47 protein-coding genes and 13 pseudogenes are annotated in these 56,625 nt (G+C 67.5%); 39 read left to right on the top strand and 21 right to left on the bottom strand.

Going from position 1 to position 56,625, the window contains the following annotated elements:
• Positions 1-427 precede the first annotated feature (427 nt).
• The 4 genes from ACHFIV_RS15395 (at position 428) to ACHFIV_RS15380 (ending at position 3,403) form a co-directional block, all read left to right on the top strand.
• Positions 428-946 carry a DUF4396 domain-containing protein gene (locus ACHFIV_RS15395; protein WP_398968386.1) on the top strand — a complete coding sequence of 173 codons (519 nt, stop codon included), beginning with the start codon at positions 428-430 and terminating at the stop codon, positions 944-946.
• Between the two features lie 144 nt (positions 947-1,090).
• The gene (locus tag ACHFIV_RS15390) at positions 1,091-1,501 is read left to right on the top strand and encodes a four-helix bundle copper-binding protein (protein WP_398968384.1); all 411 of its coding nucleotides are present in this window, start codon (positions 1,091-1,093) and stop codon (positions 1,499-1,501) included.
• Between the two features lie 303 nt (positions 1,502-1,804).
• The gene (locus ACHFIV_RS15385) at positions 1,805-3,076 is read left to right on the top strand and encodes an APC family permease (protein WP_398968381.1); all 1,272 of its coding nucleotides are present in this window, start codon (positions 1,805-1,807) and stop codon (positions 3,074-3,076) included.
• Between the two features lie 114 nt (positions 3,077-3,190).
• Entirely contained in the window at positions 3,191-3,403 is a 213-nt protein-coding gene (locus ACHFIV_RS15380) for a hypothetical protein (RefSeq protein ID WP_398968378.1), read from the top strand.
• A gap of 5 nt (positions 3,404-3,408) precedes the next feature.
• Here ACHFIV_RS15380 and ACHFIV_RS15375 read toward each other — a convergent pair whose 3' ends face one another.
• The 3 genes from ACHFIV_RS15375 to ACHFIV_RS15365 all read right to left on the bottom strand — a co-directional run bounded on the left by ACHFIV_RS15375 (position 3,409) and on the right by ACHFIV_RS15365 (position 5,207).
• Positions 3,409-3,714: a PadR family transcriptional regulator gene (locus ACHFIV_RS15375; protein ID WP_398968375.1), complete on the bottom strand. Its 306-nt coding sequence runs from the start codon at positions 3,712-3,714 to the stop codon at positions 3,409-3,411.
• Positions 3,715-3,835: 121 nt separating this feature from the next.
• Positions 3,836-4,024 carry a hypothetical protein gene (locus tag ACHFIV_RS15370; protein WP_398968373.1) on the bottom strand — a complete coding sequence of 63 codons (189 nt, stop codon included), beginning with the start codon at positions 4,022-4,024 and terminating at the stop codon, positions 3,836-3,838.
• A 406-nt stretch (positions 4,025-4,430) separates the two neighbouring features.
• A complete protein-coding gene (locus ACHFIV_RS15365; RefSeq protein ID WP_398968371.1) occupies positions 4,431-5,207 on the bottom strand; it encodes a MerR family transcriptional regulator in 777 nt (258 codons plus the stop codon).
• A 209-nt stretch (positions 5,208-5,416) separates the two neighbouring features.
• Between ACHFIV_RS15365 and ACHFIV_RS15360 the strand changes: the two genes are divergently transcribed.
• A complete protein-coding gene (locus ACHFIV_RS15360) occupies positions 5,417-6,580 on the top strand; it encodes a serine hydrolase domain-containing protein (protein WP_398968369.1) in 1,164 nt (387 codons plus the stop codon).
• 1,045 nt (positions 6,581-7,625) lie between these two features.
• Here ACHFIV_RS15360 and ACHFIV_RS15355 read toward each other — a convergent pair.
• Positions 7,626-7,796 carry a hypothetical protein gene (locus ACHFIV_RS15355; RefSeq protein WP_398968367.1) on the bottom strand — a complete coding sequence of 57 codons (171 nt, stop codon included), beginning with the start codon at positions 7,794-7,796 and terminating at the stop codon, positions 7,626-7,628.
• Between the two features lie 380 nt (positions 7,797-8,176).
• Here ACHFIV_RS15355 and ACHFIV_RS15350 point away from each other — a divergent pair, with 380 nt between their 5' ends.
• The 3 genes from ACHFIV_RS15350 to ACHFIV_RS15340 all read left to right on the top strand — a co-directional run bounded on the left by ACHFIV_RS15350 (position 8,177) and on the right by ACHFIV_RS15340 (position 10,224).
• Entirely contained in the window at positions 8,177-8,512 is a 336-nt protein-coding gene (locus ACHFIV_RS15350; protein ID WP_189476898.1) for an ArsR/SmtB family transcription factor, read from the top strand.
• 1 nt (position 8,513) lies between these two features.
• Positions 8,514-9,248: a cation transporter gene (locus tag ACHFIV_RS15345; protein ID WP_398968364.1), complete on the top strand. Its 735-nt coding sequence runs from the start codon at positions 8,514-8,516 to the stop codon at positions 9,246-9,248.
• A 448-nt stretch (positions 9,249-9,696) separates the two neighbouring features.
• A complete protein-coding gene (locus ACHFIV_RS15340; protein WP_398968361.1) occupies positions 9,697-10,224 on the top strand; it encodes a hypothetical protein in 528 nt (175 codons plus the stop codon).
• A 1,185-nt stretch (positions 10,225-11,409) separates the two neighbouring features.
• Here ACHFIV_RS15340 and ACHFIV_RS15335 read toward each other — a convergent pair.
• The 3 genes and pseudogenes from ACHFIV_RS15335 to ACHFIV_RS15325 form a co-directional block, all read right to left on the bottom strand.
• Entirely contained in the window at positions 11,410-11,994 is a 585-nt protein-coding gene (locus ACHFIV_RS15335; protein WP_398968358.1) for a hypothetical protein, read from the bottom strand.
• A gap of 69 nt (positions 11,995-12,063) precedes the next feature.
• Positions 12,064-12,441, bottom strand: a pseudogene (locus ACHFIV_RS15330) (helix-turn-helix domain-containing protein); the annotation flags it as partial.
• A 119-nt stretch (positions 12,442-12,560) separates the two neighbouring features.
• On the bottom strand, positions 12,561-13,307 hold the full coding sequence (locus ACHFIV_RS15325) for an SDR family NAD(P)-dependent oxidoreductase (RefSeq protein ID WP_398968356.1): 747 nt from the start codon (positions 13,305-13,307) through the stop codon (positions 12,561-12,563).
• Positions 13,308-13,349: 42 nt separating this feature from the next.
• Between ACHFIV_RS15325 and ACHFIV_RS15320 the strand changes: the two genes are divergently transcribed.
• The 6 genes from ACHFIV_RS15320 to ACHFIV_RS15295 all read left to right on the top strand — a co-directional run bounded on the left by ACHFIV_RS15320 (position 13,350) and on the right by ACHFIV_RS15295 (position 18,000).
• The gene (locus tag ACHFIV_RS15320; RefSeq protein WP_398968331.1) at positions 13,350-14,441 is read left to right on the top strand and encodes an IS630 family transposase; all 1,092 of its coding nucleotides are present in this window, start codon (positions 13,350-13,352) and stop codon (positions 14,439-14,441) included.
• 156 nt (positions 14,442-14,597) lie between these two features.
• Complete coding sequence (locus tag ACHFIV_RS15315) at positions 14,598-15,245, top strand: TetR/AcrR family transcriptional regulator (protein ID WP_398968353.1); 648 nt, start codon at positions 14,598-14,600, stop codon at positions 15,243-15,245.
• Positions 15,246-15,382: 137 nt separating this feature from the next.
• Positions 15,383-15,652 carry an SbtR family transcriptional regulator gene (locus ACHFIV_RS15310; RefSeq protein ID WP_398968350.1) on the top strand — a complete coding sequence of 90 codons (270 nt, stop codon included), beginning with the start codon at positions 15,383-15,385 and terminating at the stop codon, positions 15,650-15,652.
• 105 nt (positions 15,653-15,757) lie between these two features.
• On the top strand, positions 15,758-16,405 hold the full coding sequence (locus ACHFIV_RS15305) for a hypothetical protein (protein WP_398968347.1): 648 nt from the start codon (positions 15,758-15,760) through the stop codon (positions 16,403-16,405).
• A 183-nt stretch (positions 16,406-16,588) separates the two neighbouring features.
• Entirely contained in the window at positions 16,589-17,452 is an 864-nt protein-coding gene (locus tag ACHFIV_RS15300) for a DUF1963 domain-containing protein (protein WP_398968345.1), read from the top strand.
• 152 nt (positions 17,453-17,604) lie between these two features.
• On the top strand, positions 17,605-18,000 hold the full coding sequence (locus ACHFIV_RS15295; protein ID WP_398968342.1) for a MerR family transcriptional regulator: 396 nt from the start codon (positions 17,605-17,607) through the stop codon (positions 17,998-18,000).
• 174 nt (positions 18,001-18,174) lie between these two features.
• Here the strand turns inward: ACHFIV_RS15295 and ACHFIV_RS15290 are convergent.
• Positions 18,175-18,270, bottom strand: a pseudogene (locus ACHFIV_RS15290) (IS5/IS1182 family transposase); the annotation flags it as partial.
• Between the two features lie 47 nt (positions 18,271-18,317).
• Here ACHFIV_RS15290 and ACHFIV_RS15285 point away from each other — a divergent pair.
• Positions 18,318-19,551: pseudogene (locus ACHFIV_RS15285) on the top strand (IS30 family transposase).
• A gap of 28 nt (positions 19,552-19,579) precedes the next feature.
• On the opposite strand, the pseudogene ACHFIV_RS15280 reads toward ACHFIV_RS15285, so the two are convergent.
• The 3 genes and pseudogenes from ACHFIV_RS15280 to ACHFIV_RS15270 all read right to left on the bottom strand — a co-directional run.
• A pseudogene (locus ACHFIV_RS15280) lies at positions 19,580-19,820 on the bottom strand (helix-turn-helix domain-containing protein); the annotation flags it as partial.
• Between the two features lie 53 nt (positions 19,821-19,873).
• Positions 19,874-20,257 carry a hypothetical protein gene (locus ACHFIV_RS15275; RefSeq protein WP_398968340.1) on the bottom strand — a complete coding sequence of 128 codons (384 nt, stop codon included), beginning with the start codon at positions 20,255-20,257 and terminating at the stop codon, positions 19,874-19,876.
• A gap of 108 nt (positions 20,258-20,365) precedes the next feature.
• Positions 20,366-20,800, bottom strand: a complete 435-nt coding sequence (locus ACHFIV_RS15270) for an Rrf2 family transcriptional regulator (protein WP_398968337.1) — start codon at positions 20,798-20,800, stop codon at positions 20,366-20,368.
• Positions 20,801-20,928: 128 nt separating this feature from the next.
• Here ACHFIV_RS15270 and ACHFIV_RS15265 point away from each other — a divergent pair, with 128 nt between their 5' ends.
• On the top strand, positions 20,929-21,678 hold the full coding sequence (locus tag ACHFIV_RS15265; RefSeq protein WP_398968334.1) for an SDR family NAD(P)-dependent oxidoreductase: 750 nt from the start codon (positions 20,929-20,931) through the stop codon (positions 21,676-21,678).
• 180 nt (positions 21,679-21,858) lie between these two features.
• Here ACHFIV_RS15265 and ACHFIV_RS15260 read toward each other — a convergent pair whose 3' ends face one another.
• Entirely contained in the window at positions 21,859-22,014 is a 156-nt protein-coding gene (locus ACHFIV_RS15260; protein WP_010059700.1) for a hypothetical protein, read from the bottom strand.
• A gap of 224 nt (positions 22,015-22,238) precedes the next feature.
• On the opposite strand from ACHFIV_RS15260, the pseudogene ACHFIV_RS15255 reads away from it, so the two are divergent.
• From ACHFIV_RS15255 to ACHFIV_RS15240, 4 genes and pseudogenes are all read left to right on the top strand, one after another.
• A pseudogene (locus ACHFIV_RS15255) lies at positions 22,239-22,366 on the top strand (GTP-binding protein); the annotation flags it as partial.
• 97 nt (positions 22,367-22,463) lie between these two features.
• Positions 22,464-23,555 (top strand): IS630 family transposase, encoded by a 1,092-nt coding sequence (locus ACHFIV_RS15250; protein WP_398968331.1) that lies wholly within the window; start codon positions 22,464-22,466, stop codon positions 23,553-23,555.
• A gap of 54 nt (positions 23,556-23,609) precedes the next feature.
• Complete coding sequence (locus tag ACHFIV_RS15245) at positions 23,610-23,804, top strand: hypothetical protein (RefSeq protein ID WP_398968328.1); 195 nt, start codon at positions 23,610-23,612, stop codon at positions 23,802-23,804.
• Positions 23,805-23,847: 43 nt separating this feature from the next.
• Positions 23,848-24,692, top strand: a protein-coding gene (locus ACHFIV_RS15240) for an IS5 family transposase (protein ID WP_398968325.1) whose coding sequence is annotated in 2 segments (ribosomal slippage) — positions 23,848-24,190 and positions 24,190-24,692 — 846 coding nt in all. Because the reading frame shifts where the segments join, the coding sequence is not laid out codon by codon here.
• Positions 24,693-24,707: 15 nt separating this feature from the next.
• Here the strand turns inward: ACHFIV_RS15240 and ACHFIV_RS15235 are convergent.
• Both ACHFIV_RS15235 and ACHFIV_RS15230 read right to left on the bottom strand, forming a co-directional pair.
• Positions 24,708-25,799, bottom strand: coding sequence for an IS630 family transposase (locus ACHFIV_RS15235; RefSeq protein WP_398968322.1), 1,092 nt, complete (start codon positions 25,797-25,799; stop codon positions 24,708-24,710).
• Positions 25,800-27,239: 1,440 nt separating this feature from the next.
• Positions 27,240-28,436, bottom strand: a pseudogene (locus tag ACHFIV_RS15230) (MFS transporter); the annotation flags it as partial.
• Positions 28,437-28,559: 123 nt separating this feature from the next.
• Between ACHFIV_RS15230 and ACHFIV_RS15225 the strand changes: the two are divergent.
• Positions 28,560-29,459, top strand: coding sequence for a LysR family transcriptional regulator (locus ACHFIV_RS15225; RefSeq protein WP_398968319.1), 900 nt, complete (start codon positions 28,560-28,562; stop codon positions 29,457-29,459).
• Positions 29,460-29,835: 376 nt separating this feature from the next.
• On the opposite strand, the gene ACHFIV_RS15220 is transcribed toward ACHFIV_RS15225, so the two are convergent.
• A complete protein-coding gene (locus tag ACHFIV_RS15220) occupies positions 29,836-30,609 on the bottom strand; it encodes a hypothetical protein (RefSeq protein ID WP_398968316.1) in 774 nt (257 codons plus the stop codon).
• A 736-nt stretch (positions 30,610-31,345) separates the two neighbouring features.
• On the opposite strand from ACHFIV_RS15220, the gene ACHFIV_RS15215 reads away from it, so the two are divergent.
• Together ACHFIV_RS15215 and ACHFIV_RS15210 are read left to right on the top strand one after the other, a co-directional pair.
• Positions 31,346-31,729: a beta/gamma crystallin domain-containing protein gene (locus tag ACHFIV_RS15215; RefSeq protein WP_398968313.1), complete on the top strand. Its 384-nt coding sequence runs from the start codon at positions 31,346-31,348 to the stop codon at positions 31,727-31,729.
• Between the two features lie 122 nt (positions 31,730-31,851).
• Positions 31,852-31,992: pseudogene (locus ACHFIV_RS15210) on the top strand (ATP-binding protein); the annotation flags it as partial.
• A 25-nt stretch (positions 31,993-32,017) separates the two neighbouring features.
• On the opposite strand, the pseudogene ACHFIV_RS15205 reads toward ACHFIV_RS15210, so the two are convergent.
• The 3 genes and pseudogenes from ACHFIV_RS15205 to ACHFIV_RS15195 form a co-directional block, all read right to left on the bottom strand.
• A pseudogene (locus ACHFIV_RS15205) lies at positions 32,018-32,391 on the bottom strand (ATP-binding protein); the annotation flags it as partial.
• Positions 32,388-33,806: an IS21 family transposase gene (gene istA, locus ACHFIV_RS15200; RefSeq protein ID WP_398968310.1), complete on the bottom strand. Its 1,419-nt coding sequence runs from the start codon at positions 33,804-33,806 to the stop codon at positions 32,388-32,390. The gene istA and the pseudogene ACHFIV_RS15205, both read right to left, overlap by 4 nt.
• Positions 33,807-34,073: 267 nt before the next feature.
• Positions 34,074-34,436, bottom strand: a complete 363-nt coding sequence (locus ACHFIV_RS15195; protein ID WP_398969745.1) for a hypothetical protein — start codon at positions 34,434-34,436, stop codon at positions 34,074-34,076.
• Between ACHFIV_RS15195 and ACHFIV_RS15190 the strand changes: the two are divergent.
• Positions 34,387-34,692: pseudogene (locus tag ACHFIV_RS15190) on the top strand (IS110 family transposase); the annotation flags it as partial. The gene ACHFIV_RS15195 and the pseudogene ACHFIV_RS15190 sit on opposite strands and share 50 nt — an antisense overlap.
• 20 nt (positions 34,693-34,712) lie before the next feature.
• On the opposite strand, the pseudogene ACHFIV_RS15185 reads toward ACHFIV_RS15190, so the two are convergent.
• Together ACHFIV_RS15185 and ACHFIV_RS15180 are read right to left on the bottom strand one after the other, a co-directional pair.
• Positions 34,713-35,277 (bottom strand): annotated as a pseudogene (locus ACHFIV_RS15185) (IS5 family transposase); the annotation flags it as partial.
• Positions 35,278-35,313: 36 nt separating this feature from the next.
• Positions 35,314-35,604, bottom strand: coding sequence for a hypothetical protein (locus ACHFIV_RS15180; protein ID WP_398968307.1), 291 nt, complete (start codon positions 35,602-35,604; stop codon positions 35,314-35,316).
• A gap of 118 nt (positions 35,605-35,722) precedes the next feature.
• On the opposite strand from ACHFIV_RS15180, the gene ACHFIV_RS15175 reads away from it, so the two are divergent.
• The 14 genes and pseudogenes from ACHFIV_RS15175 to ACHFIV_RS15110 form a co-directional block, all read left to right on the top strand.
• Positions 35,723-36,190: a GNAT family N-acetyltransferase gene (locus ACHFIV_RS15175; RefSeq protein ID WP_398968304.1), complete on the top strand. Its 468-nt coding sequence runs from the start codon at positions 35,723-35,725 to the stop codon at positions 36,188-36,190.
• Positions 36,191-36,322: 132 nt separating this feature from the next.
• Complete coding sequence (locus ACHFIV_RS15170) at positions 36,323-37,333, top strand: LacI family DNA-binding transcriptional regulator (RefSeq protein ID WP_398968301.1); 1,011 nt, start codon at positions 36,323-36,325, stop codon at positions 37,331-37,333.
• A 749-nt stretch (positions 37,334-38,082) separates the two neighbouring features.
• A complete protein-coding gene (locus ACHFIV_RS15165) occupies positions 38,083-41,457 on the top strand; it encodes a CARDB domain-containing protein (RefSeq protein ID WP_398968298.1) in 3,375 nt (1,124 codons plus the stop codon).
• Positions 41,458-41,729: 272 nt separating this feature from the next.
• Positions 41,730-46,013 (top strand): discoidin domain-containing protein, encoded by a 4,284-nt coding sequence (locus ACHFIV_RS15160; protein ID WP_398968295.1) that lies wholly within the window; start codon positions 41,730-41,732, stop codon positions 46,011-46,013.
• Positions 46,014-46,478: 465 nt separating this feature from the next.
• Positions 46,479-47,897 (top strand): extracellular solute-binding protein, encoded by a 1,419-nt coding sequence (locus ACHFIV_RS15155; RefSeq protein WP_398968292.1) that lies wholly within the window; start codon positions 46,479-46,481, stop codon positions 47,895-47,897.
• Between the two features lie 118 nt (positions 47,898-48,015).
• Positions 48,016-48,975 (top strand): carbohydrate ABC transporter permease, encoded by a 960-nt coding sequence (locus ACHFIV_RS15150; RefSeq protein ID WP_398968289.1) that lies wholly within the window; start codon positions 48,016-48,018, stop codon positions 48,973-48,975.
• Positions 48,976-48,990: 15 nt separating this feature from the next.
• Entirely contained in the window at positions 48,991-49,866 is an 876-nt protein-coding gene (locus tag ACHFIV_RS15145) for a carbohydrate ABC transporter permease (protein WP_398968286.1), read from the top strand.
• A gap of 110 nt (positions 49,867-49,976) precedes the next feature.
• A complete protein-coding gene (locus ACHFIV_RS15140; protein WP_398968283.1) occupies positions 49,977-51,581 on the top strand; it encodes a glycoside hydrolase family 13 protein in 1,605 nt (534 codons plus the stop codon).
• A 290-nt stretch (positions 51,582-51,871) separates the two neighbouring features.
• Positions 51,872-51,994: a transposase gene (locus tag ACHFIV_RS15135; RefSeq protein ID WP_398969681.1), complete on the top strand. Its 123-nt coding sequence runs from the start codon at positions 51,872-51,874 to the stop codon at positions 51,992-51,994.
• A 154-nt stretch (positions 51,995-52,148) separates the two neighbouring features.
• The gene (locus ACHFIV_RS15130; RefSeq protein ID WP_398968280.1) at positions 52,149-52,913 is read left to right on the top strand and encodes an IS3 family transposase; all 765 of its coding nucleotides are present in this window, start codon (positions 52,149-52,151) and stop codon (positions 52,911-52,913) included.
• Positions 52,898-52,990: pseudogene (locus ACHFIV_RS15125) on the top strand (divalent-cation tolerance protein CutA); the annotation flags it as partial. The gene ACHFIV_RS15130 and the pseudogene ACHFIV_RS15125, both read left to right, overlap by 16 nt.
• A 163-nt stretch (positions 52,991-53,153) precedes the next feature.
• Entirely contained in the window at positions 53,154-53,789 is a 636-nt protein-coding gene (locus ACHFIV_RS15120; protein WP_398968277.1) for a carbonic anhydrase, read from the top strand.
• A gap of 23 nt (positions 53,790-53,812) precedes the next feature.
• Positions 53,813-53,990: pseudogene (locus tag ACHFIV_RS15115) on the top strand (transposase); the annotation flags it as partial.
• Positions 53,991-54,000: 10 nt separating this feature from the next.
• Positions 54,001-54,282 (top strand): annotated as a pseudogene (locus ACHFIV_RS15110) (phytanoyl-CoA dioxygenase family protein); the annotation flags it as partial.
• A 97-nt stretch (positions 54,283-54,379) separates the two neighbouring features.
• Here the strand turns inward: ACHFIV_RS15110 and ACHFIV_RS15105 are convergent.
• Positions 54,380-55,015, bottom strand: a complete 636-nt coding sequence (locus ACHFIV_RS15105; RefSeq protein WP_398968274.1) for a TetR/AcrR family transcriptional regulator — start codon at positions 55,013-55,015, stop codon at positions 54,380-54,382.
• 369 nt (positions 55,016-55,384) lie between these two features.
• On the opposite strand from ACHFIV_RS15105, the gene ACHFIV_RS15100 reads away from it, so the two are divergent.
• Entirely contained in the window at positions 55,385-56,497 is a 1,113-nt protein-coding gene (locus ACHFIV_RS15100) for an ABC transporter substrate-binding protein (protein ID WP_398968271.1), read from the top strand.
• Positions 56,498-56,625 lie beyond the last annotated feature (128 nt).

Below are 56,625 nucleotides of genomic sequence, written 5' to 3'. Positions count from 1 at the left end.
GCGGCAGGGAGAGGCCGCCCCAGCGTTCCTGGAAAGCCGCGCGGCCCGGTCGATCTCCGCAGCAGGGACCTCGTGCCCGATCCACGCGTTGCGGTGGCGCCGGATGCCTCTCCCAGGGACGCGGATGCCGTGCACCTCGACGAGCCTGTCGGCCCTGGAACGCAGGTCAGCCGCAAGTCGCCGCTGGTCCAGCGTCGCGAACCTCACGGCCCGCAGCCCTAGACCAGCGGCGCACATCACCCGGTTCGGACGGCACCTGTCCGAGGCGCTGGGCCAGGTGGCTTGGAAAGCATCCGGCCTTGGTGTCCCGGCCGACATCGAGACGCTCACACGCCGGACCACCGAGAAGTAATACCCCAAGGGGGTATACGGTTGGACGTGGGGCGTGCAGGAACGGCCACACTGGATGGGATTGGGGATGACGGTCATGGATCACAGGGCACACCACAGCAGCACCGCCCAGGACCACGCCGCACACCAGGCTGGCGGCCACGGTAGGCACACGCACGGGGTCGCTTCCTGGGGGACGGCGGCTAGGGCTACGCTGCACTGCCTGACCGGATGCGCGATCGGCGAGATCCTCGGCATGGTCATCGGCACGGCCCTGCTGTGGGGCAACGTGCCGACCATGGTCCTGGCGATCACCCTGGCGTTCATCTTCGGCTACTCGTTCACACTGCTCGCGGTCATCAGGGCCGGCCTGGACTTCAAGTCCGCGATCAAGGTCGCTCTCGCCGCCGACACCGTCTCCATCGCCGTGATGGAGCTCGTCGACAACGGGATCATCGCCCTGACGCCGGGGGCGATGGACGCGCACCTGTCGGACGCACTGTTCTGGACGGCGCTTCTGGGCGGCTTCGCCGTCGCCTTCTTCATCACGACTCCGGTGAACAAGTGGATGATCGGCCGCGGCAAGGGCCACGCCGTCGTCCACGCCTACCACTGACCACAGCCCGCTCGGCACCGCGCCCGGCCACACCTTCACGGTGCCGCCGGGCGCGTTCGTGGTCAGCGGCGTTAGCTGGAGGTGTACCCGGGGCTTCGACGGCGGCCGTCCCGGTTCCGCCGGCCCCGCGGAGAAGGAGGCACGATGTCCAGCACCGTCAAGGACATGCTCGCCACCTACCCGTCCGACCTCGGCGACATCGACCAAGCCAAGCTCACCGCCTGCATCGAGCAGTGCATCGCCTGCGCGCAGGCGTGTACGGCGTGTGCGGACGCCTGCCTGTCCGAGGGCATGGTGGGTGACCTGGCCAAGTGCATCCGTACCGACATGGACTGCGCCGACATCTGCACCGCCACCGCGTCCGTGCTCTCGCGCCACACCGGCTACGACGCCAACATCACCCGCGCGATCCTCCAGGCATGCGCAATGGTCTGCAAGGCGTGCGGCGACGAATGTGAACGGCACGCCGACACGCACGAGCACTGCCGCGTCTGCGCCGAAGCCTGCCGCTCCTGCGAGCAGGCGTGCAACGAACTCCTCGGCGCGCTCGGCTGACACCCGCCCCGTCATCGGTCTCTTCCGGAAACCGAACCCCGACCGGCGAGCCGGAGGCCGCGGAGCCACTCGTCACGGGGAGGACGCGCCCTACAGGAGGCCCACGGACGGCATGCCGCCATGCTCCCCGGCATGGTTGCGGCCCGGGCGACCCATAACGCGCCCGCGGCCCCGCTCCGGTGCGGCGGGCCTGAGTAGCGCAGCGTCGGACTCTGGCCGTGGGTCTCATCTCGCGCTCATATATCGTCTGCCGATATCGGAATCCGTAGGGCGTGCGTCGTTGTGTCGCTGAGGAGTGTGCTCATGAACAAGGCATCGACCGCCGGAAGGGTCCCGGGTGAGTTGCGGCGGACGCTCGGGATGACCGACGCCGTCATGATCGGTCTAGGGTCGATGATCGGCGCCGGAATCTTCGCCGCGCTCGCCCCTGCCTCACGAGCCGCCGGTTCCGGGCTGTTGATCGGGCTGGCGCTGGCGGCCGTCGTCGCCTATTGCAACGCCACCTCCTCCGCGCGGCTCGCCGCCCGGTATCCGGCGTCGGGCGGCACCTACGTCTACGGCCGCGAGCGGCTCGGGCAGTTCTGGGGGTACCTGGCGGGCTGGGGCTTCGTAGTCGGCAAGACGGCCTCCTGCGCGGCGATGGCGCTCACCGTCGGCTCCTACGTCTGGCCCGGTCAGGCGCACGCGGTGGCGGTCGCCACCGTGGTGGCGCTGACTGCGGTGAACTATGCCGGGGTGCAGAAGTCCGCGCTGTTGACTCGCGCGATCGTGGCCGTGGTCCTGGCGGTCCTCGCCGCCGTGTTCGTCGCCGCCCTCACCTCCGGCGCGACGGACGCGGCCCGGCTGGACGTCGGCTCTGACGCGACCGTCGGCGGGGTGCTCCAGGCAGCGGGGCTGCTGTTCTTCGCGTTCGCCGGGTACGCCCGTATCGCCACCTTGGGCGAGGAGGTCCGCGATCCTGCCCGCACGATCCCGCGGGCGATTCCGATCGCGCTGGGCATCACGCTCGTCGTCTACGCCCTCGTCGCGGTCTCGGTCCTGATGGTGCTGGGCCCGGACGGGCTGGACGAGGCGACCGCGCCGCTGTCGGATGCCGCGCGGGCCTCGGGCGCCGCCTGGCTCGTCCCCGTCGTCCGCGTCGGTGCGGCCGTCGCCGGGCTCGGTTCCTTGCTCGCCCTGATCCTCGGCGTCTCGCGCACCACCCTGGCCATGGCCCGCGACCGGTACCTGCCGCACGCCCTGGCCGCCGTCCACCCAAAGTTCCAGGTCCCGCACCGGGCCGAGCTCCTCGTCGGCGCCGTCGTGGCCGTGGCCGCCGCGACCGGGGACCTGCGCGGGGCGATCGGGTTCTCCTCCTTCGGCGTCCTGGTCTACTACGCCGTCGCCAACGCCTCCGCCTGGACCCTCAGCACCGACGAGGGCCGCCCGAACCGCCTCATCCCCGCCCTCGGGCTGGCCGGCTGCCTCGTCCTGGCCTTCGCCCTGCCCCTCTCCTCGGTCATCTCCGGCACCGCGGTCGTCGCGCTGGGCGCCGCCGGCTACGCAGTACGCCGCACCCTCACCGCGCGGAACTGACTCCTCCTGGACCGGCCGTTCCCACGGCCGGGGGAACGGCCGGGCTGCCTGTCGTGCCCGATTGCGGAACCGCCGGAGGAGGTCCGCACGCGATACCCGGCCGAGGCGAGGTGCGTGTTCCGTGACCCAGCTCCAGCAGTGGAAACCCGGCTGACCGGCACGAGCGCGCCGGGCGCCGTCGTCCTCATCCGCCTCTACGTCGGCGACGTCTTCCTGCCCGAGGGCGTCCCGAAGTTCCTGCGCCCCGACCAGCTCGGCACCGGCCGCTTCGACAAGGCCTCGACGCTCCCCTCGCCCGCGTCGGCCGGAGCGGCGGTACGCGGCTGAGCTGATCAGGGCGCGTCGTTGCCCAGGACCTCGCGGGCCAGTTCCGCCAGGGCCTTGCGGTCCTCGGCCAGAGCCTTCCTGCCGGCCTCGGTCGCCTTGTAGACGCGGCGGGTGCGGCCGTCGACCACACGCTGCTCCGAGGCCAGCAGTCCGTCGGCCTCCAGCCGGTGCAGTGTCGGATACAGGGTGCCGGGGCTGATCTGGTAGCCGTGTGAGGCCAGTTCCTCGGTCATCCACGCGCCGTGGATCTCCTCCTCGGCCGCGTGATGGAGGATGTGCAGCCGCACCGCGCCCCGCTGGAACTCCCGCACCCTTACCGCACCTCCGGTAGTGACGAAACCGATATCGGCTCCCGATCCTAATCGTTCCTGCGCAGGCGGCGGCCCCGGCCGGGGGCCGCCGGGTGACGGGGCCGGTCAGGCGGTGAGACGTCTACTTCTGGGGAGGAAGCGGGCGGTGCGGGCGGTACAGGCCGCGTACGCGGAGCCGTGCACGGCTCCGCGGTAGGGGCTCCTCGACGACGCGGGTCTGGAGCTGGATGGCGGCGACCAGGGAGGCCATGGCGAGGAGGGAGACCCAGTTCGGGACCGTCAGGGCCAGGCCGACAGCGGTGATCGTCATAACCGTGAAGACGGGGGGCGCACGTGGGTGAACAGGCTGTTGGTGACCAGCATGGTGCGTTCCCCCGCATCCACACCCACGCGACAGGAGGTCCCCATGTGCCTCTGCGCGGACAGGGAGGCCGTCATCCCGCCGGCGTGACCGCCAGTCTGGTCCACAGCACGGCGGGCGGACGCCGAAGGCGAAGCGTCGGCCGTTGAGCTGGGTGGCCACCGCTGCGAGGTGTTCCGGGCCGTGGACGGACAGGTCGGTGCCCTTGGGGAAGCTGCACGAGGGTGTGTTCGACCGCAACCCAACAGCTTGCTGCGGCGCCAGTCCGGTCGTCGGGAGCCTCGCCGCTGACGCCCCCGCACGGCGGCATCGGAGGCACACGTCCGGTCCGCGGCCCCGGGGTCTTGAGCGGGCGTTACTGATGCGGGATGTGGATGCCGACCGCGCGTAGTTTCGCTTCTACCAGGGTGTTCAACCGGGCGATGGAGGGTCCCTGGTCTTCCCGGTGGTGGTTGACCAACCCGTAACGGGCAGCGGCGTCGGACCGGTTATGAAATCCGGTCGGCATTGGCTGCAGCGCACGCTGGGTCAGCAGATTGGCGGCCACCGCGGACGCGAGCGCGTCGATCCGTGGGTCGTCGCGGTCCCAGGATCTGGCGTCCCAACTGCGCTTGGTCAGCTCGACGAACTCGGGGTCGGTGAGCGATTGTTCGAGGTGGGTGAGGAAGTTGTCGAAGATCTCCGGAATCAGTGCCCGGGCCAGGACCAGGCCCTCGCGTTGGACGGCCAGGTAGTCAGGGCTGAAGCCGAGACAGGTGAGTCGGTTCAAGATCGCGCAGGCCCGGTCGGGTAGAAGGGCCCGGTCGCTGTGGTCGAGCCGGTGCAGCGTGTCGCGGCGTGCGGTCAGGTCGTCGATCCGTTCGGTGAGGCGGCGACGGACGTCGTCCAGAGTGGCGGCGAACTGCTCGGGATCGGCGTCGAGCAGGTCGCAGATCTCGGCCAGCGGTACGCCGGCCCCGGCCAGGGTCCTGACCTGGATGAGCCGGAGCAGGTCGGCAGACCCGTAGCGCCGGTATCCGGAACCGTCGCGTTCCGGCTCGGCGACCAGGCCGAGCCGGTGATAGTGCCGCACCGTCTTGATCGTGACGCCGACGAACGCCGCCGCCTGACCGATCGTGAGCCCGTTGGCCATACGCTCAGCGCACCATCGGATCGTGGACGGCCGGGCTCTCGGGATACGGATTGCGGGCGATCACAGGGGCGAGGATAGCGGCAATGATCAGTGCTGGTCTGCCCGGACGGTTGACCTTGACCTTGGGTCAGGGTGCACGCTCAACGCGAGGCCTCCTCAAAGGGGCCGACAGCGACCAGGCCCAACTGTCACGGGATTGAGGAATATCAGTGAGCGAGTCCTTCCACACCACAGAGAACTCCGCTGCAGGACAGGATCGCCCGGAGCTGCGGAAGGCCATCCAGGAGATCGTGGACTCCGGTATTGCCGGGGTGTCGCTGCGCGTGAACGACGAGCGGGGCGAGTGGTCCGGCAGTGCCGGGGTGGCCGAGCTGGGCAAGGGCGCCAAGCCGCCTGTCAACGGGTACGTCCGGATAGGTAGCAACACCAAGACCTTCACCGCGACCCTGGTGCTGCAACTGGTGGCCGAAGGCAAGGTCGAACTGGACGCCCCGGCGGCCGACTACCTGCCCGAGTTCGCCCTTGACCGGCGGATAACGGTGCGGATGCTGTTGCAGCACACCAGCGGGGTGTTCAACTTCACCGGCGAGCTCTTCGAGGACGGGACGGTTGTGGAGGGGATCCCCTCCACCATCTCGGGCCAGGAGTGGGTGGACAACCGGTTCAAGACCTACCCGCCGGAGGAGCTGGTGCGGCTGGCGTTGACCAAGCCGGCGCGGTTCGAGCCGGGGATGGGATGGAGCTACTCCAACACCAACTACGTGCTGGCCAGGCTGCTGGTCGAGAACGTCACCGGCCGCTCGTGTGCCGAGGAGACGCAGGATCGGATCCTGGGGCCACTGGGCCTGTCGGGCACCGTGGTGCCGTGTACCTCCCCGGAGATCCCCGAGCCACATGCACACGCCTACTACCGGTACGAGGAAGCCGGCCGGCAGAAGACTGTCGACATCACCCGCCAGAACCCCTCCTGGGTCTCCGCCGGTGGAGACATGATCTCCACCACCCAGGACCTCCACACGTTCATCTCTGCGCTGGCGGGCGGCAAGCTCCTGCCGGCCGGGCTGCTGGCCGAGATGCGTACGCCGCATCCCGAGAGCGGCTTCGGTCTGGGGCTGCGTGTGCAGGACGCGGGCCCCAACGGCGGCACCCTCCTGTTCCACAACGGCGGCGCCGCGGGCCACGCGGCGCTCATGTACAGCACGCCGGACGGTAACAAGACCCTCACCGCCGCGCTCAACTATGTGGACGACGCCGCGATGTCTCTGGCCGGAGCGTTCCTGAAGGCGATGGAAAGGCTTGTCGACGAGGTCTTCGGCGGCGAACAGGCCGGATCGACTGACGAGGTGGCCGAGCAAACGAAGCCAACGGCCTGAGTTCCGCGCACTCGTAGCCTTCGAAAGTGGGATCGGGTCAAGAGCAGGGCAGTCCGTGAACAGATCGTTTGTTCGGCGGGCGGCTGAGAGATTCGTCAGGACGAAAAGGGCCCACAGGAGATGCGACTCTCGGATGGAGTCGGTACAGAACGCGTTGACGGATCACCAGTTCTGCAGGTGGACGAAGCCGTGCTCAACCGCAGTGCCTAGAGCGTGAGCACCCGGTTCCCTCACCCACCCGAGCGACACCTTCAGCGTCTGACGAGCAACTCGGACACCCAGACACACCCCCACCCCACTCGATCCGCTTCAACACGCAGATCAAGCAGGGACGAAGAAGCTGGCGGCCAGGACGCGACCGGCGACGCCGTCGACGCCCTGCACCTGCTTCTGAAGCGACGGATGGCCAGGTGCCGCTTCACGGTCATCTACGCCACGAACTTCCCCAGGGGGCGAGGGATCCGCTGACCGCCGCCGCCAAGCGGCACAGCATGCCCGCCATCGCGGTCATGGTCACCCCCCGCCTCCGTCTGTGTCGAGCGACAGGGCCCGCGGCCGGCCAAAGCCGGCGGGCCGACCATCGGCCTGGCCTCTGGGTTGCCGGTTGGCCCGCTGGTCCGTCGGCTTCGGGATCGTGTGCCAGATGTGGCGCCGCTGAGCGCTCCCGCGAGGACGTTGCCCGCCCCGGGGCCCTCCGGAGGGGCGACGCCGTTGCAGGTAGAGCGCGCACCATGTACGGCGAATGCCCCGCACTTGAGGTGCGGGGCATTCGGGGTTCTGCTGCTGACCGTGTCCAGGTATGCGTTTCGGCTGGTCAGCGGCTTTTCTGGCCGAGCGTTGGCGAGTATCCTCTACTGACCGTCAGTCGGCGCCGTGAGCCGGGTTTGCCGGGGCAGGGGTGCCGATCGCGTGTGACTACGGCTTCGTGGGGGAACTGCGGGCGTCCGCTTCTGTGAGGATGTTGCGCTTGACGAGGAACTTGAGCTTGGCGTGGATGCCTTCGATGTGCCTCGGCAGTTGTTCGTGGCCGAGGGCTTCGCGGACTTCACGGGCTCGGAGGGCAGGTGGCCTCGTTGAAGACGGCGAGGATGCGGGGGTAGTCCGGGTGCTTGGGCCGGTTCTTTGCCGCCTTGCCGTCGCCGGGCAGATCGAGCGCAACTACATCCGGGAGAAGAGCCTCGAAAGCCAGGTCGTCGCCGCGTCCAAGGGCAACCACGCGGGCGGCCGAAGGTCAGCGACGACGACATGCTCCATTTCGCCCTCGCGCTCAAGAGCGGCAAGGATGCGGGCAAGTCCCTCTCGATCGCCTGGCTCTACCGGGCGCTGGCCGAGGCCGAGGCCGCCACAGCGGACGACGACGGCCTGCCGCTCCGACCCAAGCCCGTCCGCCTGCGCCGGCCGGAGGACGCGCTCACCTCCGACGAGCTCGACCTCCGCGAACGCCTCCAAGCCCAGCCCTCACCTGGACGAGGCGATCCGCAGTCAGGCCCCGTGATCGACCTCGAGGCCAGGGCCGTACCGCCACCCACAGCCATTGCACCGCGATCTGGGGATACACGCTCTTCTGAATTCAAGAACTCGTGTACTGTCGGTGCCATGCTGACTCTCGCTGCTGACATCGAGGTGCTGGCGCGGTTCGGCCGCGCTCTCGCCGATCCGATCCGCTGCCGGATCCTCCTCGCTTTGCGTGAGGCCCCGGCCCACCCTGCTGACCTCGCCGACACGCTGGAGATTTCCCGCACGCGGCTGTCGAACCACCTGGCGTGCCTGCGTGACTGCGGCTTGGTCGTTGCGGTGCCTGTGGGCCGCCGTACTCGGTACGAGCTCGCCGACGAACGCCTCGGGCATGCGCTGGACGACCTGCGTACTGCCGTCGTGGCGGTCGAGGCTGACAAGACCTGTGCCGACGCGGACGAGAAGGGCTGCTGCTGAGATGGCCGCCGAGATATCTGTCGGCATAGGCCCGACTTCGGCCCGCCGTGACGTGCTCGCCAGGCGGGTACGGCTGCTGGTCGCGGCCACCATCACGTACAACGTCATCGAGGCGGTCGTGGCGATCACCGCGGGGACGATCGCCTCCTCCACCGCACTGATCGGCTTCGGCCTGGACTCGGTCATCGAGGTCTCCTCCGCCGCCGCGGTGGCCTGGCAGTTCTCCGCCCGCGAGCACGCGGTGCGCGAGGCGCGGGAGAAGCGCACGCTGCAGATCATCGCGGTGTCGTTCTTCGTGCTCGCCGCATACGTCAGCACCGACGCCGTCCGCGCGCTGGCCGGCACCGGTGAGGCCGAGCGCTCCATCCCCGGCCTGGTCATCGCCGCTCTGTCCCTGGCCGTGATGCCGTTCCTGTCCGCCGCCCAGGGCAATGCCGGACGCGAACTGGGCTCCGTCAGCGCGGTCGCCGACTCCAAGCAGACCCTGCTGTGCACCTACCTGTCCGCCGTGCTCCTCGTCGGCCTGGTCCTCAACGCCACGCTGGGCTGGTCCTGGGCCGACCCGATCGCCGCCCTGGTCATCGCCGCCATCGCAGTCAAGGAAGGCCGCGACGCCTGGCAGGGCAAAGGCTGCTGCGCGACACCGGCCGCCGCCGCGTCCGCCGCGTCCGTCCCGACCGCCGGCGGGGAGACGGATGCGTGCGGCTGCCGCCCCGGCTGCGACTGCTGCGGCTGAGCCGACACCCGCACAATACGCCCCTGATGATCACGCACGGTCACCACTGGGCTGGGCTGCACGAGAAACTCGAGGCAGTTGATCAGGAGAGCCCTACCAGTGCCGAGGCCGGATGTAACGTCACCTTGCGCTACCTCCCCGGACGGTCCGCACACAGATCTGGTGTTGGCCGTTCTCGTCCTGGACGGCCCGCAACCGTCGGCTCCCGTACTCGTGCGGGCCGAGTGGCGCACCGCCACCTCCCGCCGTCGTTCCCTCACTGAGGCGCTGCATGCCCTGTGTGAAAGCACGCACACCTGGGTGAGCCGGTGGAGGGGTGTGCGAGCCCTCCGCAGGAGGGGGAGGTACCCCTCTCGCCGGGCTATGTCGCGGAGTGGAGGGGCGGCAGAGACTGAGAGTCCTCAGGCCGGCTCTTCCTCGGCCTTCTCACCTTCGCTCGGAGGCGGAAATGCGCAGAAGATTAGTAGCCCTGATAACCCTCGGTCTGCTGGGAGGCGGCATGGTGGCCGCGTCACCGGCGACCGCGCAGCCCTCGGTACTGAACCTCCTCACCTGCCCTCTCGGCACGCAGAGCACCACGTACTCGCCTGGTCTCACGTACACCACCCGGCCCACCTCCTACGTCTCCGAGGGGGTGGTCACCGGGTGCGTCGACCTGTCCGGCCACGGCATCACCAGTGCTACCTACACCGGCATCGGCAGCGGCACCGCCGGGTGCCTGGAGTCCAGTCTGACGAACACGATGAGCGTCAACTGGAGCAATGGGCAGAGCAGCACCGTGACGGGCACCGGCACCATCCAGCTCAAGCCGAACGGCACCAGCGTCGTCGTTCACAGCGGACAGGTGACCTCGGGCGCCTTCAACGGCTCCGGCGTGACGCTGACCCTGGTGCTCACCTCGCTGGATCTGCTGGGCTGCCTGACTCCTGAAGGTCTCACCAACACCGGTGGGCCAGTCACGCTCACGGTCCTGTGACCTATCGGCGCCCCCGCAACCGCATGGCCAGTGCCATGCCGCGGAAGACGTAGGCGACGCTCGCCGCAACGGGTCACAACGGCGCGAGAGTCCCTCAGCCGGTTGACGCTCCGCTCGATTTCCTTGCGGAGCCGGTAGCGGTCGCGGGCGAAGCCGACGGGCCAGCCGCCTACGCCGCCTCTGCGTCACCGGTTGGCGTCGGCCCTTCGGCCCTGGGATCGTGCGCTGGACGCTGCGCCTTCGCAGGTAGCGGCGATTGCGGCGGGAGCTGTATGCCTGGTCCTTGCTGACGTTGTCCGGCCGAGTCCGGGACCGTGCGTGGGCGGCGAGCACGGCCCTCACCGGCCTTTGGCCTTGCAGCCGCTGGAGTTCCCTTTGGCACGCCCCGCCACCCGATCCGGGTGGCGGGGCGCGTTCGGTGGCCGGTGCGCCATTCAATCCAAAATCCGAACAGCCATAGCACGTGCCGTCCGACCTTCACTGCTGGGCGCATCCCCGACAGGTGGAACATGTCGGCCGTCATCGAGACTCGTCTGCTGCTGCAGGTCCCGAATAAAGAGCCAGGACGCCTGCTGGCTGTACGTGCCCGGTGGGCCCGCCGCACTCGGCACGGGCCTGTCCGCAGCATCCCATCCCAACTCCAGATCGCTGAAAGTGATCTTTCCGCGCATGCCATCGACCACAGACTCCGCGATCGCGGACGAGTGGCTGCACGAACGGGCCGATGTGCCGGGCATCGAAGGCGTGGTGGCCAAGAGCCTGACGGGCCGGTACCGCCCGGGCATGCGCGGCTGGACCAAGGTCCGCCGCAAGAAACACCACCGAAGTACTCATGGCGCCATCACCGGCCCCCCACAGCGCCCCAGCTCCTGCTCCTGGGCCGCTACAACGCCATCGGCCGCCTCCACGCAGACGTGGGGCCGTTTCGGACGTACACGCCCACCCCGAACGATGACCGAGCAGGCGGGTCAGTCGTCGATTGCCTGGTAGAGGGTGGTCCAGAAGTCATGCATGGCCAATTCACCGGCTGCCGCCCCTGTACGCGGCCGGGTCCGGGCAGCAAGGGCCGCCTTCGCGCGTTGCTGAGCCGCTCCCGTAAAGATTGTGAAATCGCCTCAGTGTGGTGCCCGGCGCCGGTGCCGGGCTCCGCGACCGTCCTGGCGTGAGTGGACGGGTCAGGGCTGCCTATACGGAGGTGATCTCCATGACCATGGCCGAGTAGACCCCGGAGACCGTTCCCAGTCCGAGGGTGCACAGCAGGATGTCCGTTGCGGGGCCGGTCTGCGTGGCCACTACGGTGTCACCGGCGAACAGGCCGCTGGTGACCGTGCCGGTGAAGGTGACGACAAGGACCGCGCCCGCCACCGTCGTGGTCCGGTTCAGCGACAAGGTGCTCGTGGCCCCGGTGTTCCAGGTGACCGTCCTGGTCTCCGCCGCGGTATTGAGCAACTCCAGGCACGTCCGCTCGCGGGGCGGGTTGACCGCTGAGTGGGTGCCCGACGTCAGGCCCGGTACCGAGGTGGAAACACAGGGTCCCAACTGCCAGCTCAGTGAGGCCGTACTCACCTGCGGAGTGTCGGACAACGGCGGGTTGTAGGTGACGCTGGCGCTGCTGGGCGGGGTACAGGTCACGTCCAGCAGTCCGCTCTCGCGTGCGTTGGCCGGCCCCGCAGCAGTCAGGAGACCGCCTAACAGGATCAGCAGCGTCGTCACACCGGTGAGCAGGACACCAGGCCCGGGTCTGCCGGAGATGCGGGTACTTGTCGCCATGAGGATGCCTTCCGGTAAGTGGTTGCTTCACGCCCGAATGCAGCAGGGATGACCCGTGCCGCTGACGTCTCATCTCCGCTGACTATCCGGAAGGAGCCAATAGGCGTCCAGGGAGTGCGTAAGAGCGTGAGGAGCACGCGTTTCACACGGGGAGCGCAACGGTGCACCCAACACACGCCCTCCGACAACAACCGGACGAGGCGCCTGCAGGGGAAGAGTTCGTCCGAGATGGCCGGTGGCGCGATGGTCGACCATATCGGCGGAAATGCGGGGTAGTTCCGGCGTGCTTGTCGCCTCAGCGAGTGCGAGGCGACCGCCCTTGAGTTCGGGCAGGTAGTTGTAGATGGCGCTGCGGGAGACGCCGAGGAGCTTGGCGATCGAGGTGACGGTGTTCTCCGGACGGGCGAGTAGGTCGCGGGCGTGACGTACCTGGTCCTCGGTCATCGCCGACGGGCGGCCGAGCTCACCGTCGTGGGAGCCCTGGTCCCGGTGGCCCTCCTTATTTCCTCACCGGTGGCCGCACCACAGGGACGGAGCTGTTCGTGTAGTCATCGTGGGCCGACGGCTCACTTCGGGTAGTGGCGGCGTAGGTTGGCGGCGAGGATCCGGTCGAGCGTGCGGTCGGACAGGATCCGCACCAGGCGCAGGATCAGGGCGGCGTCCCGGCCGACGGTGTAGCGGGGGCGGGGACTGCGGGTCGTCACGGTCTTCGCGATGACCCGGGCGGCGGCGTCGGCGGTGAGGCCCGATGCGGTGCCCGAGTCCATCAGCTTGTTGTTCGCCTGGACCAGGCTGCCGTAGCGCTCGTCCTGCTCCGGTGTCATCTGGGCGGCCAGGTCGTTGGCCGTCGCAATGCCGCGGGCGGCCATCTCCGTGCGGACGCCGCCGGGCTCGACCACGACCACCTGTACGCCCAGCGGCGCCACCTCACGGCGGAGCGAGTCGCTGACCGCTTCCAGGGCGAACTTCGCGCCGGCGTACGCGCCGTAGGTGGCCATGGCAACCTTGCCGCCGATCGAGCTGATGTTGATCACGCGGCCCTTGCTGCGCAGCAGCGAGGGCAGGAGGGCCTGCGTGACGGCGATGTGGCCGAACAGGTTGACTTCGAACACCCGCCTCCATTCCGCCATAGGCAGGGCTTCCACCGCGGCGTTCACCTGGACGCCGGCGTTGTTGACGAGTGCGTGCAGCGCGCGCGGGTCGTCGGAGACCCGCGCGGCGAGTGCCTCCACCTGCTCGGACTTGGTGATGTCGAGGATGACCGGCTCGATGCCGGTAGACCGGATGGCGTCGGCGTCACGCTCGCGTCGCACGCCGGCTAGTGACCTGAGTCGGAGGTTCGTCGTTGGTTGGGTATGAGTCGTCCGGGTCCGAAGATTCCGCCCTTGTCGGTGACTGATGCCGAGCGGGCTGTGCTGGAGGGTTGGGTGCGTCGTCGTTCGACGGCCCAGGCTCTGGCTCAGCGTTCGCGGATCGTGCTGGAGTGCGCCGAGGGGCATTCGATCCTGGAGGTGTCCCGCCGGTTGAATGTTGCCGCGGACACGGTCCGCACCTGGCGGCGGAGGTTCATCGAACGTGGCCTGGACGGCCTGTCCGACGAACCGCGGCCCGGCGCCCCGAGGAAGATCAGTGACGCCGACGTCGAGCGGGTCATCGTCAAGACACTCGAGGAGAGGCCGAAGAACGCCACCCACTGGTCGACCAGATCGATGGCTGCCGCCACGGGCATGTCGCAGTCGGCGATCTCCCGAATCTGGCGGGCGTTCGCACTCGCGCCGCACCGGTCTGAGACCTTCAAGCTGTCCACGGACCCGTTCTTCATCGACAAGGTCCGCGACGTGGTGGGCCTCTACCTGGATCCACCGGAAAGAGCGCTGGTCCTCTGCGTGGACGAGAAGTCGCAGATCCAGGCCCTGGACCGGTCCCAGCCCGTGCTGCCAATGATGCCGGGCGTCCCGGAACGCCGAAGCCACGACTACGTCCGTGCCGGCACCACCACCCTGTTCGCGGCTCTGGAAGTGGCAACCGGCAAAGTCATCGGCTCACTGCACCGACGCCATCGGGCAGCCGAGTTCAAGAAGTTCCTGGCCAAGGTCGACAAGGAAGTACCAGCCGGCCTCGAGGTGCACCTGATCCTCGACAACTACGCGACCCACAAGACACCCGCGGTCAAGAAGTGGCTGCTGTCCCACCCCCGATTCCACCTGCACTTCACACCCACCAGTTCGTCCTGGCTGAACCTGGTGGAACGATGGTTCGCCGAGCTCACACAGAAGAAGCTCAAACGCGGTGTCCACCGTTCCGTCCAAGCACTGGAACGCGACATCCGGGCCTGGGTCGCGGACTGGAACGACCACCCACGGCCCTTCATCTGGACCAAGACCGCCGACGAAATCCTCGACAAGGTCGCCAGCTACTGCCAGCGAATCTCTGACTCAGGTCACTAGGACGTGGAATCCCTGACGAGCCAGTTCGCGGGCGGCTGACGCGCCTATGCCCGTGGAGGCTCCGGTGATGACGATCAGCTGCTGGGTTTGAGATGACGTTGTCACCTCGGTCACGGTACCGATTGAGATGACAATGTCAACTGTATGATGGGTGCCATGGTCACTCGTGCGGAGTCCGCTGCCGCCACCCGCCGCGCCCTGCTCGACGCGGCCGCCGAGCTCCTCGACCTCGGCGGCCCCGAAGCGGTCACCTTGCGCGAGGTGGGAGCGCGGGCAGGTGTGACACGGGGAGCGCCGTACCGGCACTTCGCCGGCAAGGACAGCCTGCTGACCGCCGTGGTGGCCGAGAAGTGGGAACGGCTCGGCGACCAGGTCCACGCCCTGGGGACCGACCTGACCCTGTCGGCCTCCGAGAGGCTGTGCGGCGCTCTCCGCGCCCTCATCGGTATCGGCCGGGACCAGCCGCACCTGTACCAGATGTTGTTCAGGCGGCAGGGGTACCGTCCCGGGGAACGCGGTGAAGGCCTCGAGCGCGTCCGGCGTCAGCTGTGCGGACCGGAGGGTGACCCGGCCGCGGCTGTTCGCGCGGCCGGACGCTTTCAGGACGAGTTCCTGGCCATCGTCGCCGCACTCGTGGGAGAGCGGAACGCCCGGCACTACGGCGTCCTGCTGCTTACCAGCGCCCACGGCATCGCGGGCATGGAGCTCACTGGCCACCTTGGCACAGACACGTGGCGCACAACCGGCGACGAACTCGTCAACACTCTCGTCCGCATGGTTGCGGGCGCCGGTGAAACGACATAGCAACGCCCATGCCCCCGCCGACGGCCAACTCCCCGCCTTCTCGCACTGCCCAGTAGAGTCCGAGCGGGGCGAGCCTGTCGGCTGTGACATTGGCGCGCCTACTATGCTCCGACTCGCCGACTGGGCCGGTGAACGACATGGCATCTGTGAGGCCCCTGGTCGCCATGAGCGCTTCCGGCCGCTTCGGCACCGGACCGGGCTGCGACGAGGTCCAGCAGGTCCTGGCGATGGTGCTCGAGGCCGGCGCCACAGCAGGAGAACTGCGCAGCGACATCGACCCGGTCGAGGTAGGCGGCATCCTCGCCGGTTTGCTCTCCGTGGCCGGCGCACCCGAGCAGCGCCCCCAGCTGAACCGAATGCTGGACTTCGTCGTCGACGGACTCAGGCCCCACCAGGGGCTACGGTAACCGTCGTCATTTCCCGATCGGGGCGTTGCCAGACGCAGGGGCTCCCGGCGTCACCTGCGGCACCGCTGCCGGAGAGGCCATACGCGCCACTGAGGAAAGAGGTCCATGATGCCCACGCCCGGCTTCCCGCCGCACACGCTCGATCCCGAAGGAACGCCGATATGGATCACTGATCTGGCCGCCGACGACCCGTACCACATCCTGCACGTCGTGCGCGGCATCGAACCGGTGGAGGCGCTCGAAAGGATCGGCGCCAGGACGAGGTTGATGCAGCCCTGCGCACTGCCCGACAGCAGGCCGGACGAGTGGACGTCACTGCCGTGCGCGGCTCTCGGTATGGAACCGGGATCGTCCGCGGCGCTGTTGGCGGGACGTGTCGGCGAGTGGACCTTCGTCTACGACGACTCCGGGTTCACCTCTGAGGACGCGGCGGAGGCACTGTCCGCCGATGGACGGACGGGGGCCACGAGCGTGTTCAGCATCAACGGGGACGCCAGCCTCGCCTATGCCGTCGACGGCAAGCAGGTCGCATGGGTCGACGTCGACGGTCTCGCCCTGGAGGAGGATCTTCCCGGTATGCCCGCCGAACTGCGCGCGGCATTCGAAGCCGCCGGCACCGTGGAGGAGGAAGGCGTCGAGCCGGGCGAGGCCGACAGCTGCATCGCCATGCGTGCCGTCTGCGCTCTGGCCGGCCTCCCGCTCACCCTGAGCGCCCTGCGTCAGGTTCCGCTGGTGGTCCTGCCGTTCGGGTGACGGTCCGTCAGTCGGGCGAGCGGCACCGTCCGACCGCCGGAGCCTTCGGGGGTCTCCTCGTGGCGCCCTGTCGTCGACCGCCAACGGGTGCACCCTGCAGGGGAGATGCGCCGAAACTGCCCTCCGCATCGTTCGGTACGGTGCGCCCACGCCGTCGTCCGCTTCGTTCGGTACGGTGCGCCCATGACATCCGCGATACGGGGCCGGTTCCGTCCCTTCCGTGAAGCAGCCGAGGCCCAAGGCGTGCCGGCCGACGATGTGGAGCGGTGGCTGGACACAGCCCGTCCCTGTGCCACCCTGGCACTGTCCGACGACGACACCGGACCGGTCGCGGGACGGTTCGGCGGCCCCCTGCTGCTTCCGGCCGACACCCCGGACCCCGGACATCCCTTCGTGGCCTCGGTCGACCTCGCCGCACTGCCGGCCGACGCGACGGACCTCCTCTTGCCGCCCGACGGCCGGTTGCTGTTCTTCGCCCTGCCCGAGGCTGGGGACGACACCTCCATGGGGACGGTGATCCACGTGCCAGCCGACGCGGCCGTCACACCTCGGGATCCGTACGCCTGGAACTCGGCGAACATCGCCGAGTACGACAGGCTGTTCGCGAGCTATCCGGAGGGGCCGCTCCGGGCGCGGACCGACGTGTCGCTCCCTCACCACCAGTTCATCGTTCCCGCCGGTGAGGAGGAAGCCGTATACCTTCCCGGGCACCCCTACTGCTCCGAACTCGTCGAGATATGGGAGGACACCAAGGACCTCATCGCTCCCTCGGCGCAGATGCAGATCGGAGGATACGCGGACGAGGAGGCCGTGGAGTTCGACCCGGTCGACGTCGCGGCGTCCCTCGTGGCGCAGGCGGTGGACGCCGGCCACTGGGACGGTCCCGTCTCGGACGACCTGGCCGACTGGGTGCTCCTCGCCGACTGGTACGCCGGCAGGGACGTGAAGAGGCGGGAGGGCGCGACCGTCCACTGGGTGATCCAGCGTGAGGACCTCGCGGCCCGACGCTTCGAGCGTGTGTTCACCACCGTCTTCTGGAACCCCTGAGCAGGCCATGACGGGGGCGAGCCGGAGCGGCAGGCCACCGGCATTCGACCACGAGGGCGTGGCAGACGGTGCGTGGGCCAGACCAGGGCTGTGAGGCGTCCACAACTCGACGGCGGTCTGAACCTGGAGCACGCGGGCGTAGGCTCTTGGGGATGCGGATAGGCGAGTTGTCGAAGCGCACGGGCGTGAGTCCGCGCTCACTGCGCTACTACGAAGAGCAGGGCCTGCTGACCAGCTCACGCTCCGACGCGGGGCAGCGGCACTATTTCGCTGCTGCGATCCAGCGCGTGTCACTGATCCGACAGCTGTTCGACGCGGGTATGTCCAGCAGGGTGATCGCGACTGTGCTGCCGTGTGTGGACGTCCCGGATGACCTGGGCGTCGCTGAGGAGACGTTTACGGCGATGATGCGCGAGCGCGACCGGATCGACGCTGACATCGCGCACCTGATCGAGACCCGGGAAGCACTCGACGTGCTGATCAGGGCCAACAGCCGACACCGGGTGGAGCTGTCCACGGCCCCGGAATCGGTGGCACAGTCGGCCTGATGCTGTGATCTGCATCTCATCCGGTTGCCCCTCACATCAATGTCAGCGGTGAGGATGGCGACACCGCCCCGGAATCACCGGGTCGGTCATACGAGAGGCGGCGGAAGATGGGGCAGGCATGGGTTTCGGCGAGTATGGCGGGCCCGAGGTACAGGAGTTCTTCGATCGTCCCGACCCTGTCCCCGGTCGCGGCGAGGTGGCCGAGACGCCCACGAGGAGGGGCAGTCCGTTCGCGTCCGACAGGACGTGCATCTTGGAACCCGGCTTGCCCCCTTGGGTTCTAGCGATCGTTGCAACACCTCTTCTTGAGGGGTGTGATGTTCGAGATCCGCAAGGACCGGGCCAAGGCTCTAGGCGGCCGCAGGCGACTGGTCCGCGAGCGGGAGGAATACTTCCTGCTCGTGGACCAGGGTTACGGAAACACCGAGGCCTGCCGACTGGTGGGCATCAGCGAACGAACCGGTCGTGAATGGCGCAACGGCAGGACGGCAAAGGACCGGTTCCGCGCACCGGCTCGTCCGGCGTCGGCTCCGGTTGCCCCGAGCCGTTTCCTGACCCAGGCTGATCGCCTGCACGTCGCCGATCGTCTGCGTGAGAAGGCAACGGTCCGGGCCATTGCCGCTGAGCTGGGCCGCAGCCCGTCCACCATCAGCCGCGAGATACGACGCAACGGCATCCCACTACGTGGAGACACCTCGCGCTGGGTCTATCGGCCCTACGCGGCTCAAGCTCGTTCCGATGCACGCCGGCCACGGCCGAAGCCGGGAAGGATCGGCCAGAACTCCCGGCTACGGGACTACATTCAGGAGCATCTGACCCGCCGCTGGAGCCCGGAGCAGATCGCCGCCCAGTCGCCTCGCGACTTCCCCGACGACCTGGAGATGCGTGTGACACACGAGACGATCTACCAGGCGCTATACGTCCAGGGCCGCGGCGAGCTCCGCAGAGAACTCGTTCACGCGTTGCGCACGGGCCGAACCCGTCTCAAGCCTCACCAGCACGCAGCCAGGCGTCAGCCGCGCTTCGCGACGCCGATGGTGATGATCAGCGAACGACCCAGCAGAGGTAGCTGACCGGGCCATTCCAGGGCACTGGGAGGGCGATCTCATCGTCGGACCTGGCCACCGGTCCGCCATCGGGACACTGGTGGAACGCTCGACGCGCTACCTGATGCTCCTGCACCTGCCCAACGGCGCACACAAGGCCGAACACTTCCACCAAGTGCTTGCCCGCACGATTCAGACGCTGCCATCACAGTTCAAGCGCTCTCTGACCTGGGACCAAGGCACGGAAATGGCCAGCCACGGCGCGTTCACCATGGCCACCGACATGCCTGTCTACTTCTGCGACCCGGCCAGCCCATGGCAGCGCGGCTCCAACGAGAACACCAACGGCCTGCTACGGCAGTACTTCCCGAAGGGAAGCGATCTCTCCAGCCACAGCCTCGAACACCTCGCTGCCGTGGCTGCCGAACTCAATGGCCGCCCACGAAAAACGCTCGGCTGGGAGACCCCAGCCGAGCGTCTGGCTAAGCTCCTGGCAGCAAGCTGATCAGCAGTGTTGCAACGACCCCTTGAATCCGCAACTTCGGATACAGCGAGTCGAAGCCCCGTGTTGAAGTTGTGGATCACGTCTCTGACCCGGTCGGCGCTGGTGAACGACACCTCGGCGATCCTCGCCACCGGCATGCCCTGCGCGGACAGCAGCACCATCTGGGCCCGCCGCCAGGTCACCACCGACCCGGTGCCCCTGCGGATGATCCGCAGCAGCCGCCGACCCTCGTCGTCATCGATCTCGCGAACCTGTACACGTCCAGCCACGTGATCATTCTGACCTGGCCCACGACGCAGGGAACCACCCACACGGCAGACAGTTACGAGGTCAACGTAGTCAGCGCTCGGGTCAGCTCGGCGTCGTACTGATCGGCGTCGAAGCGAAATGCCGGAGGGCGCGACTCATCGACGGGCACCTGCCAGTCGGACCACTCCACGATCTCGCCGTGACGCTGCACGAACACGGACAGGTAGCCACAGCATCCGCCCGTGCACTCAGGCTCGCCCAGTACTACAGGTCGCCCCTCACCGGTCGCCCAGAGGGAATCCTGGCCCTCGGCCGACAACGCCTCCTCGGCAAACGGACCGCGGCCTCCCTTTCCGACCGCCGCTGCCACCACTTCCGCGCCATCGATCCGGAAAGACAACTGGGCAGCCCATCGGGGGCCCGGTGGCAACACGCTGACCTCAAGCCGATTGAACACCCAGGCACCCTACGTGAGTACTGGCCGCCCACAGTTCCGTTACCGAATGCGGGCGTCTGGCCAACCACCAATCGACGTCCGAAGAGGCGAACGTTGCTTGATACGGCACTAGCGAGGTGCCGCGAGTACGTCCCGGAGTACGTTCGCGAGCGTGACGCGGGCCAGCTCGTGTCTCAGGGTCTCCTCGATGCCCTCGTAGATGCTCTGCATCGCCGGCTGGATGCCGTGACCCACCACGCATCCCTGATCCGGGGTGGTGCGGTGCATTGCGAACAGCGGGCCGGGTTCCACTGCCTCGTACACTTCGAGCAGGGTCATCGACTCCAGCTCGCGCGCCAGCGACCAGCCCGCGCCCACGCCCCGCCGGGACTCCACGAGCCCGGCCCGGCGCAGCTCGCCGAGCAGCCGCCGGATCACCACGGGGTTGGTGTTCGCGCTGGTCGCGATCTGCTCGGAGGTGGCGACCTCATGGCCCTGGCGCTGGTAGAGACCGATCCAGGCCAGCGCGTGGGCGGCGATGGTCAACCTGCTGTTGGCGCTCATGAACCCCTCCTCCGGGCCGCAACGCTTCATGTTACGACAGCGCAGTCGTAACAGTGAAGGTTGCAACAGTCTGTCGTAACAATTAACGTTGCGACTGCCGCGAAGGGTCAATCAACGAGGTGAGAAGAATGAGCAAGCCACTCACGGGCAAAGTCGCCCTGGTCACCGGGGGGTCGCGCGGACTGGGAGCCGCGACCGTTCGACTGCTGGCCGAGCAGGGCGCCGACGTCGCCTTCACCTACGTCAGCTCCGAGAAACAGGCGCAGGCCGTCGTCGACGAGGTGCACGGCAAGGGAGCCAAGGCCGTCGCCTTCCAGTCCGACCAGGCAGACACGAGCCGGGCGCCGGCGCTGATCGACGACGTGGTCGCGCACTTCGACGGCTTGGACATCCTTGTCAACAACGCGGCGATCTCCGTGGCTGGCACGGTGGACGACCCGGATGCCGACACCGCCGCACTGGACCGGATGCACGCCACCAACTACCTCGGCGTGATCGCCGTCGTCCGGGCCGCCTCCCGAGTGCTGCGCGCGGGCGGCCGCATCATCACAGTGAGTTCCGGACTGGGCTCCCGGGTCGGCGCCCCCGGCCTTGCCGACTACTCGGCGACCAAGTCCGGGATCGAGAGGTACACCATGGGCGTCGCACGCGACCTCGGGCCCCGGAACATCACGGCCAACGTCGTGGAGGCCGGACTGATGGAGGGCGGCATGCAACCGCCGGACCCCGAGACCCTCAAGGCCCTGGTCAGCTCGCTGTCCCTGCAACGCATGGGGCACCCCGACGAAATCGCCGCTGCGATCGCCTTCCTGGCGAGCCCCGCCGCGTCGTACGTCACGGGCGCAGTGCTGGACGCACACGGCGGCTACAACGCCTGAACCCCAACCCCTGCCGCGCGCTCCGAAGGACATCGCGCCTTCGGGGCGCGCACCGCCAACGACCCGCGTGTGCGTGGACACGCCCGGGTCTCAACGGTTCACAATCTCCTCATGATGTGGGCTTTCCGACGCGGGGAGGGTCATGGACTCGTCGCAGAGAGTCGGTGAGGCGCTCTGACTTTAGAAGAAGTGCTTGCGTCCACCGACCGCACGACCGGTCGCACCCAGGATCCACAGGATGGCGCCAACCAGAATGAGGATGCCACCGATCGTCGTCAGCAGACCCATGCCGACAAGCAGGCCGATGATCAGCAGAATAAGCCCAAGAATTATCATTTTAATCCCATCGTCAATTACGGCTCAGGCGCGTGTGCGTATGAGTATCACAAGGGCCCGAGTTCGCCTTGGTGGATAGATCCCGAGCAGCTCCGAATGCCAGGACCTTGGTGCGATAGCTCTTGTGCCCGGTGACACGGTGTTCACGCCCTCCTTCGGAATTTCGTTCAGTAGGTCATCTCCTCGACCGTCCTCTGCTCCGAAAGGTCCTTCTACCTCGGTTGATGACGGAAACACCGGGCAGCGGCGCCTACGGGCAGGTCTCCGGGTCCCAGGGCTTCGTCATCCTCGCCAGCCGGCCCTGGGTGACGGGACTGTGGCGCAGGCCGGTTCGGTGGCTCGCTTCGAGCCCCGCGACATCGACCAGGGACTTCGCGGACGAGGTCTTGAGTGAGGTGAGGCTGGTGGCGATCTAGTGACCTGAGTCGGAGGTTCGTCGTTGGTTGGGTATGAGTCGTCCGGGTCCGAAGATTCCGCCCTTGTCGGTGACTGATGCCGAGCGGGCTGTGCTGGAGGGTTGGGTGCGTCGTCGTTCGACGGCCCAGGCTCTGGCTCAGCGTTCGCGGATCGTGCTGGAGTGCGCCGAGGGGCATTCGATCCTGGAGGTGTCCCGCCGGTTGAATGTTGCCGCGGACACGGTCCGCACCTGGCGGCGGAGGTTCATCGAACGTGGCCTGGACGGCCTGTCCGACGAACCGCGGCCCGGCGCCCCGAGGAAGATCAGTGACGCCGACGTCGAGCGGGTCATCGTCAAGACACTCGAGGAGAGGCCGAAGAACGCCACCCACTGGTCGACCAGATCGATGGCTGCCGCCACGGGCATGTCGCAGTCGGCGATCTCCCGAATCTGGCGGGCGTTCGCACTCGCGCCGCACCGGTCTGAGACCTTCAAGCTGTCCACGGACCCGTTCTTCATCGACAAGGTCCGCGACGTGGTGGGCCTCTACCTGGATCCACCGGAAAGAGCGCTGGTCCTCTGCGTGGACGAGAAGTCGCAGATCCAGGCCCTGGACCGGTCCCAGCCCGTGCTGCCAATGATGCCGGGCGTCCCGGAACGCCGAAGCCACGACTACGTCCGTGCCGGCACCACCACCCTGTTCGCGGCTCTGGAAGTGGCAACCGGCAAAGTCATCGGCTCACTGCACCGACGCCATCGGGCAGCCGAGTTCAAGAAGTTCCTGGCCAAGGTCGACAAGGAAGTACCAGCCGGCCTCGAGGTGCACCTGATCCTCGACAACTACGCGACCCACAAGACACCCGCGGTCAAGAAGTGGCTGCTGTCCCACCCCCGATTCCACCTGCACTTCACACCCACCAGTTCGTCCTGGCTGAACCTGGTGGAACGATGGTTCGCCGAGCTCACACAGAAGAAGCTCAAACGCGGTGTCCACCGTTCCGTCCAAGCACTGGAACGCGACATCCGGGCCTGGGTCGCGGACTGGAACGACCACCCACGGCCCTTCATCTGGACCAAGACCGCCGACGAAATCCTCGACAAGGTCGCCAGCTACTGCCAGCGAATCTCTGACTCAGGTCACTAGGCCGGTTCGTTTGGATCACTTCCGCTGGCCGAGGTTGTCGTTGATGATGTCCATGTGACCAACCGCATCAGCACTCTGATCTCGGCCTTCGGCGTCCTCGCCACCGTGATACTGGTCGTTGCGGGCGTTCGTGAGTACCGCTCTGGCGTGTCGGTCCTCTGGCTCGTGGCTGGAGCCGTGATCTTCCTCAGCGCTTTGTACACGCTCGTGCGGGACGTGCGGCGGCTTCGCACTGGGCCACCCGCCTGACAGCGGCGCCGTTCCCACCAGCCCCGCCAGTCGTTGTTCGTGTGTGCCGTTGACTGACGCGCAGTGGGCGCGAATCGAGCCGTTACTCCCGGATCGGACACCGCGGCAGGGTGGCCGGTGGCGGGATCACCGAGAAGTGATCGACGCGATCGCCTGGAAGTTCCAGACGGGATCGCAGTGGATCCACCTACCGGAGAAGTACGGCAACTGGGGAGGCGTCTACAACCGGCTGCGGATGTGGGCCGTCGACGGCACGTGGGAGCGGGTGTTCACCGCGCTGGTCGCGCAGGCCGACGCCGACGACGACCTCAACTGGGCCGTCTCGGTGGACTCCACCATCGTGCGCGCACACCAGCATGCGGCGGGGGCCCGCAAAAAGGGGCTCCAGCAGGCGAACCGGCAGACCACGCCATCGGCCGGTCCCGGGGCGGACTGACCACAAAGATCCACCTGGCCTCTGATGCCCACTGCCGGCCGCTGGCCTTCGTGCTCACCGCTGGACAGGCTGGTGACGCACCCGCCTTCGCTCACGTCATGGCTCGTCTTCGCGTTCCTCGACGGCGAGGACGGCCCCGCACCAGGCCGGATGTGGTCCTGGCTGATAAGGCGTACTCCTCCCGCGCGATCCGCGAGCACCTGCGCAAGCGCGGGATCCGGGCGGTCATCCCCGTTCCGGCCGATCAGCGCGGCCACCGACTGCGGCGCGGCAGCCGGGGCGGCAGGCCACCCGCCTTCGACCGCGAGGCATATAAGCAGCGCAACACCGTCGAACGCTGCATCAACCGCTTGAAGCAGTGGCGGGGTATCGCCACCCGCTACGAGAAGACAACGGTCATCTACCTGGCCGGACTGCACATCGCGGGCATCTTCCTCTGGTCTGCCAGATGATCCAAACGAAACTGCCTAGTGACCTGAGTCGGAGATTCGCTGACAGTATGCGGCTACTTTGTCGAGGATCTCGTCGGCGGTCTTGGTCCAGATGAAGGGCCGTGGGTGGTCGTTCCAGTCGGCGACCCAGGCCCGGATATCGCGTTCCAGTGCCTGGACGGAACGGTGGATGCCGCGTTTGAGCTTCTTCTGTGTGAGCTCGGCGAACCACCGTTCCACCAGGTTCAACCAGGAGGAGCTGGTGGGGGTGAAGTGCAGGTGGAATCGAGGGTGGGACAGCAGCCACTTTTTGACCGCCGGTGTCTTGTGGGTCGCGTAGTTGTCGAGGATCAGGTGCACCTCGAGGCCGGCCGGTACTTCCTTGTCGACCTTGGCCAGGAACTTCTTGAACTCAGCTGCCCGATGGCGCCGGTGCAGAGAGCCGATCACCTTGCCCGTTGCTACTTCCAGAGCCGCGAACAGAGTGGTGGTGCCGGCGCGGATGTAATCGTGGCTACGTCGTTCGGGGACGCCCGGCATCATTGGCAGCACGGGCTGGGACCGGTCCAGGGCCTGGATCTGCGACTTCTCGTCCACGCAGAGGACCAGTGCTCTTTCCGGCGGATCCAGGTAGAGGCCCACGACGTCGCGGACCTTGTCGATGAAGAACGGGTCCGTGGACAGCTTCAACGTCTCAGACCGGTGCGGAGCCAGCGCGAACGCCCGCCAGATCCGGGAAATTGCCGACTGCGACATGCCCGTAGCGGCCGCCATCGACCGGGTCGACCAATGGGTTGCGTTCTTCGGCCTCTCCTCAAGTGTCTTGACGATGACCCGTTCGACGTCGGCGTCGGTGATCTTCCTCGGAGCGCCGGGCCGCGGCTCGTCGGACAGACCCTCCAGGCCACGTTCGATGAACCGCCGCCGCCAGGTGCGGACCGTGTCCGCAGCAACATTCAGCCGGCGGGACACCTCCAGGATCGAGTACCCCTCGGCGCACTCCAGCACGATCCGCGAACGCTGAGCCAGAGCCTGGGCCGTCGTGCGACGACGCACCCAACCTTCCAGCACAGCCCGCTGGGCATCAGTCACCAACAACGGCGGAATCTTCGGACCCGGACGACTCATACCTAACCAACGACGAACCTCCGACTCAGGTCACTAGGTGCTCACTCACTTTCAACCCCCGCGCCCGGGCGCCCCTCAGAAATCGGACCAGGAAGTTCCTGGCCACACCGATACATGCCGCACCTCCCTCACAAGTAGCCTGCGCCCGCAGCACCTCGAAACCCATCGGCTCCTCCATCCGTCCACGTTTCCGAGGCTGCGCATTCCGCGCTCCCGTCCTTGCGCATCACCCGTCCGCGGCCGCTCCCACCACAGCGGGCAAAGCACACACAGAACGCAGAACGCTCACTGAACCTTCGATGAGCAGTCGCCCTCCAGCTCACCGGCCATGCCCGCGCCCTCACTTCCAACGGCCGCCGCCGAGTTGACCAGGCGCCCAAGGACTGCGAGGCCGAAGCGCTCGCCGGCATCCTTCTGCATGAGGTAGAAGGACGCCTCCCCACGGCGATCCAGGGCTCCGTGCGCTGCGCCCGCAGCCAACCCTGATGGGCAGTCTGCATCAATTCTCAGTGCCGATTGTCAGTAGGCGCTTCGGTAAGCCAGCGGGCATCGACGCTCGATGGTGGCCGCGGTCTGCGTTGCTGCTGACGTGGAGGTGGAGAGGTCCGGGCCGATGATGCGTTTCGAGGATGAAGTGCACGGTGACGTCGAGGAACCCGCTCAGGTAGAGCTGCCGCCGCTGCCGGACCGGGCGGTGCCTGCTCAGCCGTGTCATCACGCCCAGGAGTACCGCGAGGGTGAACCTGAGGGCGCCGGTACTGAGCGGGCCGACATGCTCCAGCACCTGCTTGGTTCGAGACCGGGGTCGGTTAGCCCACCTCGGCCACGTCAAGACAAGCATCCACCGGTGCGGCGGAGGCCTCGGCATGATGAAAACGAGGACCTCGGCGACGCTGTCGGCATTCACTATCCGGCAGGCTCAGGCTCCGGCTCTTCGGACCGCACGGGCTCGGCGTCGACTTGGACAGCCTGGTCCTGCAGATCTTCTGCATGGAGGCCGACCAGAGCAGAGGAGGACCTGTCGTCAACGACGAGGGCCATCATGTCCCCAAGCTCAAGGACGCCAGCCCCGAAAAGGTTCCCTCCCCGTCGGTACCCATGAATAATTCGTCGGGGAGGGAGGGCGACCGATGGACGGCCCGCTGGACGGCCCCTCCCGCTGCCTGGGAGTCCATCACACCACCCGCCATCGCCTTCTACCAGGACATGCTCCACGTTCTGGTCAGCCGCCCCGGTGACAAGGCGCTGATGTGGACCGCCCTCGCCGACGACGTGTGGAGGGAACCACGCCAGATCAACCAGGAGCACTCCGACATCGCTCCAGCCTTGGCCACGTCGCAGGGCAAACTCTGGTGCGCCCACACCAGCACCGACGACAAGGCGGGCTACTTCACCTTCGCAGTACCACTTGGACCGGGCGCTCTCAGCTCGCGCCCCGGCGGCGGCCGTGGGGGCCCGGCCGACCGCCGTGGTCACCAGCGCGCCCACAGCCAGCGCTCCGCCCACCCACATCACCGCCGTGACGCCTATGCCGTCCGCGGCGAGCCCGCCGACCAGCGCGCCCAGGGCGATGGCTCCGTTGAACACCCCGACGAAGAGCGAGGAGGCCGCCTCGCGGGCGTCCCGGGAAGAGAGCAGTATCCATGTCTGAGTACTGACCGAAACTCCGCCATAGCTCAGACCCCAGACCGCCATCAGCACCCCCGCGAGAGCCACCGACCCGCCCAGCCAGGGCAGGGCGACCACGGTGACCGCCATGACAGTGCTGATCACCAACAGCGTCCCGCGCGGCGAACGGGTCGCCCGGGCCCCGGCCAGGAAGTTACCGGCCACCCCGGCGACCCCGTACACCAGGAGCAGCGTGCCAATCATTCCGGCGCCGACGCCGGACACGTCCTCCAGCACCGGCCTGATGTAGGTGTAGGCGGCGAAATGACCGGTCACCACCAACCCGACGACGATGAGACCCGTCCGCACCTGGGCGCTGCCAAGCAGCCCCATCACACCACCGAGCGGAATCAAACGCTCCGAGGGCAGCCGAGGCAGCAGCACCGCCATGGCGACCAGCACCACCGCGCCGAGCCCGGCAGCGGCGAAGAACGCGGCACGCCAGCCCGCCGCCGCGCCTAGGCACGTTCCGGCCGGAACTCCCAGCACGGAGGCCACGGCAATCCCACTGAAGACCAGCGAGGTGGCAGGGCCCACCGATTTCACAGGAACCAGCCGCACGGCGAGCCCCGCCGCGATGGCCCAGACGCCACCCATCCCGATGCCGACCAGAATCCGGGCCACGACCATGACCGCGAAGTTCGGCGCCCAGGCCGCACCCAGATTGCCGATCACCAACACGACCACCAACACGCAGAGCGCCGTCCGGCGATCGACCCGACCCAACATCGAGATGAGCAACGGAGACGACACTGCCGCAACAAGCCCGGTGACCGTCAGGGTGAGGCCGACCGCCCCTTCGGAGACCCGAAGCGATTCGCCCACCGGGGTCAACAACCCGACGGGCAGCATCTCCGACGTGACCACTGTGAAGCTGCCCAGCGCCAAGGCCACCACCCCCAGCCAGCCCCTGAGCGGAGAACTCTGACGGGCGGATGGTGCATCTGTGAATTCCTCAACCTGCGTCATGCATCCAGCCAACAAAACGCGGACCCGGGGAACAACGGCCAACCTCTCATCCTTCTATGAGGTGAGCTCATCAATAGATCGGACGAGCGCGGGCACCGGGTACCGCCACGGGGAGGGAACGCTGTGAGCGGTCTGGACGGACGGGAGCTGGAGGCCTTTCTCGCGCTGGCCGACGAACTGCACTTCGGCCGAGCGGGAGAACGCCTATACCTCTCGCAGAGCCGCGTCAGCCAGCTGCTGCGCTCCCTGGAGAGCAAAATCGGCGGCCGCCTCGTCGAACGCACCAGCCGCCGGGTGCAGCTCACTCCGCTCGGAGAACAGCTCCTGGCGGGAGTGCGCCCGGCCTTCGACGCCATCGTGGAGACGATCGACGAGGTACGGAAGGTGGCACGGGGCGTCGAGGGGCTGCTCCGCATCGGTTTCCAGGGCACGGCCAACGACCAGGTCATGAACGCCATCGACCTCTTCCAGAGTCGGCACCCGGACTGTGCGACGGAAATCGTGGAGATCCCCTTCTCCGACCCCTTCGGCCCGGTGCACCGGCGGGAGGTGGACACGGCAGTGGTGCTGATGCCGGTTCAGGAGAACGACCTGGTGCTGGGTCACGTCTTCTCCAAGCAGCCCCAGGCGCTCGCCGTCTCCACCCGACATCCCTTCGCCAAGCGCGACTCGCTGGACGCCGAGGACCTGGCCTCCTGTTCGCTCATCGGCGTCCACGGCACGGCACCGGATTACTGGCGCCGCACCCAGGCCCCGGTCACCACGCCCCGGGGTGCCCCCATTCCCGCCGGCCCCTTTGTCAGCACCCTTCAGGAGGGCTTGGCACTGGTCCAGGCCGACCGTGGCACGATGCTTTTGTGCCGTCCCACCGCCGACTACTACGGCCGGCGCACGGTCACCTTCGTCCCCGTCGCCGGCCTTCAGGACTCCTTCCTCTCCCTCGTGTGGCACCGCAACCACGAGACCGCCCGCACCCGCGCCTTCTCCCAGGCCCTGGCCGCCGCCGCCGACCTCCCGGGGTGACCGCGGCACGGCGGCACCGGATGAACGACCCAACAGACCCTGGTGACGGCACACACGCCCTCGGCTTTCCGGCCGACTACCCGGAATCCCGGCAGCCCTTCCTGCGCTGCACGGAGCGGACGGAGACCGATTTCCGGAGTGAGCCAACCGGCCCCTACGTCTCGTTCGGCAAGTCCTGCGACCTGCTCAACGAAGATGCGATGCGGACAGGCGGTCGCAGAAGAACCTGCGAACCTTGAGTCTGACCAAGACCTGGCTTTGATATCTATCGTGGGCTGGCCGAGGATCGCCGAAAGCCCTCGTCACCTGACCAGCAGCTCCAGAGGCGGGGGCGGGATGGGCGTGATCTGGCAGTGGATGGCCAGGGGGCCACCGGTCAGACGGCCGAAGTGTTCTGCGTTGCCTCATCCGCCTCGGTGAGGGCTTGCCGTCTGATGCTTCCGAACAACTGGATCGTGGTGGCGGCCAGGATGTCGTCCCTGCCGACAGTCCTGGCATCCCCCCTACGGGAGTAAAGGACCGGGATGGATTCCTTGAGGAACGGGGTCGGGGTCGGCTCTCCGGGCAGGACGAGGGTGACCGTGCCGTACCGTTTGACCCCGCCTTCACGGACGACCATCACTGCGTCCCGGGCGAGGTCCGTCAGGAAGTTGCTTGCGAGACCGTCCAGGTCGCGGACCAGCGCCGGGACGGCCGTCACCCCCTGGCTTCGCAGCAGTTTCTTAACCTCAGCCTCGAACCTGTGAGCGCCGACCATGGCACTCGGCTTGCGCGACTGGCTGCGCCTGGGGGCACGCACGATGACACCCTCGGCGTCGTAGGTGACACCGTTCAGGCCCTTGAACGTCGGGCTGTGGTCGTACCACTTGTGCCCCACCGTGACTTCGACGTTGCGGTCGAGCGATGAGACAAGGTCCACCGGAAGCAGCTTCGTCCGCGCCTGCTCAGCCGCCGCCTTCCTACATCCATCGACGATCTCCGTCAGCACTGTCCGCACCACCGACGCAGCCGCGCACGCGGCCGACCGAGATACGTGCATGGCGGTCACGTCCCTGAAGACCGTTTTGACGAGAGAAAGCGTGAACGGCAAGACATCTATGCCCGATGCGGGCGCGGGAGTGCGCTCGGGACGTGTGGGCTGTACAGGCATCGGAAGAAACGCTCCCCGTTGTCGGATTGGTCAGAGACACACCGCAGGACAGGCAGGCGATCAGGAGTAGTCCCGGCACGGCCTGCTCCTTTGGCCAGCCCTTAGGTGCAGGCCCAAAGCCTGGCATCCGCCACTGACACCCGCTCGGCCGACTTCGGCTCCCTGACTCGTGGAGCTGCTCTAGTAGATGCCTGACCCCCCGGGACGAGTGGGCTCGGTCCCCCATGTGAGCTACACGTAGGTTCCCTCCGAAGGGTGACGACTCCAGGCTGTCACGTCAGTAGCTTTGAAACCCCACAGCAGCTACTGAAACGGGAGATATCAATGTCTCGTCCGTCTCGTCCCGGGCGTTCCTTAGAGCTCTTAACACGATCATGGTCGGTTCTTGTTGAGGCGTCGCCTCTGCCTGGGCATCGATCGTGACGAGCGGCCTACTTGTCGCATCCGCCCCGATCGGGTGGTCGCTGCATCTGTCCATGAAGCACCCGGAGGTTCGTCCGCGTACCTAGCGGCGCGCTCCGGGCGCCGATCTCAACGCCGGCACCGTACGGCCCGCGGGCATGTCCTCTATCACAGCGATCGCTGCCTGTCTGCCGGCCACCGACTGCTCCGTGGGTCTCGCCAACAGCACGGCGCATGCGGCGCCGACTTCTCCAGCCATCGCGGCCACTCCGACGGGCCCGCCACCTGACAAATCCGCAAAGTCACAAAGTCACAAAGGATAAGGAGAGCTTACGTGCAGCGTATTAACCGACGGGTAGCCAAGGCCGCACTGGTATCCGCCGTCGCGGCGGCTTCACTCATCGTCGTCCCGACTCCCGCGTCCGCGATCGACGACGTCGAGTGCTACAACATCAACGAGTATGTCCATGTGAACTGGCACCACCATTACGGTACCGGCTTCACCACTACACATCAGTGTTTTGCCAACGCCGGAGAATACTCCAACTTTAGGCCGGGGGGGACCAACTGGGTCGACAAGATCTGGACTGGAAATAACCGGGTCCAGTGGTACGGGGACGGAAGGTGGCAGCCTGCCACCCCGATCGGCAAGTGGACGACCTTCGACTGGCCCAACCACCCTGGAGGCGTCAGGATTGATGCGATCAGGATCGTCTGATTCGTCGAGCGCGGTTTTGATCGATTTGAGCGCGCTCCCTGGACGGGATCCTGCACCACCCGGGCCAGATGGCGTCTCCTCCAGAAGCTGCGCTGCAGCACCAACTGCATCACAGCGATCGCGACGAGGTCCTGGCCACCGCGATCCTCGACCGCCTCCTGCACCACTGCGAAGTCGTCCCGATCAACGGCAAACCTTCGGCGAGTGGGGCCAGGTCTTCGGCGACTGATTGCTCTTCCTCCGAGTGCTCCCGGACCGTGTGAGCCGGTCCGGGAGCTGCGGCCGCCCCGCGGCGGCCAGGGCGACGGCGATGTGCGTCTTGCCGACCCCCGGCGGCCCGAGCAGGGCGACGTTGGCCTTGTCCTCGACGAAGGAGAGGGTGGCCAGGTCCTTGATCTTGCGCGGGTCGAGGTCCGGCTGAAAGAAGAAGACGTAGTCCTCCAGCGTCTTGTGGTGCGGCAGCTTCGACAGCCGCAGGCCGTTGCGAAAGCGGCGGTCGTCGCGGACGGCGAATTCCTCGGACAGCACCAGGTCGAGCAGGCCGAGGTAGCCCATCTTGGCCTCGTCCGCCCGCTGGACGTACTGGTTCAGGGCATCGGCCAGGTGCGGCAGGCCGAGCTTGGCGCGGTGGTGCGGATGCGGGTGCTGGTCAGCTCGCTCAACGGGCGTCCTTGGTAGGGGATTTTGCGGTGAGGGGGCGGGCGCCGGTCAGCTCGTCATAGACTGACAGCGGACGGCGGCCGACCTCGACGCTTGCTGCGGCGGTCCGGTTCAGCAGGGCCTGCAGCGGTCCGGCCTCCGGCCCGGCCGGCTGGCCGCGGCGGGGCGAGGGCAGAGCGCCGCCGGTGGTGACGCGGCGGTCGGCGCCGGTGGGCAGACCGTCCCAGTGGGTCTCGTCCATGATGCGGGCTCCGCGGCCGAGGGCCCGCGGATGGACGGCCAGCAGCGTCTGGCCGCCCGCGTCGGGGACGGTGGAATGCAGGCTGACCTGGAACTTTGTGGCCCGGATCTCGACCAGCTGGCGGGGGCGGACCTTCAGGGCGGGCACCGAGTAGAGATTCGCGTCGAAGGTGACCAGGCAGTCCTTGCCGACGTGCCGCAGATGCCGCTGGGCGACCACATAGGGGACCTTCGGCAGCGGGCGGAGAGCCATATGATCCCGCACCGCCCGGTGCCCGATGACCTCACCGTGGGTGCCGTGCACCTTCGCCCGCAGCAGCGTGACCCAGGCCGTGAACGCGGCGTTCATCTCCTCGATGGAGGAGAAGGCCCGCCCGGCCAGGACGTGATCGCGGACGATGCCGACCTGCCGCTCGACCCGGCCCTTGCCCTGGGGCCGGTAGGCGGCCAGCACGCCGATGTCGAAGTCGTAGTGCCCGGCGAAGGCGACCGCCTCCGGATGCAGCGGGACCGCCTCGCCCGGGGCGACGTGCCGGCGCACGACCGTCTTGGTGCGGTCGTAGACGATGCTCATCGGCACCCCGCCGAAGTGTGCGAACGCGGCCCGGTGGCAGTCGAAGAACGTCGCCAGGTCCTGGCCGGTGGTGAAGCAGCAGAACGGGTCGCGCGAGTACGACAAGGTCATGTGGAAGGAGTAGACCTTCAAGATGCCGACATGGGCGAGAATCTTGCCCTCATCACCCCAGTCCACCTGGGCCTGAGCACCGGGAACGACCTCGAACCGCCGGTGCAGACCCGCCAGCTCGCCCGGGCTGATGCCCAGTTCCTCCGCGATCCGGGGGCGGGCCTCCTGCAGGTAGAGCTTCACCCGCTGGTAGTTGATGGTGACCCCGTAGTCCTGGACCAGGCGCTCGTGGATCACTCTTTCCTTGAGCAGGATCTCGGACCCGAGCATCGCGTCGATCAGCGGCGCGACCTTGTCCACCACCCGTCGAGGGCGCTGACCTGCTGCTTCTCTGTTCGGTGGCGCTGCCGAAGCGGGGTCCTTGAGGTACTTGCCGACTGTCCGGCGGTTCAGCCCGGTCTCCTTCGCGATCTCCCTCAGGCTCATCGCACCGGACTCGTACAGCGACCGGAACCGCCTCAACTCCAGCCAGCGATGGGGATCCAAGACCACCGTCAGCCGCCTCCCTGTCCCGTCGAACCGACAGCAGCAGACTCGCGGCCTTCACCCCATCACCGCACCAAAAACGGTGCACCTTCGTACGAGGTGGTGCACGTTCGCTTGTACGCCGACAGCGTCCGTGCTGGACCGGCTACACGAACGGATCAGGCAGCCAGGGGGACGGCAGCCAGCACCACAGCCCTACCAGCAGACCAGTTACACCAAGTCCTGGCCGTCCGTCCCACTCTGGGGCCGGACTGCCAGCGCATGGCCCTCTGCCTACACCGGCACCCCGTACTCCAGGTAGACCGTCAGTCCCTGTTCGCGGGCCCGCACGCACGCCTCCGCCCGCTGGGCGAGCCGCTCGACCAAACGCTCCCGGATCAGCTCGACCGCGACGACCTCCATCGCTCCGAGTTCCTCCGCCTGCAAGCGGACCCCCGCCAGCCGATCCTCGAGGGCTGGAGCACCACGGACGCCGCACCCCGTTGTCCAGCACCCCGCCTGGTCGTGGCCGTGCTCGCTGGGGCACTCGGACGGGTGGTACGCCCTGGTCGTGCCGCACCTGGTGGGCACTCTCTGCGGCTGGCGGGCGGGAAGCGCTCCGGTCACCAGAGCCAGCGGCAAGAGCTGCAAGGTCATGAGTCGGAAGGTCAAGAACCAGCGACTGGCTGCTGTCGGCTACGTCTGGGCCTTCGTCTCTCTCACCAGGTCGCCAGGCGCCAGAGCCCACTACGACCGCCGACGAGCAGCTGGCGATCGTCACGTCGCAGCACAGCGAAACCTCTTCAACCGCTTCATGGGCATGCTGTTCCACTGCCTCCAGAACGGCCAGGCCTACGACGAAGCAATCGCCTTCCCGCAGCCCTCAACCGGGCATATCGCAGCGGCAGCTTGACGCTTGTCCGCGTGGGATGTCTTGTCGGCCAGGACGGCCTCTGGCCGCGTCCGGGGCCGTCCACGCCCTCTGGGGATACGCAGGCGGGCCATCACGTCGGCAAAGGCGGGCGCGTCACCAGGCTGTCCGGCGGTGAGGTGGAAGGCCAGGGGCCTGCAGTTGCCGTCGGCCGCGAGATGGATCTTCGTAGTCAGCCCGCCGCGGGATCTGCCGGTGGCGTGGTCGCGATCGGCTCGCCTGCCGGAGCCCCTTTTTGCGGGCTCCAGCCGCGTGTTGATGAGCCCGCACGATCGTGGAGTCCACCGAGACGACCCAGTTCAGCTCCTCATCCACGTCCGCCTGGGCCAGGAGCGTGGTGAAAATCCGCTCCCAGGTGCCGTCGATGGACCACATCCGTAGCCGGTTGTAGACGCCCCGCCAGTTGCCGTACCTCTCTGGCATTTGCACCCACTGTGCACCTGTCTGGAACTTCCAGGCGATGGCGTCGATTACCTCTCGGTGGTCCCGCCACCGACCACCCCGCTTCGGAGTTCGGTTCGGAAGTAACGGCTCGATTCGCGCCCACTGCGCGTCAGTCAACGGCACGCCTGGACAAACGATCAGGCGAACTGGAGGGAGCGGCTACCCGTCGCTGGAGCCACCGGCCTGGTCGGCAGCTGCCCACCAAGAGATCACCCGGGAAGCCATCGCTTCCGGCCGATGGCCCAGAGGATCGAGACTGAAGTGATCCTCCAGCTCGTGCCGCAGGTAATCGCCCATCTGCGTCTGGCCGGCGCCATCCCGGAGCTGCTGGAGCAGCGGGGCGAGCATGCAGTCGTACTCATCCTGCACGTCGTCAGCGACTCCGAGCGGATCCCACTCATTGAGCAGATGCCGCAGGCCGCCCTCGATGACGTCGATTCCAGATCGCATCAGTCCAGGGTGCCACCCAGGACTCACCGTCATCCCTCCACCCCACTGTGATCCAAACGAAACGGCCTAGCCGTGAGAAGGGATAGGGCCCTCCTCGGTGATTCGGCAGTATGAGGGCATGACTACACCAGGCAGAGGCGGGGTCCTTGTGCGCCTTGCGCGCCCGTGTGATGAACACGCACTGTGCGGCATCGACCCGATCGCCGTCGGCGGTGATGCCGACCGGAGGGCGAGCATCCGCAGGTGGTGCGAGGACGGCGCGGCAAGTGTTGCAGAAGACGAGTGGGGCGCCCCTGTGGGGTACTGCGTGATGGAGTACACGTTCTTTGGGCACGGCTTCGTCGCCATGCTCATGGTTGCGCCGTCGGCCCGTCGCCGCGGCGTGGGACGTCTTTTGTTGGACGCGGCTGCGGACTCCTGCACCACCGAGAAGTTGTTCACCTCGACCAACGTGTCGAATCGATCGATGCTGGGACTGTTGGAGCGCGCGGGCTGGCGTCCAGTCGGACTTCTGCATGGTCTTGACGAGGGTGACCCGGAGTTGTTCTATCTGGACAGCGTCGCGGTTGAGCGCCGTACCCAGTGATGACGAAGTGTTGTCGGCGCTGTGCGGCCTGCGTTCCGAGGAAGGGGCGTGCATGGCTTGACGCGCCACAACGACGAAGTCGCAGCAAGGAGCGTGTAACTTTTCGACTCGTCTTGCGTTAGTGTTGCGAATGTGACGCGAAGACTTGCTTTGGTAGCGAAAAAAGTAGGAGTGAGCGAGGCCACCGTAAGCCGGGTTCTCAACGGGAAGCCCGGGGTCTCGGCGACCACCCGCCAGTCCGTGCTGAGCGCGCTGGACGTCCTCGGCTATGAGCGCCCGACACAGCTGCGCGGCGAGCGGGCCAGGTTGGTCGGACTGGTACTGCCGGAGTTGCAGAACCCCATTTTTCCCGCTTTCGCCGAGGTCATCGGTGGTTCCTTGGCTCAGCAGGGGCTCACGCCGGTGCTTTGTACGCAGACTAGGGGTGGCGTCTCGGAAGCGGACTACGTCGACTTGCTACTGCAACAACAAGTTTCGGGCGTGATCTTCGCCGGAGGTCTCTTTGCCCAGGCCGACGCGCCGCACGAGCACTATCGGCAGCTGGCCAGGCGTAACATCCCCGTCGTGCTCATCAACGCGCCTGTCGACGAGCTCGACTTCCCTTGCGTTTCCTGCGACGACATAGCAGCCGTGGAGCAGGCGTGGCGGCATCTGTCCTCCTTGGGCCATGTGCGTATCGGCCTAATCCTGGGGCCCGGGGACCACATTCCTTCGCGACGGAAACTGGCTGCGGCGCGCACGGCCGCAGCAGCGGCGGGGATGACGTTGCCCGAAGAGTTCGTGGAGCGCTCGATGTTCTCACTCGAGGGGGGACAGGCGGCTGCGGGCCGGCTTTGGGACCGGGGGGTGACGGGGATCATCTGCGCGAGTGACCCGTTGGCGCTGGGTGCCACCAGAGCTGCTCGACGCCGTGGACTCGCCGTCCCCGGGGACGTGTCCGTGCTCGGGTTCGACGACTCGGCCTTCATGAATTGCACCGAGCCGCCGTTGTCGACAGTGCGGCAACCCATCGAGGCCATGGGGCGCGCCGCAGTGGAACTTCTGTGCGCGCAGATCCAGGGGGCCCAGGCGCAGCCCGGCGAACTGCTCTTCGAGCCGGAACTAGTGGTGCGGGGTTCAACCGCGCCACCTCGCAGCATCTGATCCTCGCCTGCCAGCGGTCTCGCTCTCGTTGTGCAGGCCGGCTGCGTAGTTCGCCCGCCAGGGCCAGACCGGACGGTCTGGCCCTGTTTTGCGCTGGGGCGGACCTGAGCGGCCAAGGCTGAGCAGCCGCCGACGCGAGTTGCGCAGCGCCGTGCTACATGGCCGGGCGGGGCCTTGCGACCGCGTTGTCGTCGCGCTGACGGGAAGTGTTGATCGGCCGGCCGTGGCATGAGGGTTCCTTAGGCTTCAGATGCCCCTCTCGTGCAGTACCCCTCGGTGCGGGGGAGCGGCCGACGGAGCGGACTCAGCGGTGCGTACGGATGGGTGCACCGAAATTGCGCGGCTTTGCCCGCCTCGACCGTGATTCCCATCCTTGAGGGGGCGGCACGTCCGTCGCCCCGACCCCGGCCGCGGCTCGGCAGCAGCCGCAGGAAAACTCCTGCGCCGCGTCGGGGACCTGCCGACGGCAGACGTCCCCAACAGGCTGTTGTGTCCGCCCCGTTGACAAAGTGGTGACCTGGCGGAAACCTGTCACCTGGCCATCGCAAAAGATTGACGGAGCTACTCAAAAAGCCTTGCTAGTGCACGGATATTTTCCAGATGCGCGTGGAAGGTGCCCATGCGAGTGCTCTGTCACGTTCGCCCGCTGCATCCGCCCCCCACGTCCGCCCTCCCGCCCCGGCGCAAACTGCGCCTGGACGGGAGGGCGAGCACGGACGGGTGCACTGGTGAGGAATCAAGAGGACTTCATGCGATCGAGACATCAGCGACGACGAGTGGTCGTCGGTTCCGTACTGGCGGGGGTGATAGGGATCGGGATCCTTCCCGCCCCCGCCCACGCAGCCGAGGGCGCCAATCTGGCTCTCGGTAAGCCCGCCAAAGCAGGTGGAACGAACGGCAGTTACGTCGCCGGCAACGTGACGGACGGAAGCCAGGCCTCCTACTGGGAGGGCCCGGGCGGGGTGTTCCCGCAGTGGGTGCAGGTCGACCTGGGGGCGAGCACCGAGGTCGACCGGGTCGCCCTGAAGCTGCCCGCCTCCTGGGGCTCCCGCGTCCAGACCTTGAGCGTGCTGGGCAGTACGGACGGATCCTCGTTCGCCGCTCTCGCCAGCTCCGGCGCGCGCACCTTCGACCCCGCGGACGCGAACACTGTCAGCATCCCCGTGACCGAGACGACGGCCCGCTACGTCCGTGTGCAGGTGGCTGCCAACTCCGGGTGGAACGCGGCCCAGCTCTCCGAACTGGAGGTCTTCGGCGAGGCTGACGACGGCGGTCCGGTCGACCCCACGCCTACCGGCACCAATCTGGCGCGGAACAAGCCGATCGACGCTTCGTCGTTCACGCAGTCGTACGTGGCGACCAACGCCAACGACGACAGCACTGCGACCTATTGGGAGTCCTCCGCCCTTCCCGCCACCCTGACCGCGAAGCTCGGCGCCAACGCGGAGATAAACGCTGTCAGGGTCAAGCTCAACCCGGACCAGGCGTGGGGGCCACGGACCCAAGCCATCGAGGTGCTGGGCCGTGAGCAGTCGGCCGCCGGATTGACGTCGCTCAAAGCCCGCGCCGACTACCGCTTCAGTCCGTCATCGGGCGAGAACACCATCACCATCCCGGTCTCCGGCCGGTACGCCGATGTGCAGCTGAAGATCTCGAGCAACAGCGGCGCTCCGGGCGCGCAGGTCGCCGAGTTCCAGGTGCTGGGCACCGCCGCCTCGAACCCGGACCTGACGGTGACCGACCTTGTGTGGACTCCGGCCTCCCCCTCGGAGACGGATTCCGTCGAGGTCAGTGCCACCGTCCGCAACGCCGGTACCGCCGCGTCGCCCGCGACGTCGGTCAACGTGAGTCTCGAAGGCGCCGTGGCTGGCACCGCGCCGGTCGGAGCCCTCGCGCCGGGCGCGTCCACCACGGTAAAGGTCGCTGTCGGCAAGAAGGCGGAGGGTAGCTACGCCGTGTCCGCCGTCGTCGACCCGGCGGGGTCCGTCGTTGAGCAGGACGACACCAACAACAGCCGGACCGGCTCCTCTAAGCTGATCATCGGCCAAGCCCCCGGCCCCGACCTCACGGTCACCGCGATCACTCCCAACCCGGCCGCTCCGGCGGTCGGCGCCGACGTCTCCTTCACAGCCACGGTCAACAACCGGGGCACCAGCGGAGTCGCGGCCGGGACCATCACGCGTCTGACCGCGGGCACCAGCACCCTGAACGGGACGACCCCCGCGGTAGCCGCGGGCAAGTCGGTCACCGTCCCCCTCTCCGGGACCTGGAAAGCGGCGAGCGGAGGAGTTACCCTCACCGCGACGGCTGACGCCACCACGACGGTCGCTGAGACCAACGAGGGCAACAACGTCTTCAGCCGTTCGCTGGTCGTGGGTCGCGGTGCCGCCCTGCCCTACACCGAGTATGAGGCGGAGGACGCCCGCTACGAGGGCACCCTGCTGACCGCCGACGAGAAGCGGACCTTCGGGCACACCAACTTCGCCACCGAGTCCTCCGGTCGCAAGTCGGTCCGGCTGAACTCCAGCGGTCAGTTCGTGGAGTTCACCTCGACCAACGCGTCCAACTCCATCGTGGTGCGCAACTCCATCCCGGACGCTCCGTCCGGCGGTGGGACACAGGCCACCATCAGCCTTTACGCGAATGACGTCTTCGTCCGCAAGCTGGATCTTTCGTCCAAGCACAGCTGGCTGTACGGGACGACCGACGATCCGGAAGGCCTCTCGAACGCTCCGGGCACCGACGCGCGCCGACTGTTCGACGAGTCGCACGCACTGCTGGCCAAGAGCTACCCGGCGGGCACCAAGTTCCGGCTGCAGCGAGACGCGGGCGACACCGCGTCCTTCTACATCATCGACCTGATCGACCTGGAGCAGGTGGCGCCCCCGACCGCCCAGCCGGCCGGCTGCGTATCGATCACCAACTACGGTGCGGTGCCCAACGACGGCATCGACGACACCGACGCCATCCAGCGCGCGGTGACCGCCGACCAGAAGGGCGAGATCGCCTGCGTGTGGATCCCGGCGGGCCAGTGGCGCCAGGAGCAGAAGATCCTCACCGACGACCCGCTGAACCGAGGGATCTACAACACGGTCGGCATCCGTGACGTGACGATCCGCGGCGCCGGCATGTGGCACTCCCAGCTGTACACCCTCACCCCGCCGCACCAGGCGGGCGGTATCAACCACCCGCACGAGGGCAACTTCGGCTTCGACATCGACCACAACACGCAGATCTCCGACATCGCGATCTTCGGTTCGGGCACGATCCGGGGCAACAACGCCCAGGAAGAGGGCGGCGTCGGCCTCAACGGGCGCTTCGGCAAGGGCACCAAGATCAGTAACGTCTGGATCGAGCACGCCAACGTCGGTGTCTGGGCCGGCCGCGACTACACCAACATCCCCGAGCTGTGGGGACCCGGTGACGGTGTCGAGTTCAACGGCATGCGCATCCGCAACACCTACGCCGACGGCATCAACTTCGCCAACGGCACCCGCAACTCCACCGTCTACAACTCGTCCTTCCGCAACAACGGTGACGACGCGCTGGCCGTCTGGGCGAGCAAGTACGTCAAGGACACCTCGGTGGACGTCGGCTCCAACAACAACTTCCGCAACAACACGATCCAGCTGCCCTGGCGGGCCAACGGCATCGCGATCTACGGCGGCTTCGGCAACAAGATCGAGAACAACATAATCGCCGACACCATGAACTACCCCGGCATCATGCTGGCGACCGACCACGACCCGCTGCCCTTCTCCGGCCAGACCCTCATCTCCAACAACGCCCTCTACCGGACCGGCGGCGCGTTCTGGAACGAAGACCAGGAGTTCGGGGCCATCACCCTGTTCGCACAGGGCCAGCCCATCCCGGGCGTCACCATCCAGGACACCGACATCATCGACTCGACCTACGACGGCATCCAGTTCAAGACGGGTGGCGGTGAAGTGCCGAACGTCAAGATCACCAACGTTCGCATCGACAAGTCGAACAACGGCTCCGGCATCCTCGCGATGGGCGGCGCCCGCGGCAGTGCCACCCTCTCCAATGTGACGATCACCAACTCGGCCCAGGGCAACATCCTGGTCGAACCCGGGTCCCAGTTCGTCATCAGCAACCCGTAACACACGGCTCGGCGCCCGAGGCGCCGTGACGAGGGGGTCCGGTCACGGCGGTGGCCGGACCCCACCCCTCCCGCGTCTCCCGTTGACCCCGCAGCCCCTTCACGCGGGGCCTTCGGTATGCCGCCGTGCGCCCCCGCGGGCCGGACGAAGCCCGTCCCCGCCCTGTGCGGACGCCCTGGCGACGCCGCGCAACTCCCCGACGAACCACCACAACCGACGACACGTAAACCGTGCCCCGCGGCCATCGCCCGTGAGGCCGAGATCGAGGACAGATGAAACTGCACAACTGGAGATCGCGGAGCGTGAGCGCCGTGATCGCGACCAGCCTCCTGACGCTGGGCGGTCCCCTCATGACCGCCCAGGCCGCCGGAGGCCCCAACATCGCGCTCGGCGATCCCGCGTCCGCCAGCAGCGGCAGGGCCGAGTATGGCGCCTCGAACGTCACCGACGGCAACCAGGCCACGTACTGGCAGAGCGCCGGTACGAACCTCCCCCAGTGGGTCCAGACCGACCTCGGCACGAGCACCCGCGTCGACGAGGTCGTCCTCAAACTCCCGACAGGCTGGGAGAGCCGCAACCAGACACTCTCCGTCCAGGGCAGCGCCGACGGCACCAGCTTCACCACGCTGAAGAGCTCGGCCACCTACACCTTCAGCCCGGGTGTCGGCAACACCGTCACGGTGAGCTTCCCGGCCACCCAGACGCGTTTCGTCCGCGTCGACATTACCGCCAACACCGGCTGGCAGGCCGCCCAGCTCTCCGAGCTGCAGGTCCATTCAGCCGACAGCACCTCCGCCAACCTCGCCGCCGGCAAGACGCTCACCGCGAGCAGCCACACCGAGGTGTACGCGGCGGGCAACTCCAACGACGGCAACAAGGCCACCTACTGGGAGAGCCGCAACAACGAGCTGCCCCAGTGGCTGCGGGCCGACCTCGGCTCCTCCGTCCGAGTCGACCGTGTCGTGCTGCGCCTGCCCGACGGCTGGGGCGCACGCAGCCAGACCCTGAAAATCCAGAGCAGCGCAAACGGCACGGACTTCACCGACCTCACGAGCTCGAAGGCGTACGAGTTCGCCGCTTCCGGCCAGAACTCCGTGACCATCCCGTTCGGAGAGACCACCGCGCGCTACCTCCGCGTCCTGGTCACGGCGAACACCTCGCAGCCTGCCGCGCAGATATCCGAACTGGAGGTCTACGGGCCGGCCACCGGTGACACACAGGCGCCCACGGTCCCGGCGGGTCTGGCGCTCACCGAGCAGGTGACCGGTCAGGTGAAGCTGACCTGGACCGCCTCCACCGACAACACCGGTGTCACCGGCTACGACGTCTACGCCGACAACACGCTGCTGACAAGCGTGGCGGGCAACGTCACCACCTACACCGACAACCGTCCGGCGAACCAGGCGGTGACCTATTACATCCGCGCCAAGGACGCCGCCGGTAACCAGTCGGCCAACAGCAACACCGTCACCCGGCGGGCCGACACGGGCGACACGCAGGCGCCCACGGTGCCCGCGAACCTGGCGTTCACCGAGCAGGTGACCGGCCAGGTGAAGCTGACCTGGGGCGCCTCGTCGGACAACACCGGTGTCACCGGCTACGACGTCTACGCCAACAACACGCTGCTGAAGGCAGTAGCGGGCGACGTCACCACGTACACCGACAACCGTCCGGTGAACCAGACCGTCACGTACCACGTGCGGGCCAAGGACGCAGCCGGCAACCAGTCGGCCGGCAGCAACACCGTCACCCGTAACGGCACCGGCTCCACGGGTTCCAACCTGGCCGTCGGCAAGGCGATCAGCGCCTCCTCCACGGTGCACAGCTTCGTCGCGGCGAACGCCAACGACAACAGCACCAGTACCTACTGGGAGGGCGGCAGCCACCCCAGCACCCTCACCGTGAAGCTCGGCTCCAACGCCGACCTCGACCGGCTGGTCCTGAAGCTCGACCCGGCCACCGCCTGGGCCGCGCGGAACCAGACCATCGAGGTCCTCGGACGCGAGCAGGACGCCTCGGGCTTCACCAGTCTGGTCGCCGCGAAGAGCTACACCTTCGACCCGGCCGGAGGGAACACGGCGACCGTCCCGGTCACCGCCCGCGTCGCCGACGTGCAGCTGAAGTTCACCGCGAACAGCGGCTCCTCGGCGGGCCAGCTCGCGGAGTTCCAGGTCATCGGCGTGCCCGCGCCCAACCCGGACCTGGAGGTCACCGGACTGACCACCACGCCGGCCGCCCCGGTCGAGTCGGACACGATTACGGTCAGGGCCACGGTCCGCAACAGTGGCCCGGCCACTGCGCCCGCCAGTGCGGTCGCGCTGCGTCTGGGCGGCACCAAGGTCGCCACCGCCCAGGTCGGCGCCCTGGCGGCCGGTGCGCAGACCACCGTCAGCGCCTCCATCGGAGCCCGGGACGCGGGTTCCTACGAGCTGAGCGCGGTCGTCGACGAGGCGAACGCGGTCATCGAGCAGAACGAGACCAACAACACCCACACCAGCCCCACCGCCCTTGTGGTCAAGGCGGTCACCAGCGCCGACCTGGTCACCACCTCGGTCACCACCACTCCCTCCAGCCCCTCCGCCGGTGACACCGTCTCCTTCAAGGCGACGGTGAAGAACCAGGGCAACCAGGCCACCTCCACGGGCAGCCACGGCGTCACCCTGAACCTGCTCGACAAGCAGGGCGACACGGTCAAGACCCTGACCGGCTCCTACAGCGGAAGCCTCGCCGCGGGCGCCTCGACCGTGGTGACCCTCGGCCCGTGGACCGCCGCCGACGGCTCGTACACGGTCCGGACGGTCCTCGCCGACGACGCCGAGGAACTGCCGGTCAAACGCGCGAACAACACCGCCTCCCAGGCGCTGTTCGTCGGGCGCGGCGCGAACATGCCGTACGACATGTACGAGGCGGAGGACGGCACGGCAGGCGGCGGCGCTACCGCCGTCGGTCCCAACCGGACGGTCGGTGACATCGCGGGTGAGGCCTCCGGCCGCAAGGCGGTCAACCTCGACGCGACGGGCGAGTACGTCGAGTTCACCACCCGGGCCGCCACGAACACCCTGGTCACCCGCTTCTCGATCCCGGATGCCTCGGGCGGCGGCGGCACGGACTCCACGATCAACGTCTACGTCGACGGCGTCTTCAAGAAGACGCTCCCGCTGACCTCGAAGTACGCCTGGCTGTACGGCGCCGAGACCAGCCCCGAGAACGCCCCGTCGGCCGGCGGCCCGCGCCACATCTACGACGAGGCCCACCTCCTCCTCGGTGAGACCGTCCCAGCGGGCAGCAAGATCCGTCTCCAGAAGGACGCCGCCAACAAGGCCGCGAACTACGCGATCGACTTCGTCAACCTGGAGCAGGTCACCCCGGTCGCCAACCCGGACCCTGCCGCCTACGCCGTGCCGGCCGGCTTCGGCCAGCAGGATGTCCAGAACGCCCTCGACAGGGTCCGCATGGACTCCACCGGCAAGCTCGTCGGCGTCTACCTGCCCCCGGGCGACTACCAGACGTCGAGCAAGTTCCAGGTCTACGGCAAGCCCGTCCAGGTCACCGGCGCAGGCCCCTGGTTCACTAGGTTCCACGCCCCGGCCTCCCAGAACAACACCGACGTCGGCTTCCGTGCCGAGGCCGCGGCCAAGGGCTCCTCGTTCCGCAACTTTGCCTACTTCGGCAACTTCACCTCGCGCATCGACGGTCCCGGCAAGGTCTTCGACTTCGCCAACGTGACCGACATGGAGATCGACAACATCTGGGCCGAGCACATGGTGTGCCTCTACTGGGGCGCCAACACCGACCGGGTCACGATCAAGAACTCGCGCATCCGCAACATGTTCGCCGACGGCATCAACATGACCAACGGTTCCACGGACAACCACGTCGTCAACAACGAGGCCCGGGCCACCGGTGACGACAGCTTCGCACTGTTCTCCGCCATCGACGCGGGCGGCGCCGACATGAAGAACAACGTCTACGAGAACCTGACCAGCACGCTGACCTGGCGGGCGGCGGGTGTGGCCGTCTACGGCGGCTACGACAACACCTTCCGCAACATCCACATCGCGGACACCCTGGTCTACTCCGGTTTCACCATCTCTTCGCTGGACTTCGGTTACGCGATGAACGGTTTCGGGACCGAGCCGACGACGCTGGAGAACATCTCGATCGTCCGGGCCGGCGGCCACTTCTGGGGCAACCAGACCTTCCCCGGCATGTGGCTCTTCTCCGCCTCCAAGGTCTTCCAGGGCATCCGGGTGAACAACGTCGACATCGTCGATCCCACCTACAGCGGCATCATGTTCCAGACGAACTACGTCGGCGGGCAGCCGCAGTTCCCGATCAAGGACACCGTCCTCACCGACATCTCCATATCCGGAGCCCGCAAGAGCGGTGACGCCTGGGACGCCAAGTCCGGCTTCGGCCTCTGGGCCAACGAGAATCCGGAGGGGAGCCAGGGCCCTGCCGTCGGTGAGGTGACCTTCAACGGCCTGCGCATGGACGGCAACGCCGTCGACATCCGCAACACCACCTCCACCTTCAAGATCAACATCAACCCGTAGGCACCGCCCTCCACCACCCGGTGGAGACGAACCGTCGGCGCAGGCCCCCGGGGCTTGCGCCGGCAGGGCCACCACCGGCGCCCGGGACCGCGTGGTGTCGCCGGAGCCGAGCCGCCCGGCCACCAAGGGGCCCCATGACCCTCGGCGGCTGCGGGGGAGCCGACAGGGATCCCCGGCGCTTGAATCACGTGCAACGCGGCCGGAGGGCCGCGAGGGCCGGGGCACGCTCGCGTCTGCGGGCGCCGCAGACGCGAGCGTGCCGGCGGGACCGGCCGCATGACGACCGCTGCACACCCATCACGGAATGATTACGAACTTCTGTCACACAATTGCGAAATGAGCGTGACATATTGCGCTCACTTGTTTGTGGTGGTTGAGTGTGCGCATCCCCACAACGCCACCATCGGTGAGGGGACTTACGTCTTCGCACCGCTCCTCCTCGTTCATGCCCAAAGGGGTCCACCCATGAGAAGTGCCCGGTTCCTCCGCCGCCGTCGCGCCGCCGCGATCACCCTCGTCTCCGCTCTATCGCTGACCGCGCTCGCCGCCTGCGGCACCAGCAGCAGCGATGACGACAGCAGCGGGGGGTCCCAGCAGAACGGTTCGTCCGATCCGACGAAGCCGCTGGACCCCAAGGCCAAGGTGACGCTCACGATCGACTGCATGCCGTCCGCGGCGAAGGTGCCCGAGCTGAAGGAATGGAAGGAGGACGTCGCCGCCTTCAACAAGATCTACCCAAACGTCACGATCGACGGGCGCTCGACCCCGGGCCAGTGTCTGGAGCCGCCGCGTTTCACCGCGATGCTCAAGGCGAAGTCGCAGCCGGATGTGTTCTACACGTACTTCACCGACCTGCCGCAGGTCCTCGACAACGACGGCGCCGAGGACATCAGCGCGTACGTCAACGACAAGTCCGTGCCTGCGCTGAAGGACATCGACCCGAACGTCCTGAACTCCCTGAAGCAGGACGGCAAGCTCTACGGCCTGCCCACCAGCAACTACACCATGGGCCTGCTGATCAACCGCAAGCTCTTCAAGGACGCGGGCCTGAACCCGGACGCCCCGCCGCGCACCTGGGAGGAGGTGCGGGCCGCCGCCAAGAAGATCGCCGGTCTCGGCAAGGGCATCTCCGGCTTCGGTGAGTACAGCGCGGGCAACCAGGGCGGATGGCACTTCACCGCGCAGATGTACAGCGTCGGCGGCGACGTGGTCGACGCGAGCGGCAAGAAGGCCGCGTTCAACAACGAGCTGGGCAAGCAAGTAGCCGAGAACCTCCGCGCCATGCGCTGGGAGGACGACTCCATGGGCAAGACCCAGCTGCTGAAGTGGGGCGAGCTCCAGAAGCAGATAGCCACCGACAAGCTCGGCATGTTCCTTGCCGCCCCCGACGACATCGCCTACATGGCCCAGCAACTGGGCGCGAAGTACGAAAACTTCGGCATGGGCCCGATCCCCGGCGGCAAGAACACGCTGGCCGGTGGCAACAACTACATGATCAAGAAGGGGATCTCCTCCGACAAGATCAAGGCCGCCGTCGCCTGGCTCAACTACAAGAACCTGACGGTCGGAAAGGGACAGTTCGACTGGGCCCGCACCAAGGCCGACGGCCTGCCGGTGGGCATCCCGCAGCCCAACTTCTGGCTGAACGAGTCCAAGGCGGCGGATGACGCCGCCCGTCTCGCCAATGCCACCATGCCGGTCGAGAACTTCAAGTCCTTCATGGACAACCCTGTCGCGGGTAAGGCCGAGCCGCCGAAGGCGCAGGAGATCTACAAGATCCTCGACAACATCATGTCGGCCGTCCTCACCAACAAGGGCGCCGACGTCGACAAACTGCTGTCCACCGCCGAGACCCAGGTCAACCAGGTCCTGGCCAGCCAGTGAGTGGCTCCGGGTGGGGCAGGCGTGCGTCTGCCCCACCCGGCGGCCGGCCCCACGGGGCCGGCCCGTAGCGCCCGACTCCGTCGGGTCCGAAACCGGCAGACAGTACCAAGGAGAGACGATGTCGGCCCCCAGTCTTACCCCGAGCAAGGCGGTGCACCGCCGTCACTCCCCGCCCCCGGAGGCGGGACATGCGCCCCCCGGGGGCCGGTTCGCCAGAAGCCTGCGGCGCAACCTGACCGCCCATGCCTTCCTCATCGGCGCGGTGCTCTGCTTCGGCGTCTTCTCCTGGTACCCGATGGTGCGGGAGTTCTTCCTCGCCTTCCAGAAGACCGAGGACGGCCGGACGACCTGGGTCGGACTCGACAACCTCAGAACCGTCTTCAACGACCCGGCCTTCTGGCAGGCGTGGAGCAACACCGCCCTGTTCACCGTGCTGGCTCTGGTCCTCGGCTTCGCCGTGCCGTTCCTGGTCGCCGTCGTCATCAACGAGTTCCAGCACGGCCAGGGCTACCTGCGGCTGCTCGTCTACCTGCCCGTGATGCTGCCGCCGGTCGCCTCGGTCCTCCTGTTCAAGTACCTCTACGACCCCGGATACGGGCTCCTCAACGAACTGTTCACCTCGATGGGCCTGCCCGAACAGCAATGGCTGCAAGATCCCGACATCTCGTTGTTCGCCGTCGTCATCGCCTCGACCTGGATGAACATGGGCGGTGCGACCCTGATCTACCTCGCCTCCCTCCAGTCCATCCCCGGCGAGCTGTACGAAGCCGCCGAACTCGACGGAGCGGGAATCCTCCGCAAGCTCTGGCACGTCACCATCCCGCAGACCCGTCTCATCCTCTCCCTGATGGCGCTCATGCAGGTCATCGCGACGATGCAGGTCTTCGTCGAGCCTTTCCTGCTCACCGGCGGCGCCGGTCCCGAGGGTTCGACGACAACGGTCGTCTACCTCATCTACCAATACGCATTCAACTTCAACAACTACGGCGCCGCGGCGGCGCTCGGCCTGCTCCTGCTCGTACTCCTGGCCGGATTCTCGGCGGTGTACGTCAAGCTCAGCCGCGCCGAGGACGAGTAGGACCGGAGACCAGCCATGTCCACACGCACGCTCATCTCGCCGGCCGTCCTCGCCAGGCCACGCGGGAAGGTCCTCTACTGGACCGTCTTCGCAGCCGTCATCGTCCTGTTCACCCTGGTCTTCCTGGGCCCCCTTTACTGGCTCGTGTCCAGCGGTTTCAAGGACGCACAGGAAGTCATCCAGACCCCGCCCACCCTTGTCCCCGAAAGTTTCGAGCCGGACAACTACGCGCGGGCGTGGGAGGTGATGGACCTCGCCACACTCCTCCTCAACACCTTTTACTACGCTTTCGGCGCGCTTGCCTTCCAGCTGATCCTCGACGTCGCGGCTGCCTACTCCCTGTCGAAGCTGCGGCCCATGTTCGGCAAGGCGATCCTAGGCATGATGCTCGCGACGCTGATGATCCCGGCGACCGTGCTCGTCGTCCCCCAGTACCTGACGGTGCTCGACGTTCCGATCATCGAGCGCAATCTGCTCAACACCCCCTGGGCGATCTGGCTGCCGGCCGTCACCAATGCCTTCAACATCTTCCTGCTGAAGCGGTTCTTCGACTCCATTCCGAAGGAGCTGCTCGACGCGGCCTCGATGGACGGAGCCTCCTCCATACGGGTCCTGTGGTCGATCGTGCTGCCGATCTCCCGCCCCATCCTCGGCGTCGTGTCGATCTTCGCGGTCGTGGGGGTGTGGAAGGACTTTCTCTGGCCCATGCTGACCCTGCCCGACCCGGCGAAGCAGACCCTCAACGTGGGCATCTACTCGCTCTCCAACGGCGTACCCGTCAACGTACTGATCGCCGCGCTGACCATCGCTTCCATTCCCACCCTGCTGATCTTCATGATCTTCCAGCGGAACATCATGAGCGGCCTCACCGCGGGCGGCCTCAAGGGCTGAGCAGGCCCGAACCCCCGCCCCAGCACCCCATTAGCCTTCGCCGTCGGCCCGATCGCCGCCCCGCTACCAGGGCCGGCGGCGAAGAACACTTTGCCCGAAAGGACCGATCCGTGGCAGCCCCTCAGACGCCCTGCACCGACGACTGGTGGCGCGACGCCGTCATCTACCAGGTGTATCCACGCAGCTTCGCCGACGGTGACGGCGACGGCACCGGGGACCTCGCGGGCGCCCGGGCGAGACTGCCCTACCTCGCCGCACTCGGTGTCGACGCAGTCTGGTTCACCCCCTGGTACCTCTCCCCGCTGGTGGACGGCGGCTATGACGTCGCCGACTACCGCACCATCGATCCGGCCTTCGGCACCCTCGCCGAAGCCGAGAAGCTGATCGCGGAGGCCCGCGAGCTCGGCATTCGGACGATCATCGACATCGTCCCCAACCACGTCTCCGACCAGCACGCCTGGTTCCAGGCCGCGCTCGCCGCCAGCCCGGGAAGCCCGGAGCGCGCCCGGTTCCACTTCCGGCCCGGCCGCGGAGAGACCGGCGAACTCCCGCCTAACGACTGGCCCTCCCAGTTCTCCGGCGACACCTGGACCCGCGTCCCGGACGGCGAGTGGTACCTCCACCTCTTCACCCCTGAACAACCCGATCTCAACTGGTCCCACCCCGACGTGCGCCGCGAACACGAGGACGTACTGCGCTTCTGGTTCGAGCGAGGCGTCGCCGGCGTACGCATCGACTCCGCCGCCCTGCTCACCAAAGACTCAGACCTCCGCGACTTCGTCGAGGGCGTCGACCCGCACCCCTACATCGACCTGGACGAAATTCACGACATCTACCGGTCCTGGCGGACCATCGCGGACGAGTACGACGGCGTGTTCGTCGGAGAGGTCTGGCTGCCTGACGCAGAACGCTTCGCCCGCTACCTGCGCCCCGACGAACTGCACACCGCGTTCAACTTCAACTTCCTCTCCTGCCCCTGGGAACCGGACCGGCTGCGCCGCACCATCGACGACACACTCGCCGAACACGCCCCCGTCGGGGCACCCGCCACCTGGGTCCTGTGCAACCACGACGTGACGCGCACCGCTACCCGTTACGGCCGTGAGGACACCGGCTTCGACTTCGCGAAAAAGCGCTTCGGCACCCCCACCGACCTCGGTCTCGGCACCCGGCGCGCCCGCGCGGCCGCCCTGCTCACCCTCGCCCTGCCCGGCTCGGTCTACCTCTATCAGGGTGAGGAACTGGGCCTGCCGGAAGCCGACGTCCCCCTGGACAGCATCCAGGACCCCATGCACGCCCGCTCGGGCGGCACCGACCCTGGCCGCGACGGCTGCCGCGTCCCTCTGCCCTGGGAAGCCGACCAGCCCTCCTTCGGCTTCGGCGGGGGTACGGAGCCGTGGCTGCCGCAGCCCGCCGACTGGGCCCGCTACGCCGTCGACCGGCAGTCTGCCGACCCCCTCTCAATGCTCAGCCTCTACCGCACGGCGCTGGACTTGCGGCGCAAGGAATCCGGATTCGGCGACGGCCCCATGGACTGGCTTCCCTCGCCTGACGGCGTTCTGACCTTCGCCCGCGCCGGCGACCTCCTCTGCGTCGCCAACCTCTCCAGCCACTCGGTGCTCCTTCCCCCGCACACCGACGTTCTGCTGGCCAGTGAGGCACTGCCGCTGGACGGCACGCTCCCCTCGGACACCGCTGTCTGGCTGCGTACCTGACCGCGCCGCCACCGGCAGGATGCCCGGTGCACGAACCTTTCCAAGGTTCGCGCATCGGGCCTGCTGCCATAAGAACCCGACCCGCACGTCCGGACGGCTTCTCCTGCACCTCTGTCAGAGAAGCGAGCCGCAATGCGCAACAACGCCCGACCCGGACGCGATGTACGCGGCCGTCGAAGATCTTTCCTGGCTACCGCTGCCCTCACACTGAGCCTGAGCGTGATACTCGACGGCCTCGCCACGGCGAGCCCGACTGGATCCTGAGGATCTGAGAACGGCATCTCGTGGTCATGAAGAACTACCCGCCAGAGTTTAGGGCGGACGCGGTCGCTCTGTACGAGTCGCGGCCGGAGACGCCGATCAGGTCGGTCGCCGCCGATCTGGGGATCAACCCGGAGACCCTGCAGAACTGAGTACGGGCCGCCGGAGCAAGCCGTCCACGGGGACGCCGGACGCAGGCCCGATCGAGGCGGAGAACGCGGCTCTGCGGAAGAAGATCCGCGAGCTCGAGGAGGAACGCGAGATCCTGCGGAAGGCCGCCAAGTATTCTGCCGGGGAGACGCGTTGGTGAACCGCTTCCAGTTCGTCGCCGGCCTCCAGCGCCACTACGGCGTCAAGCGGCTTTGCAGCATCCTCGGCGTCAGCCGCTCGAGCTTCTACTACTGGCGCCGGACAGCCGCGGACCGGGCCGCCCAGATACGGACGGTCCACCTTGAACCGGACGGCACCTACGGAGCCCCGCGGAGCGCTGCCGAGCTCCGCGAGGGGTGCGGTGAGGCGGTCAACCACAAGCGTGTCGCCCGGATCATGCGGGCGTCCGGGATCGAAGGGGTCCGGTCGCGCCGCCGGCACAGCACCACTGTCCCCGACCCCGCCGCCACCAAGGCTCCGGACCTGATCGGCCGCGACCTCTCAGCGGGCGAGCCAACACGAAGTACGTCGGCGATATCACCTACCCGCCCATTGACGGCGGGAAGTTCTGCTACCTGCATCGACCTCGCCTCTCGCCGTCTGGCCGACTGGGCGATCGCCGGCCACATGCGCGCGGTTCTCGTGACCGATGCCCTGGCCGCCGCGGTCCGCACGCGCGGCAGCCTCGCTGGATCGATCATGCACACCGACCACGGAGCCCAGTACACGAGCACGGCCTTCGCAGAAGCTTGCAGATCAGCAGGGGTGCGGCGAAGCATGAGCGCAGTCGGGTCCAGCGCGGACAACGCACTCGCCGAGCCCTTCAACGCGACCTTCCAACGCGAGAGCCTCCAGGACCGGGAGGGGTGGCCTGACGAGCCCCGGGCCCGACTCGACGCCTTCGGATGGCGAAGGCTCTAGCCCGAGGCGCTGCCGAGAGCAGGCTAGCGGCGGGCGCTCACATCGATGCGCCCATATCTGCCTTCTACAGCTGGGAGCCCGCACGGGTCGGGCAACTGGACCGCGCGCTGAGGTTCTGCCTCGAGGGCCGCCGCCTCCCCCGGCGCCTGGGGAAATGTTGGCTGACAGCGTCGCCCGACCTGGCTCCTTACGGCGGGACCGTTTGCAAGGACGGCCGGTGCCGCCTCGTAGGCTGGAGCCATGACTGAGACCCAAACGCCCCGCGACGCCTTCGAGATGCTCATGGCTGGCAACAAGCGCTTCGTTTCCGGCACTCCCGAGCACCCGAATCAGGGCGCCACCCGCCGCACCGAGATCGCACCGTCCCAGCAGCCCTTCGCCGTGGTGTTCGGATGCTCCGACTCCCGGTTGGCCGCCGAGATCATCTTCGACCGTGGCCTAGGCGACCTGTTCGTGGTTCGCACCGCCGGGCATGTAGCCGGTACTGAAGTGCTCGGAAGCATCGAGTTCGGTGTAAGCGTCCTCAACGCACCGCTGGTCGTCGTTCTCGGCCACGACTCATGTGGGGCCGTCGCCGCAGCCTGCTCCGCCCTGGAAGACGGACAGACGCCAGGTGGCTTCGTCCGGGATGTCGTCGAACGGGTCACCCCGAGCGTGCTGGCAGCCCGCGCCGCCGGACGCGAGACGGCCGAGGAGATTCTGGCCGAGCACATCGAGCACACCGTGGATCTGCTCCTGGAGCGCTCCCGCGTCCTGGCCGAACGGGTCGCCGACGGCCGCCTCGCAGTGGTGGGGCTGTCCTACCAGCTAGCCAACGGCAGTGCACAGCTCGTCACCGCCCGTGGCATCGATGTGGCGGTCTCCACCGCATCCTGACCGTCCCGGTTGCGGCCACTCACCGGGAGGGCCGTGACGCCGAGCCCAGCGCCTGCATCCTCGACGCCCAGAGCATCAAGACCTCGGCCAACGTGCCCGCGGCCGGCCAGGGCATCGACGCCGGCAAGGAGCTCGCAGGCCGCAAACGCCACATTGGCGTCGACACCCTCGGCCTTCTCCTGGCCGTGTGGGTTGCTGCCGGCGTCCGGGCGGCACCCAATGGGACGAGGAACCCAATTTCGAGCACGGGTGTCCCCGCCCCGTGAGCGCTACAGCCGCTATGAGCAACTCGCGGTGCGCAAGTACCCGCAATGCGGTGACATCTCGGCCCGGTCCGCGCTCACCATCCACCGCGGAACCAAGAAGGAGTCGGTCAAGGCCCGGCCCGTCCTCGTGCTCGGTCTCGACGGGCCCGACGCGCACAATGACCGCCATGACCACACCTTTCAGGCAGAAGCACACCATCGAGGGCCTGGTAATGGGCGCCCCCTGACGGCCGACCGCATGGGCCGGTCCGCGACGGTCTATCTCTCCACAAGCACAGGAGGAGTCTGGGCCCCGAGACCAACTTCGCCTGGGTGCGGGTCGGGTCAGCGCAGTAGTTTCAGTGCTGCCGTTGCCAGTCGTCGGGCGATGAGGTGCTGCTCGCCTGCGGGCAGGATGAGGTGGCTGATGGTCATGCGGACGATGACGTCCGCTGCCGTCTCGAGGGCTTCCGCGTTGTGCTGTGGGTACCGTGTGGCCAGCCAGCTTTGGACCAGGCTCTGTCCGCCGTCGAAGATTGGGTCAGCCCGGGCGGTGAGGTAAGGGAGCAGGCTGTCGGAGCCTTGACGAGCCGCTGTGACCACCGCCCGGATGAGAGGCTGATTGTCAGCCTCGCTGAGGACATACCGGATGGCGGATTCGAGGCAGGCGTGGGTATCCGGCAGCCCGGGGTAGAAGGTGTCGGCTACGCCGGTGAGGAACTGCTGGGTTTCCCGGAGCACCAGTGCGCGGCCCAGGCCGGCTCGGTTGCCGAACTCGTTGTACACCGAGGGGCGCGAGACTTCGGCCCGGGCCGCTACGGCGGAGAGGCTGACCTGGTCCCAGCCCGCCTCGCAGGTCAGGTCGCGGGCAGCATCCAGTACGCGCACTCTCATCTGTTTGCGCCAGGCGACGCGCGGGGGGTCGGGTAGCGGTTCACCGTTGGGTGACCCGGTTCTGATGTGATGCACTGCCTCCGCCATAGCGGCAAGTCTGTCAGGGATGCCCGGTCCGTTGCTGCGGAGCCCGGGAGATTGGGTGCGCCGAACAAGCAGTGGTGCCGGTCCCTGGGGGATGGACCGGCACCACGTCTAGGGGCTCCTAGGGCGTGTTTCAGAAGTGGCCTTCTGAGGCGCAGGCCCTCGTTCGTTGGCGCCGATGACGATGAAGCTTGGCAGCTCGGTGAAACAAATAATCGGTTGCCTATGGGCGATGGTGATGGTTCCAATGTCCGGCATGATCACCCGGTAGCGCCCGCTGCGGCGAGACGTGAGAGCGCGAACCGCCGGACCCGGCCGGCGCAGGATCCGGGCTGACTGCGACCGCACCGTCCCAGGGGGAGAAGCCACCCGATGAACACGCCACCATCGCCGTCCGGTGCGGAGCACACAAACGGGTCGTCCGTCCGCCTGGGTGCTCTCGTACCGCTGACGCGGCCCGGCTGGGTCGAGGCGGGCCGACACCTGCTCGCAGGGCTCGAGCTGGCCGTTCGCGAGGTCAACGATGCTGGCGGGATCGAGGGCAGACCACTGGAGCTGGTGGTCCGGGACACCGCGGCCGATCCGGAGCGGGCCGCGGCGGCCGTGGACGAACTGGCCGACCTGGGCGTGTCCGCCGTGGCGGGTGAGTACCACAGCGTCGTCGCCCGCGCTGCCGCCGCCCGGGCCGACGCCCTCGGAGTGCCGTTTCTCTGCTCGTCCGCGGTGCTCGACGCGCTCACCGAGGAGCCGACGGAGTGGGTCGCGCGTCTGGCCCCGGCCCAGTCCCACGGCTGGGGAATCTACGCGGACTTTCTCCTCGGAGCGGGTCGGCGTCGAATCGCCGTGGCGATGCAGCCGAGCGCCTACTGGGCGTCCGGGGCCCGCGTCCTGCGGGACCACCTCGCTCCGCGCGGCGGCACCGTCGTCGAACTCGACACGAACGCGCTCACCCCCGAGGCCCTGTGCGACGCGCTCGTCGACCACGGCGCGACGGCGCTCCTCCTGTTGGTCGGCCATCCGGAGCCGGCGGTGCCGATCGTCAGAGCCGTCCGGGGCGACCGGCGGCTCGAGGAGATCCTGATCGGTGCTCCGGCCGGGCAACCGGAGTTCGCCGAATGGGCCACGGTGCTGGGCGGGGACGGAGCTGGGGTCCCGTTTCTGCGCTACCTGCCCGAGCGCCTCGGTCCGCTCGGCGAACGCGTCGGGAAGGAGCTCCGCGAGCGGCTGGGTGAGGCGCCCTCCTTCGTCGCATTCGAGGGCTGGGACACCGTCACCGTCCTTGCCGACGTGATGCGTTCCCATGGCACGGGCCGGGCGGCCATCACCGAGTCATGGTCGCGCGTGGCGGTCGAGGGCACCCGCGGGCCGATCCGGTTCACTCGCCCACCGGGCATTAGCGTTTGGCAATGGGCTTGGACACCGATCCAGGTCGTTGATCGGGACCCGGCGGAGCCCGATCGCTTTCGGACCCTCCACGTCGGCTGAGAGAACAAGAAGGCCTGATTTTCCAGATCTGTCCGAGTGTGAGGCTGTCTCCCTGTCCATGCGGGCTCTCAGCTTGGCGGCGGGGGCCACGACCTCATTCTCGGATTATCGTGCGGCAGTCGGCGCTC

The sequence above is a fragment of the Streptomyces sp. ALB3 genome, assembly GCF_044385685.1.
GTDB lineage: Bacteria > Actinomycetota > Actinomycetes > Streptomycetales > Streptomycetaceae > Streptomyces.
The sequence above is the reverse complement of the archived record's forward strand: the minus strand, read 5'-3'. Positions and strand labels throughout refer to the sequence as shown.

Bases quoted from the DNA above. Each gene is read 5' to 3' on its own strand.
- ACHFIV_RS15395 (WP_398968386.1), top strand. From the start codon at position 428: ATGGATCACAGGGCACACCACAGCAGCACCGCCCAGGACCACGCCGCA.
- ACHFIV_RS15390 (WP_398968384.1), top strand. From the start codon at position 1,091: ATGTCCAGCACCGTCAAGGACATGCTCGCCACCTACCCGTCCGACCTC.
- ACHFIV_RS15385 (WP_398968381.1), top strand. From the start codon at position 1,805: ATGAACAAGGCATCGACCGCCGGAAGGGTCCCGGGTGAGTTGCGGCGG.
- ACHFIV_RS15370 (WP_398968373.1), bottom strand. From the start codon at position 4,024: ATGACGATCACCGCTGTCGGCCTGGCCCTGACGGTCCCGAACTGGGTC.
- ACHFIV_RS15365 (WP_398968371.1), bottom strand. From the start codon at position 5,207: ATGGCCAACGGGCTCACGATCGGTCAGGCGGCGGCGTTCGTCGGCGTC.
- ACHFIV_RS15350 (WP_189476898.1), top strand. From the start codon at position 8,177: ATGCTGACTCTCGCTGCTGACATCGAGGTGCTGGCGCGGTTCGGCCGC.
- ACHFIV_RS15345 (WP_398968364.1), top strand. From the start codon at position 8,514: ATGGCCGCCGAGATATCTGTCGGCATAGGCCCGACTTCGGCCCGCCGT.
- ACHFIV_RS15340 (WP_398968361.1), top strand. From the start codon at position 9,697: ATGCGCAGAAGATTAGTAGCCCTGATAACCCTCGGTCTGCTGGGAGGC.
- ACHFIV_RS15335 (WP_398968358.1), bottom strand. From the start codon at position 11,994: ATGGCGACAAGTACCCGCATCTCCGGCAGACCCGGGCCTGGTGTCCTG.
- ACHFIV_RS15320 (WP_398968331.1), top strand. From the start codon at position 13,350: ATGAGTCGTCCGGGTCCGAAGATTCCGCCCTTGTCGGTGACTGATGCC.
- ACHFIV_RS15315 (WP_398968353.1), top strand. From the start codon at position 14,598: ATGGTCACTCGTGCGGAGTCCGCTGCCGCCACCCGCCGCGCCCTGCTC.
- ACHFIV_RS15310 (WP_398968350.1), top strand. From the start codon at position 15,383: ATGGCATCTGTGAGGCCCCTGGTCGCCATGAGCGCTTCCGGCCGCTTC.
- ACHFIV_RS15305 (WP_398968347.1), top strand. From the start codon at position 15,758: ATGATGCCCACGCCCGGCTTCCCGCCGCACACGCTCGATCCCGAAGGA.
- ACHFIV_RS15300 (WP_398968345.1), top strand. From the start codon at position 16,589: ATGACATCCGCGATACGGGGCCGGTTCCGTCCCTTCCGTGAAGCAGCC.
- ACHFIV_RS15295 (WP_398968342.1), top strand. From the start codon at position 17,605: ATGCGGATAGGCGAGTTGTCGAAGCGCACGGGCGTGAGTCCGCGCTCA.
- ACHFIV_RS15270 (WP_398968337.1), bottom strand. From the start codon at position 20,800: ATGAGCGCCAACAGCAGGTTGACCATCGCCGCCCACGCGCTGGCCTGG.
- ACHFIV_RS15265 (WP_398968334.1), top strand. From the start codon at position 20,929: ATGAGCAAGCCACTCACGGGCAAAGTCGCCCTGGTCACCGGGGGGTCG.
- ACHFIV_RS15260 (WP_010059700.1), bottom strand. From the start codon at position 22,014: ATGATAATTCTTGGGCTTATTCTGCTGATCATCGGCCTGCTTGTCGGC.
- ACHFIV_RS15250 (WP_398968331.1), top strand. From the start codon at position 22,464: ATGAGTCGTCCGGGTCCGAAGATTCCGCCCTTGTCGGTGACTGATGCC.
- ACHFIV_RS15235 (WP_398968322.1), bottom strand. From the start codon at position 25,799: ATGAGTCGTCCGGGTCCGAAGATTCCGCCGTTGTTGGTGACTGATGCC.
- ACHFIV_RS15220 (WP_398968316.1), bottom strand. From the start codon at position 30,609: ATGCCTGTACAGCCCACACGTCCCGAGCGCACTCCCGCGCCCGCATCG.
- ACHFIV_RS15195 (WP_398969745.1), bottom strand. From the start codon at position 34,436: ATGACCTTGCAGCTCTTGCCGCTGGCTCTGGTGACCGGAGCGCTTCCC.
- ACHFIV_RS15180 (WP_398968307.1), bottom strand. From the start codon at position 35,604: ATGCGATCTGGAATCGACGTCATCGAGGGCGGCCTGCGGCATCTGCTC.
- ACHFIV_RS15175 (WP_398968304.1), top strand. From the start codon at position 35,723: ATGACTACACCAGGCAGAGGCGGGGTCCTTGTGCGCCTTGCGCGCCCG.
- ACHFIV_RS15165 (WP_398968298.1), top strand. From the start codon at position 38,083: ATGCGATCGAGACATCAGCGACGACGAGTGGTCGTCGGTTCCGTACTG.
- ACHFIV_RS15160 (WP_398968295.1), top strand. From the start codon at position 41,730: ATGAAACTGCACAACTGGAGATCGCGGAGCGTGAGCGCCGTGATCGCG.
- ACHFIV_RS15155 (WP_398968292.1), top strand. From the start codon at position 46,479: ATGAGAAGTGCCCGGTTCCTCCGCCGCCGTCGCGCCGCCGCGATCACC.
- ACHFIV_RS15150 (WP_398968289.1), top strand. From the start codon at position 48,016: ATGTCGGCCCCCAGTCTTACCCCGAGCAAGGCGGTGCACCGCCGTCAC.
- ACHFIV_RS15145 (WP_398968286.1), top strand. From the start codon at position 48,991: ATGTCCACACGCACGCTCATCTCGCCGGCCGTCCTCGCCAGGCCACGC.
- ACHFIV_RS15135 (WP_398969681.1), top strand. From the start codon at position 51,872: ATGAAGAACTACCCGCCAGAGTTTAGGGCGGACGCGGTCGCTCTGTAC.
- ACHFIV_RS15120 (WP_398968277.1), top strand. From the start codon at position 53,154: ATGACTGAGACCCAAACGCCCCGCGACGCCTTCGAGATGCTCATGGCT.
- ACHFIV_RS15105 (WP_398968274.1), bottom strand. From the start codon at position 55,015: ATGGCGGAGGCAGTGCATCACATCAGAACCGGGTCACCCAACGGTGAA.
- ACHFIV_RS15100 (WP_398968271.1), top strand. From the start codon at position 55,385: ATGAACACGCCACCATCGCCGTCCGGTGCGGAGCACACAAACGGGTCG.